The organism is Psychromonas sp. SA13A, from assembly GCF_011378715.1.
Classification (GTDB): Bacteria; Pseudomonadota; Gammaproteobacteria; order Enterobacterales; family Psychromonadaceae; genus Psychromonas.
In genome coordinates this window covers 1-57671 of record NZ_WTKU01000004.1, presented here as the reverse complement: position 1 = coordinate 57671, position 57671 = coordinate 1, and the positions used below count along the sequence as shown (strand labels likewise).

General features: G+C 37.2%; 53 protein-coding genes and 1 riboswitch (1 of these 54 running past the window's edge). Of the genes, 26 read left to right on the top strand and 27 right to left on the bottom strand.

What is annotated here, in order from left to right; translation table 11 throughout:
• Both GQR44_RS05625 and GQR44_RS05620 read left to right on the top strand, forming a co-directional pair.
• Nucleotides 1-328, top strand: partial view of an HAD-IA family hydrolase gene (locus tag GQR44_RS05625; protein WP_166370153.1) — the 3' portion only. It extends 317 nt beyond the left edge of the window; only the last 328 of its 645 coding nucleotides appear in the window; the start codon falls outside the window, past its left edge; the stop codon is at nucleotides 326-328.
• Nucleotides 329-498: 170 nt separating this feature from the next.
• Nucleotides 499-1476 carry a glycosyl transferase family protein gene (locus GQR44_RS05620; RefSeq protein ID WP_166370151.1) on the top strand — a complete coding sequence of 326 codons (978 nt, stop codon included), beginning with the start codon at nucleotides 499-501 and terminating at the stop codon, nucleotides 1474-1476.
• A 113-nt stretch (nucleotides 1477-1589) separates the two neighbouring features.
• Here the strand turns inward: GQR44_RS05620 and GQR44_RS05615 are convergent, their stop codons facing one another.
• From GQR44_RS05615 to GQR44_RS05605, 3 genes are all read right to left on the bottom strand, one after another.
• Nucleotides 1590-2534 (bottom strand): CsiV family protein, encoded by a 945-nt coding sequence (locus GQR44_RS05615; RefSeq protein ID WP_166370149.1) that lies wholly within the window; start codon nucleotides 2532-2534, stop codon nucleotides 1590-1592.
• Between the two features lie 21 nt (nucleotides 2535-2555).
• A complete protein-coding gene (gene mfd / locus GQR44_RS05610; RefSeq protein WP_166370147.1) occupies nucleotides 2556-6035 on the bottom strand; it encodes a transcription-repair coupling factor in 3480 nt (1159 codons plus the stop codon).
• 78 nt (nucleotides 6036-6113) lie between these two features.
• Complete coding sequence (locus GQR44_RS05605; protein ID WP_166370145.1) at nucleotides 6114-6671, bottom strand: PilZ domain-containing protein; 558 nt, start codon at nucleotides 6669-6671, stop codon at nucleotides 6114-6116.
• Nucleotides 6672-7027: 356 nt separating this feature from the next.
• Here GQR44_RS05605 and GQR44_RS05600 point away from each other — a divergent pair, with 356 nt between their 5' ends.
• Genes GQR44_RS05600 through lolE form a run of 3 tightly spaced genes read left to right on the top strand, consistent with a single transcriptional unit; the run spans nucleotide 7028 to nucleotide 10171 of the window.
• Nucleotides 7028-8254, top strand: coding sequence for a lipoprotein-releasing ABC transporter permease subunit (locus tag GQR44_RS05600; protein ID WP_166370143.1), 1227 nt, complete (start codon nucleotides 7028-7030; stop codon nucleotides 8252-8254).
• A complete protein-coding gene (lolD, locus tag GQR44_RS05595) occupies nucleotides 8247-8930 on the top strand; it encodes a lipoprotein-releasing ABC transporter ATP-binding protein LolD (protein ID WP_166370141.1) in 684 nt (227 codons plus the stop codon). Before GQR44_RS05600 ends, lolD begins: the two co-directional genes overlap by 8 nt.
• The gene (gene lolE / locus GQR44_RS05590) at nucleotides 8930-10171 is read left to right on the top strand and encodes a lipoprotein-releasing ABC transporter permease subunit LolE (protein WP_166370139.1); all 1242 of its coding nucleotides are present in this window, start codon (nucleotides 8930-8932) and stop codon (nucleotides 10169-10171) included. The genes lolD and lolE overlap by 1 nt, the downstream gene beginning before the upstream one ends.
• Nucleotides 10172-10630: 459 nt before the next feature.
• On the opposite strand, the gene GQR44_RS05585 is transcribed toward lolE, so the two are convergent.
• The 12 genes from GQR44_RS05585 to yegQ form a co-directional block, all read right to left on the bottom strand.
• A complete protein-coding gene (locus GQR44_RS05585) occupies nucleotides 10631-11287 on the bottom strand; it encodes a Bax inhibitor-1/YccA family protein (RefSeq protein ID WP_028867605.1) in 657 nt (218 codons plus the stop codon).
• Nucleotides 11288-11543: 256 nt separating this feature from the next.
• Nucleotides 11544-12296 carry a triose-phosphate isomerase gene (gene tpiA, locus GQR44_RS05580; RefSeq protein WP_166370137.1) on the bottom strand — a complete coding sequence of 251 codons (753 nt, stop codon included), beginning with the start codon at nucleotides 12294-12296 and terminating at the stop codon, nucleotides 11544-11546.
• A gap of 253 nt (nucleotides 12297-12549) precedes the next feature.
• The gene (gene ttcA, locus GQR44_RS05575; protein WP_166370135.1) at nucleotides 12550-13491 is read right to left on the bottom strand and encodes a tRNA 2-thiocytidine(32) synthetase TtcA; all 942 of its coding nucleotides are present in this window, start codon (nucleotides 13489-13491) and stop codon (nucleotides 12550-12552) included.
• An 89-nt stretch (nucleotides 13492-13580) separates the two neighbouring features.
• Nucleotides 13581-15428 (bottom strand): EAL domain-containing protein, encoded by a 1848-nt coding sequence (locus tag GQR44_RS05570; protein WP_166370133.1) that lies wholly within the window; start codon nucleotides 15426-15428, stop codon nucleotides 13581-13583.
• A 242-nt stretch (nucleotides 15429-15670) separates the two neighbouring features.
• The gene (locus GQR44_RS05565) at nucleotides 15671-16480 is read right to left on the bottom strand and encodes an ATP-binding cassette domain-containing protein (protein WP_205962976.1); all 810 of its coding nucleotides are present in this window, start codon (nucleotides 16478-16480) and stop codon (nucleotides 15671-15673) included.
• Nucleotides 16453-17463 carry an oligopeptide/dipeptide ABC transporter ATP-binding protein gene (locus GQR44_RS05560; RefSeq protein WP_166370131.1) on the bottom strand — a complete coding sequence of 337 codons (1011 nt, stop codon included), beginning with the start codon at nucleotides 17461-17463 and terminating at the stop codon, nucleotides 16453-16455. Before GQR44_RS05560 ends, GQR44_RS05565 begins: the two co-directional genes overlap by 28 nt.
• Nucleotides 17463-18353, bottom strand: a complete 891-nt coding sequence (locus GQR44_RS05555; protein WP_166370129.1) for an ABC transporter permease subunit — start codon at nucleotides 18351-18353, stop codon at nucleotides 17463-17465. The genes GQR44_RS05560 and GQR44_RS05555 overlap by 1 nt, the downstream gene beginning before the upstream one ends.
• Complete coding sequence (locus GQR44_RS05550) at nucleotides 18340-19314, bottom strand: ABC transporter permease subunit (protein ID WP_166370127.1); 975 nt, start codon at nucleotides 19312-19314, stop codon at nucleotides 18340-18342. Before GQR44_RS05550 ends, GQR44_RS05555 begins: the two co-directional genes overlap by 14 nt.
• A gap of 1 nt (nucleotide 19315) precedes the next feature.
• The gene (locus tag GQR44_RS05545; protein ID WP_166370125.1) at nucleotides 19316-20920 is read right to left on the bottom strand and encodes an ABC transporter substrate-binding protein; all 1605 of its coding nucleotides are present in this window, start codon (nucleotides 20918-20920) and stop codon (nucleotides 19316-19318) included.
• Nucleotides 20921-21226: 306 nt separating this feature from the next.
• A complete protein-coding gene (locus tag GQR44_RS05540) occupies nucleotides 21227-22561 on the bottom strand; it encodes an MATE family efflux transporter (protein WP_166370123.1) in 1335 nt (444 codons plus the stop codon).
• Nucleotides 22558-22809 (bottom strand): YfhL family 4Fe-4S dicluster ferredoxin, encoded by a 252-nt coding sequence (locus GQR44_RS05535; RefSeq protein WP_166370121.1) that lies wholly within the window; start codon nucleotides 22807-22809, stop codon nucleotides 22558-22560. The genes GQR44_RS05540 and GQR44_RS05535 overlap by 4 nt, the downstream gene beginning before the upstream one ends.
• 1 nt (nucleotide 22810) lies before the next feature.
• On the bottom strand, nucleotides 22811-24154 hold the full coding sequence (gene yegQ, locus GQR44_RS05530) for a tRNA 5-hydroxyuridine modification protein YegQ (protein ID WP_166370119.1): 1344 nt from the start codon (nucleotides 24152-24154) through the stop codon (nucleotides 22811-22813).
• Nucleotides 24155-24420: 266 nt separating this feature from the next.
• Here yegQ and proQ point away from each other — a divergent pair, with 266 nt between their 5' ends.
• From proQ to GQR44_RS05515, 3 genes are all read left to right on the top strand, one after another.
• Nucleotides 24421-25050 (top strand): RNA chaperone ProQ, encoded by a 630-nt coding sequence (gene proQ / locus GQR44_RS05525; protein ID WP_166370117.1) that lies wholly within the window; start codon nucleotides 24421-24423, stop codon nucleotides 25048-25050.
• An 11-nt stretch (nucleotides 25051-25061) separates the two neighbouring features.
• The gene (prc, locus tag GQR44_RS05520; RefSeq protein WP_166370115.1) at nucleotides 25062-27056 is read left to right on the top strand and encodes a carboxy terminal-processing peptidase; all 1995 of its coding nucleotides are present in this window, start codon (nucleotides 25062-25064) and stop codon (nucleotides 27054-27056) included.
• A gap of 69 nt (nucleotides 27057-27125) precedes the next feature.
• Nucleotides 27126-28787, top strand: coding sequence for an AMP-binding protein (locus tag GQR44_RS05515; protein WP_166370113.1), 1662 nt, complete (start codon nucleotides 27126-27128; stop codon nucleotides 28785-28787).
• A gap of 292 nt (nucleotides 28788-29079) precedes the next feature.
• On the opposite strand, the gene GQR44_RS05510 is transcribed toward GQR44_RS05515, so the two are convergent.
• Nucleotides 29080-29820 (bottom strand): UDP-2,3-diacylglucosamine diphosphatase, encoded by a 741-nt coding sequence (locus GQR44_RS05510; protein ID WP_166370111.1) that lies wholly within the window; start codon nucleotides 29818-29820, stop codon nucleotides 29080-29082.
• A gap of 6 nt (nucleotides 29821-29826) precedes the next feature.
• On the bottom strand, nucleotides 29827-30321 hold the full coding sequence (locus GQR44_RS05505; RefSeq protein WP_166370109.1) for a peptidylprolyl isomerase: 495 nt from the start codon (nucleotides 30319-30321) through the stop codon (nucleotides 29827-29829).
• Nucleotides 30322-30449: 128 nt separating this feature from the next.
• Here GQR44_RS05505 and cysS point away from each other — a divergent pair, with 128 nt between their 5' ends.
• Nucleotides 30450-31853: a cysteine--tRNA ligase gene (gene cysS / locus GQR44_RS05500; protein WP_166370107.1), complete on the top strand. Its 1404-nt coding sequence runs from the start codon at nucleotides 30450-30452 to the stop codon at nucleotides 31851-31853.
• Nucleotides 31854-32027: 174 nt separating this feature from the next.
• On the opposite strand, the gene GQR44_RS05495 is transcribed toward cysS, so the two are convergent.
• From GQR44_RS05495 to GQR44_RS05470, 6 genes are all read right to left on the bottom strand, one after another.
• Complete coding sequence (locus tag GQR44_RS05495) at nucleotides 32028-32225, bottom strand: DUF2496 domain-containing protein (protein ID WP_240923570.1); 198 nt, start codon at nucleotides 32223-32225, stop codon at nucleotides 32028-32030.
• Nucleotides 32215-32784, bottom strand: coding sequence for a primosomal replication protein PriC (gene priC, locus GQR44_RS05490; RefSeq protein WP_166370105.1), 570 nt, complete (start codon nucleotides 32782-32784; stop codon nucleotides 32215-32217). The genes GQR44_RS05495 and priC overlap by 11 nt, the downstream gene beginning before the upstream one ends.
• Nucleotides 32769-33551 (bottom strand): TSUP family transporter, encoded by a 783-nt coding sequence (locus tag GQR44_RS05485; RefSeq protein WP_166370103.1) that lies wholly within the window; start codon nucleotides 33549-33551, stop codon nucleotides 32769-32771. The genes priC and GQR44_RS05485 overlap by 16 nt, the downstream gene beginning before the upstream one ends.
• Before the next feature lies 1 nt (nucleotide 33552).
• Complete coding sequence (gene dinG / locus GQR44_RS05480; RefSeq protein WP_166370101.1) at nucleotides 33553-35610, bottom strand: ATP-dependent DNA helicase DinG; 2058 nt, start codon at nucleotides 35608-35610, stop codon at nucleotides 33553-33555.
• A 327-nt stretch (nucleotides 35611-35937) separates the two neighbouring features.
• A complete protein-coding gene (gene narL / locus GQR44_RS05475) occupies nucleotides 35938-36573 on the bottom strand; it encodes a two-component system response regulator NarL (protein WP_166370099.1) in 636 nt (211 codons plus the stop codon).
• 297 nt (nucleotides 36574-36870) lie between these two features.
• Nucleotides 36871-38562, bottom strand: a complete 1692-nt coding sequence (locus GQR44_RS05470; RefSeq protein WP_166370097.1) for a histidine kinase — start codon at nucleotides 38560-38562, stop codon at nucleotides 36871-36873.
• Nucleotides 38563-38626: 64 nt separating this feature from the next.
• A riboswitch (molybdenum cofactor riboswitch) is annotated at nucleotides 38627-38779 on the top strand.
• Here GQR44_RS05470 and moaA point away from each other — a divergent pair.
• The 14 genes from moaA to modC all read left to right on the top strand — a co-directional run bounded on the left by moaA (nucleotide 38770) and on the right by modC (nucleotide 49938).
• Entirely contained in the window at nucleotides 38770-39747 is a 978-nt protein-coding gene (gene moaA / locus GQR44_RS05465; protein WP_166370095.1) for a GTP 3',8-cyclase MoaA, read from the top strand. Its footprint overlaps the riboswitch before it by 10 nt.
• A 166-nt stretch (nucleotides 39748-39913) precedes the next feature.
• Nucleotides 39914-40396 carry a ferredoxin-type protein NapF gene (gene napF / locus GQR44_RS05460; protein WP_166370093.1) on the top strand — a complete coding sequence of 161 codons (483 nt, stop codon included), beginning with the start codon at nucleotides 39914-39916 and terminating at the stop codon, nucleotides 40394-40396.
• Entirely contained in the window at nucleotides 40393-40668 is a 276-nt protein-coding gene (locus tag GQR44_RS05455) for a chaperone NapD (RefSeq protein WP_166370091.1), read from the top strand. The genes napF and GQR44_RS05455 overlap by 4 nt, the downstream gene beginning before the upstream one ends.
• Nucleotides 40665-43160: a nitrate reductase catalytic subunit NapA gene (gene napA, locus GQR44_RS05450; protein WP_166370089.1), complete on the top strand. Its 2496-nt coding sequence runs from the start codon at nucleotides 40665-40667 to the stop codon at nucleotides 43158-43160. The genes GQR44_RS05455 and napA overlap by 4 nt, the downstream gene beginning before the upstream one ends.
• 114 nt (nucleotides 43161-43274) lie before the next feature.
• Entirely contained in the window at nucleotides 43275-43742 is a 468-nt protein-coding gene (locus GQR44_RS05445; protein ID WP_166370087.1) for a nitrate reductase cytochrome c-type subunit, read from the top strand.
• 15 nt (nucleotides 43743-43757) lie between these two features.
• Nucleotides 43758-44333, top strand: a complete 576-nt coding sequence (locus tag GQR44_RS05440; RefSeq protein ID WP_166370085.1) for a NapC/NirT family cytochrome c — start codon at nucleotides 43758-43760, stop codon at nucleotides 44331-44333.
• Nucleotides 44334-44516: 183 nt separating this feature from the next.
• Nucleotides 44517-45221: a molybdenum cofactor guanylyltransferase gene (locus GQR44_RS05435; protein WP_166370083.1), complete on the top strand. Its 705-nt coding sequence runs from the start codon at nucleotides 44517-44519 to the stop codon at nucleotides 45219-45221.
• 255 nt (nucleotides 45222-45476) lie between these two features.
• Nucleotides 45477-45995 carry a molybdenum cofactor biosynthesis protein B gene (gene moaB / locus GQR44_RS05430; protein WP_166370081.1) on the top strand — a complete coding sequence of 173 codons (519 nt, stop codon included), beginning with the start codon at nucleotides 45477-45479 and terminating at the stop codon, nucleotides 45993-45995.
• Complete coding sequence (moaC, locus tag GQR44_RS05425) at nucleotides 45995-46477, top strand: cyclic pyranopterin monophosphate synthase MoaC (RefSeq protein ID WP_166370079.1); 483 nt, start codon at nucleotides 45995-45997, stop codon at nucleotides 46475-46477. Before moaB ends, moaC begins: the two co-directional genes overlap by 1 nt.
• 9 nt (nucleotides 46478-46486) lie before the next feature.
• Nucleotides 46487-46735: a MoaD/ThiS family protein gene (locus GQR44_RS05420; protein WP_166370077.1), complete on the top strand. Its 249-nt coding sequence runs from the start codon at nucleotides 46487-46489 to the stop codon at nucleotides 46733-46735.
• Nucleotides 46736-47185 carry a molybdopterin synthase catalytic subunit MoaE gene (gene moaE, locus GQR44_RS05415; RefSeq protein WP_166370075.1) on the top strand — a complete coding sequence of 150 codons (450 nt, stop codon included), beginning with the start codon at nucleotides 46736-46738 and terminating at the stop codon, nucleotides 47183-47185.
• A 134-nt stretch (nucleotides 47186-47319) separates the two neighbouring features.
• A complete protein-coding gene (gene modA / locus GQR44_RS05410; protein ID WP_166370073.1) occupies nucleotides 47320-48144 on the top strand; it encodes a molybdate ABC transporter substrate-binding protein in 825 nt (274 codons plus the stop codon).
• Nucleotides 48144-48830, top strand: a complete 687-nt coding sequence (gene modB, locus GQR44_RS05405; RefSeq protein WP_166370071.1) for a molybdate ABC transporter permease subunit — start codon at nucleotides 48144-48146, stop codon at nucleotides 48828-48830. Before modA ends, modB begins: the two co-directional genes overlap by 1 nt.
• A complete protein-coding gene (modC, locus tag GQR44_RS05400) occupies nucleotides 48823-49938 on the top strand; it encodes a molybdenum ABC transporter ATP-binding protein (protein WP_166370069.1) in 1116 nt (371 codons plus the stop codon). Before modB ends, modC begins: the two co-directional genes overlap by 8 nt.
• Nucleotides 49939-50000: 62 nt before the next feature.
• Here modC and GQR44_RS05395 read toward each other — a convergent pair whose 3' ends face one another.
• Both GQR44_RS05395 and GQR44_RS05390 read right to left on the bottom strand, forming a co-directional pair.
• Complete coding sequence (locus tag GQR44_RS05395) at nucleotides 50001-50879, bottom strand: U32 family peptidase (RefSeq protein ID WP_166370067.1); 879 nt, start codon at nucleotides 50877-50879, stop codon at nucleotides 50001-50003.
• Between the two features lie 28 nt (nucleotides 50880-50907).
• Entirely contained in the window at nucleotides 50908-51903 is a 996-nt protein-coding gene (locus tag GQR44_RS05390) for a peptidase U32 family protein (protein ID WP_166370065.1), read from the bottom strand.
• Nucleotides 51904-52193: 290 nt separating this feature from the next.
• On the opposite strand from GQR44_RS05390, the gene GQR44_RS05385 reads away from it, so the two are divergent.
• Together GQR44_RS05385 and GQR44_RS05380 are read left to right on the top strand one after the other, a co-directional pair.
• Nucleotides 52194-52730, top strand: coding sequence for an SCP2 sterol-binding domain-containing protein (locus GQR44_RS05385; protein WP_166370063.1), 537 nt, complete (start codon nucleotides 52194-52196; stop codon nucleotides 52728-52730).
• A 121-nt stretch (nucleotides 52731-52851) separates the two neighbouring features.
• Nucleotides 52852-53145, top strand: a complete 294-nt coding sequence (locus GQR44_RS05380) for a YkgJ family cysteine cluster protein (protein ID WP_166370437.1) — start codon at nucleotides 52852-52854, stop codon at nucleotides 53143-53145.
• Nucleotides 53146-53298: 153 nt separating this feature from the next.
• Here GQR44_RS05380 and epd read toward each other — a convergent pair whose 3' ends face one another.
• Nucleotides 53299-54315 (bottom strand): erythrose-4-phosphate dehydrogenase, encoded by a 1017-nt coding sequence (gene epd / locus GQR44_RS05375; RefSeq protein WP_166370061.1) that lies wholly within the window; start codon nucleotides 54313-54315, stop codon nucleotides 53299-53301.
• Between the two features lie 604 nt (nucleotides 54316-54919).
• On the opposite strand from epd, the gene GQR44_RS05370 reads away from it, so the two are divergent.
• Nucleotides 54920-56497 carry a BCCT family transporter gene (locus GQR44_RS05370; protein WP_166370059.1) on the top strand — a complete coding sequence of 526 codons (1578 nt, stop codon included), beginning with the start codon at nucleotides 54920-54922 and terminating at the stop codon, nucleotides 56495-56497.
• A gap of 848 nt (nucleotides 56498-57345) precedes the next feature.
• On the opposite strand, the gene GQR44_RS05365 is transcribed toward GQR44_RS05370, so the two are convergent.
• On the bottom strand, nucleotides 57346-57671 hold a 326-nt coding region (locus tag GQR44_RS05365; RefSeq protein WP_166370057.1), incomplete at its 5' end, for a DUF3316 domain-containing protein.

Sequence of the window (57671 nt, the reverse complement as noted above, 5' to 3'; positions counted from 1 at the left end):
GGTTGCAACGGGTAAGGGGCGTAATGGCCTTAACGGCATGATGCAAAAAACAAATACTGAACATCTATTCTCTGCAACCATATGTGCCGACGAATCGAACTCAAAACCGGATCCATCAATGATTCATTCATTATTAAAAGAATTGGATTTCAGCCCTTCACAGGCGTTAATGATAGGTGACTCTAGTTACGATTTAGACATGGCAGCTAATGCGGGTGTTAAAAGTTTAGGTGTGAGTTACGGCGTACACGGACGAGACAAGTTAATGTTATCTAACCCCATTGCCGTTGTTGATTGTTTGGTATCGCAATTACATCGATATATTTAACCTCAATTCTAGATAATGAAAGCACTCCTATATTTAAATTCATAAAGTTATATTACTTACTATAAAGTGCAGCTAGTGTTTTGCTTATCCTGAATAGAGAATTTTTAATTATGTTAGTCATTTTTTAAATATAGTCTTGGTAAAACGGCTATAGATTAATAAGGATCATAATGTTTAGCGAATATATAAAATTAACCGGTCGTGGTGAAAAAGGCCGTCGTTCATTGACGATGGATGAAGCACAACAAGCATTGACTGATTATTTAGAAGGTAGGGCAAGTTTATTACAATTGGCCGTATTGTTAATGTTACAACGTGTCCGCTGTGAAACACCCGAAGAAGCTGCAGGATATATTGCCGCATTACGTAATAAAGTGCCGAGAGAATGGCAGGGTTTATCTGTGGATCTGGATTGGCCATGTTTTGCTGGTAAAAAAAGACAACCACCTTGGTTATTGCTAGCGGCAAAAGTATTAGCCGCTAATGGTGTTAAAATTTTATTACATGGGCATATGAGTGTTGATTTGGTGAAATATCAAGTCGAGTCCGCTTGCCCTGTTTTGAATATTACTATTGCAGATACAACTGAAAAAGCACAATTGGCTTTGCAAAGTGACGCCTTAGTTTATGTTCCTTTATCTGCCTATTGCCCTGAATTAATTGAGCTATTAGCGCTAAGAGAGCAAGTTGGTTTGCGTACTCCTCTTAATACTGTGGCGCGCAGTGTTAACCCAAGTAATGCTCCCTATAGCATTCATGGTGTATTTCATAAAAGTTACGAAAAAATACATGCGCAAGCTGCGCTGTTAAATAATGAACATAGTATTATTGCTTTTAAAGGTGAAGGCGGAGAAAGTGAAGTCAACCCTCGTGTTTCAACGTTGGCTTGTGGTGTTACGCAAATCAATGGTAAAGCACAATATATTGAGCAAGATTGGCCTACGTATTTAGAGGATTTCACCGGTGCACATACTGAGGTATCAGCAGAATACCTATTAAAAGTATGGAAAAAAGAGATTGATGATGCCTATGGTGATGCTGCTGTGATCACCACTATTGCAATGGTTTTGAAGCAGATGCAACCTGACTCTTCTCAAGATGAAGCATTACAAAAAGCCAAACAATTATGGGAAGGTAGGACTTTATAAATTTTAGCTAATTAATCAGCTAATCAAAGTTCTCAGCTAACTAATAGATATAATTGAACACAAAAAAGGAAGCTAATTAGCTTCCTTTTTTGTTTAGTCGATAAACGTTGAGATTATCTAATTTTACGAATTTGTACAATCATGCCAAAAAGAGGGTGATCTAAGTAATGGATCTCACCACTGCGTAAACGTCTTGTTTGGTCAAATAAAGTTTCGGTGACCACGGTTTTTGTTTTAACACGTTGTTGAGGCAATGCCTGATCTACAATTTGAACTGCATCATCCGCTGTACCAGAAATATCCGTTTCCAATTGTGGGTTGGCTAAGACAGATTTTGAAGATGACACTTCTTTTTGCGTTTCGGTACGCACAATTAATTGACTTTCAATTTCTAAGTAACGTTGAACATAAAGTAAGAAATTACCATCTATCTCATATAAATCCCTAATTGCATTGTCTTTTTGTAACTCATCCAGTACATCTAATTTATCCGTTGCTGCAATCGGAAGAGGATCTGTTTCCTGGGGGTTATTAAGTTGTGCTTTTGCTGCGTCTGCCGCTTCTTGTCTTTTTTGTGCAATGATTTCTTCTTTATAGATATCTAATGCGTAGTTCTCACCAGCAAAAAGGTGAATAGGTAATGCATTTTGTTTACTCTGTACTGGCATGCGCCATGCAACATGTAATAAAGGCTTAAATAATTGATGGTTTTTAAGTCGGTTCAATTGTGACTTAAGTCTAAGATGATTACTGCTCAACCGCTGTAATCGATGCCCACCACTGATCATTTGTGCATCTGTAATTTGTACTGGGTTCTGTTCATGTAAACACGGATTATCACCCAAACAGTTTGTTGCTTGCTTAGCTTTTAATACCTCGAGGCGATCTCGTTTTTTTATGTAAACATTATTTTGATCTAATTGCTCACTGAGTTTTTGAACGTCAACATTACGCTTAAAAACGAGTATTTCAACATCAAACCAACGGTCACCAGCTGCTTGTATGTTAAATGAACATAGTGATGCGACGACTAATAATAAAGTAGAGCGAAAATTCAAAAGGTTGTCCTTTTATGAGATTTATTTGACAAGGTGTAATTTAAAGCTATCAAGTAATTGTTTCAACCAGTTTATGCGTTCTGCACTACTTTCTAGCGACATTGTGAATTTTAATTTACTGGGTCCGTCTAGTTTAAAGGTATTTGATTGCGTTTGCAGTAATGAAACAAGAAACATTGGATCCACTTTGGTATGTTCAGTAAAGGTGACTGCACCACCAAGTGCATGCGTTTCAATTCTCGCAATGCCAAGTTTTGAACAACGTTGCTTAATAGAGGTGACCGCTATTAAATTTTTAGTTGAATTTGGTAATAAGCCAAATCGGTCAATAAGTTCAACTTGGATTTCATTTAATTCATTATTATTCTTACTATTAGCAATACGTTTATATAACGATAAACGTGTATTCACATCGGTAATATAATCGTCGGGAATGAGTGCAGGTATGCGCAGTTCTACTTCTGCTTGTGTCGCTAATAAGTGCTCTAAACTAGGTTCTTGCCCATTTCGTAAAGCCTCTACTGCTTGGTTAAGCATATCCATATACAAATTAAAACCAATACTGGTAATCTGTCCGGATTGTTCATCACCTAATAACTCACCAGCACCCCGTATTTCTAAATCGTGTGTTGCTAGTGTGAATCCTGCCCCTAACGTATCTAATGAACCAATCGCCTGTAAACGTTTTTTTGCATCTTTGGTCATTAATTTTGGTGTTGGGGTTAATAAATACGCGTAAGCTTGATGGTGGGAACGACCTACACGACCACGCAATTGGTGTAATTGTGCTAAACCTAAGTGATCTGCTCGATTTATAATGATCGTATTCGCCGTTGGAATATCGATACCTGTTTCGATAATAGTGGTACACACCAACACATTTTGGCGTTGATGATAAAAGTCTGACATCACTCGCTCAAGTTGTTGCTCATTCATTTGACCGTGAGCCGTTGAAATCCTAGCTTGTGGTAATAGTTGTTGTAAATCAGCCGCCGCTTTATCAATGGTCTCAACATTATTGTGCAAAAAGTATACTTGACCACCGCGCATAATTTCACGTGTGATAGCATCACTGATGGTCTGATCACTGCGTTGTTGTACGAATGTTTTTACTGCTAAACGTTTCGCAGGCGGTGACGCGATAATTGATAAATCACGCATACCATTCATAGACATATTTAAAGTACGCGGGATCGGCGTTGCGGTCAGAGTGAGGATATCAATTTGTGCTCGTAGGCGTTTAATCTTCTCTTTTTGGCGTACACCAAAGCGATGTTCCTCATCGATAATTAATAACCCTAGGTCAGCAAACTTAATGCCATCACTTAATAGCTTATGGGTACCTATTAATATGTCGATTTTACCATCGGCAGCTTCTTGTAAAATTTGTTTTTGTTCTTTGGCTGTTTTAAAGCGAGATAATACCTCGACTCTTACTGGCCAATTAGCGAATCGATCTCGAAAGTTTTCGAAATGTTGTTGCGCAAGTAGGGTGGTAGGGACTAATAAAGCCACTTGTCTTGCATTGTCCGTTGCCATGAATGCTGCGCGCATTGCGACTTCCGTTTTACCAAAACCTACATCGCCACAGACTAACCTATCCATGGGTTGCGATGAACACATATCCGATATGACAGCATTGATGGACAGTGCTTGGTCATGGGTTTCTTCAAAGGGGAAATCATCACTGAACGCTGCATAATTAGCTTTATTTAATTGATATTTATAACCTTTTTTTGCTGCACGTTGCGCGTAAATTTCTAATAATTCAGCGGCGACGTCACGTACTTTTTCGGCCGCACGTTTTTTCGCCTTGGCCCAAGTATCGTTACCTAATTTACTGATCGGCGCGGTTTCTACATCACTACCGCTATAACGCCCGATTAAATGCAGCGAAGTAACCGGTACGTAAAGTTTGTCTCCGCGTAAATATTCAAGCGTTACAAACTCATTAACATTACCGGCCACTTCAATGGTCTGAAGGCCTAAATAGCGCGCGACACCATGGTCAATGTGAACCACGGGTTGACCTACTTTTAACTCTGCTAAATTACGTACTATATGTTCAGAGTTTTCTTCATTTTGTTTATCTTGGTTTTGACGCCTACGTTGGGTTATTTTATTACCAAGTAATTCCGTTTCAGTAATAAACGCAAATTCACTGTCTATGATTAAAAAGCTATGTTCAACGCGACTCACTGTGATGAAGACTTTGCTTTTACTTTTAATACATTCGGAGATGTTTGAGATTGATTTAATAGCAAGCTTAAGCGGGTGTAATAGTTCTAATAAAGCTTCTTTTCGCCCAGCTGATTCAACACTTAATACTACCTTACCGGAAAATTGTTTAATAAACTGTTCAATATTTTCCAGTGGTGCTTTGGCTTTATGATGTATTTTAATATCTGGTAAAGTAGTGAAAGGCAGATTGGTTTTCCCTGCCTTCGGTAACGCAAATGAGGTTGGCTGTAATTGATACTTAGGAAAAGCATTGATCTGTTTAAAGCATTGCTCTTGACGAAGGTATAATTCAATTGGTTGCAATAATGGACGTAATAAATCTACTCCACGTTCTTCAAAACGATGCGCAATGGTTTTCCAAAAATCATCCATCGCCTTTTGTATATCACCGACAACGCATAAACGTGTTTGTTTAGGGAAATAATCAAATAAAGTGGCTGTTTCATTAAAAAATAACGGTAAATAATACTCGATACCAGCGGGCAAATTGGTTTGCGAAATTTGTTGGTAGATAGAGTCAGCACTAGTACATATTTTCGCTGGAAACTTATCGCTATAAGCAGACTTAAACTGGCTTATTGCTTCTTTATCCGTTGCAAACTCATGCGCGGGCAATAATTTTATCTGTTTAATGGTGGGTAATGAACGTTGCGTTTCTGTATCAAATGGGCGTATCGAATCAACTTCGTCATCAAAAAAATCAATACGATAAGGTGTATCACTGGCCATCGGATAAACGTCTAACAAAGAGCCTCGAGCACAAAACTCACCGTGTTCTCTTACTTGATCAACGGCATAATAACCAGCTTCTTGTAATTGTTCGCGAAGTAATTGCAACTCTAATTTTTGCGACGTTTTAACCACTAACGTATGTTGTTTTAAATAACTAGGTGGCGCTAATCTTAATAATAACGTCGTGATTGGAACGATTAATATGCCATCTTTCATGGATGGTAATTGATACAAGGTTTCTATACGTGTGGATATAATGTCTTGATGTGGTGAAAAATGATCATAGGGCAAGGTTTCCCAATCGGGAAATAAATTCACCTCATATTTGTTTTCTGCAAAGTAAAGTAACTCTTGATGCAGCTTAATAGCACTCGGTGTGTCATTAACGATCACAACTAAAGGAGATTTTTGCGGGTTAGCTTGAGCGCATTGATTAATGACAAAACTTTGGCTACTACCTACTAAATTGCCAAATTGTTGCGTATCAGTAGATGATTTTAAAGGCGGTATCTCGAGTAAATTTTTCATATTATTGACTTTTCTTCATTACTTTATTCTGATGATTATTGCGATACTAAACAGATTGCTGATGACTGTTTTAAGTTATTAACTATTTAATTCACGCTGTTTTGCTCGATTTTTAAGTTGTTGTGATTGCACGTGTAAGCTGGCTCTAATTAATAGTTCTCGATCTTGTTCTCGAATAAAGGTGTAGTTAAAAACACATTCGCTTTCTGAGCTATCTGAAACACAGGCATAACAGTATATGGCAGAGGATTCTTCAGGTAAAAATATTTTTAATCTAACATTATCACCCACTGCCCATTTATCACTGCCAGCAACAATGATACTTCCAGCACTGAATTTAATGCTTTGATGACGAGCCTGTTGCTCATCCTGTTGTGTTAACACATAACTTAATAACGTATTTATTTTTTGATTTTGAGCTTGTAAAAAATGCCAAAGAGCTTGCGTATTTTCACTATTAAGTTTTAAAGGGGCTAGCATACTGACATCAGCTTGCGCCAGATCACTGGCCATTCTAAATGGGCCCGGTATCTCTTCTTCAAAGGCGCCTTGGTCAATGGGTAATTGAGTTTCATTAACAGGGTGCAAGTTAATGGAAAGTGTATGCTGCACTAAAAAATATTCGTTATTATCCATGTTTGCTAACCAAGTCATTATTGAGTGTGAGTGAAACTATTTTGTAAGAGTTTTGTCTGTCTTAGCGATTAAAGATACATTAGAATGGCGACTATTAAAATGTAATCAATGAGATAAGTCTATATTGAGGCTTAATTCTGGTTACAGAGATCGCAGTTATTTATTAAATATCTTGTTAGTCATGTTATTTACAATATCGATAGCTTTGTATCATTCAATTGATCAGTGTAGTAATAACTAATTATTGTTAGATAATTTATCTTAGAAATCCGTGCACAGTAGGGTATTGACTCGCTTTGCTTATCTCCATTTTAATTATAAGTGGCGTCATCATAAACAACTATTAAAAGGCAGTTATGTTTTATCCTTTAAGTGTATTTATCGGTTTACGGTATACAAAATCTAAACGTAATAATCAATTTGTATCGTTTGTTTCAATATTTTCAACCGGTGGCATTATTTTAGGCGTATTAGCATTAGTTACCGTCTTATCAGTTATGAATGGTTTCGAAGGGGAGTTAAAACAGCGTATCCTTGGCGCGATCCCACAGGCTAAACTTAGTAACCAAGCAAAGACCATTGACCATTGGCAACAACGTGTTGATGCAATTCCTGCAGATCCCCTCGTCATTGCTATTGAACCGATGATTAATGCTGAAGCGATATTGCAAAGCACAACGGCTTTGCAAGGTGTGAAGTTAGAAGGTATCTACCCGCAGAAATATAACAGTAAAATAGTTAAAGATAACATCTTTATGGGTGGCCTAGAGCTGTTGAAACCTAGTCAATATAACATCATTATTGGCGACCAATTAGCAAAGCAATTGAATGTGGGTATTGGTGATAAAGTACGCGTCATTTCCACCAGAGGGGCTCGTTATACACCAATTGGTCAAGTTCCTAGCCAGCGTAATTTTACCGTTGTTGGTTTATTTGATGTGGGCTCTGACGTTGATAAGTATTTGGTATTAATGCATGTCCAAGATGCGGCACGTTTAATTCGTATTCAAACAGATCAAGTGACGGATCTGCGTTTTTATTTTACCGAACCCTTTGCCGTTGAAGATTGGCAACCTCCAGTACTCGAAAAAGATGAAATCTTATTAGACTGGCGTAGTACGCACGGTGAACTTTTTGCCGCAGTTAAAATGGAAAGGAATATGATTTGGTTATTATTGTGTTTAATTATTGCGGTCGCTGCATTTAATATCTTATCCTCATCGGTGATGGTGGTAACGGATAAAAGCGCCGAAGTTGCGATATTAAAAACCCTAGGGATTCAAGCGTCTACGATCAACCTTATTTTTATTATTCAAGGTGCTTTCAGTGGTATTCTTGGCGCATTATTAGGGACAGGTTTAGGTTTGTTATTAAGTACTTACATTAATGAAGTAATGTCATTTTTAGGACTGCATCTATTAGCGAATGCTTCCGGTGGTACTCGACTCTTACCCGTTATACACGAACCATTTCAAATAGTATCGATTATGCTTGGTGCTATGTTGTTAAGTTTATTAGCCACTTTATACCCTGCATATAGAGCAGGAACAGTGAGCCCAGTCGAGGCATTAAGATATGAATAATTCAATTATAGTTTGTCAGAACTTAAGTAAAATTTACCAAGAAGGGCGCCTAGCCACGACTGTGTTACAAGGTGTCAATTTGACCGTGGAAAAAGGAGAGTTACTAGCTATTGTAGGTACTTCTGGATCAGGTAAAAGTACGTTATTACATTTGCTTGGGGCACTGGATGCCCCGTCTACTGGAGAGGTTATTTTTAATGATAATAACATCCATAAACTCTCTTCAAAGCAGCAAGCGAAGTGGCGTAACCAAGAGCTAGGTTTTGTTTACCAATTTCATCACTTATTATCAGAGTTCACTGCATTAGAAAATGTTGCCATGCCATTATTGATTGCAGGTGAGCCAGTTAAACTTGCGCAACAAAAAGCAACTGCATTATTAGAAAGAGTGGGGCTTAGTGAACGCATTCAACATCGACCTGCTGAATTATCTGGCGGTGAAAGGCAACGTGTTGCAATAGCACGTGCATTAATTAATAAACCTTCTCTTGTCTTAGCTGATGAACCTACCGGAAATTTAGATGCTAAAAGTGCAGAGTCTGTTTATCAGTTATTACGAGAATTAAATAGTGAATTTGGTACTGCTTTTATTGTGGTGACTCATGACCAACAGTTAGCCAATAAATTGCACAGACAATTATACATGGCGAACGGTATTTTACAGGACACTCCGTAATGTTTAGACCTTTACCATTATTTATTGGGCTACGTTATAGCAAAGCAAAACATAAAAATAAGTTTGTATCCTTCATTTCAATGGCTTCTATATTTGGCATTATTTTAGGTGTTGCTGTCTTAATTGTTGGCCTTTCAGCGATGAATGGCTTTGAAAAAGCATTACGAGATCAATTGTTAACCGTGATCCCGCATGCGGAATTAGAAGTAGTTAAAGGGGAGTTTAAAGATGAAACGGCTATTCTTTCTAAAATAAGAGCACATCCAGGTGTACTAGGTGCAAGCCCTTATATAGTAATGAATGCCCTGTTGCAAAAAGATATTAATATGAAAGCGTTGCAAATGCGCGCCATTACTCCTGAAAGTGAAACGCAAGTGACCGCGATAGAACAGTATATTAAACAGGGAGGCTGGGAGTTATTAAGCGCAGATGAAAATAGTCTTATTCTAGGTGAGCCGGTTGCCAAACAACTAGGCATTGAGGTAGGGCAATCTTTATCATTATTATTACCTCAAATTGGCTCAACGAAGCTTAAAGCTCCACGTAAGTTTACCTTTATCTTAACGGGTACCTTTAAAATGGGTGGGCAAGTTGATACTACATTGGGTTTTATCCATATCAACACGGCTAAAAAAATGCTTAACCTTAACCATGCTACAGGTATTGCCTTTAAAGTTGAGGATGTTTTAAAAGCACAGGTGCTGTCACGGGAGGTGGCGTATAGTATCCCTGTGTATATGTATATTAAAAGTTGGATCACAAGTCAAGGCTACTTATATCAAGATATTCAAATGGTTAAATCATTGATGTACGTTATTTTATTATTAGTAGTTGCCGTTGCTTGTTTTAATATTGTATCCACATTGGTAATGGCTGTGAATGAAAAACGCAGTGACATTGCTATCTTAAAAACAATGGGGATGGGGAAGTGGTCTCTACGTGCTATTTTTATGGTTCAAGGTGCGTTTAATGGCCTCATGGGAAGCCTACTAGGCGCGTTACTTGGTATCTACTTAGCTAGTAATTTAAGTCAGTTCTTTAGTGCGGTTGAAAATATTTTAGGTAGAAAGTTTATTTCTGGGGATATCTATTTTATTGATTATTTACCCTCACAAATCAACTATGACCAAGTGATCATTATTACACTGATTGCTTTTGTTATGAGTATCGTTGCAACGATATACCCCGCATGGACCGCGAGTAATATTGAACCTGCAAAAGAGTTAGGTTACAGCCACTAACCACTTGCCACTTTATCTCGATGGCCGTAAATCATGATGATCACAGGCCATCTAATCTATAGCATTACCATTTAAGAATGTAGCTATTTAGACACCTATTTAGACACCTATATAGTCATTTAACCGTATATGCCACCTATATCAGTTTTACGGTAGCTATTAACCGTATATGTAGTAATCAGGTAACAATCTAACAAACCTTTCTTATGTTCACGTTAATAAATAATTATTTAGAGGACTCTATGCTTTAAGTAAGGCTATTTTTGCTGTGTAAAATTCTATTGCTCGTCATCCCGGTCAATAAATATTATGGAGGTTAAAAACTGTTATGAAGGTTAAAAATCGCTATAAAAGTTAAAAAATAAGCAAAAAAAAGCGCATTAATAAATGCGCTTTTAAGAATATATCAGTAATTTAGTAAGCTAAAGTAGCATCTAAAATACTATAGGAGACTGATCATTAATCGTCTAAAATACCAAGAATGCTTAATAAGTGGATAAAGATATTAAAGATGTTTAAGTATAAAGAAACAGTCGCTCTAATGTAGTTAGTTTCACCACCGTTAATGATACGGCTAGTATCAAACAGAATAAAACCAGACATTATCATGACTACAACACTACTGATCACTAATTGGAAAAGTGGGATCTGTAGGAAAATATTAGCAATAATTGCAACAATTACAGCAATCATACCTGCCATTAAAAATCCGCCCATAAATGAGAAATCTTTTCGGCTAGTTAATACGTAAGCTGATAATGCAAAGAATATTATTGCGGTAGTACCAAGTGCCTGCATAATTAAAGCAGGGCCGTTTGGCATTGTTAGGTAATGGTTTAGCATATTACCTAGTGACGCACCCATCACACCAGTAAACATGAATACCCAGAATATACCCTTGCTAGAATTCGCTGTTTTAGACACTACAAATAAAAGACCAAATCCAACTAGCATTAAGACAAGTGACATCATTGGGCCGATACCTACCATTGTCGCAATAGTTGCAGTGACTGCACTAAACGCTAATGTCATGCCTAATAGCATATAGGTATTCTTTAATACTTTATTAATTGAAACTCCAACACCTTGTGCTTTAGTGTTAATTGAAGAATTCATAATTTACTCCGTTGAATAATGATTGTTAACAACATCATAACATCAGATTTTTTGCTTGTGCAGTATTTTTTATTGAGATAATGAAATAGCAGAAAGTTTTTAACTGCAAGTCATACCAGTGCGCATATTTGCTTGATCATTGTTATTGCTTAAAAGAGGGTATTATTGCGTTGTGTTTGATTGGAGGGCTTGAAATTAAAAAAGGCACTATAAAAGTGCCTTATTAGTATTGGGACATAGAGGTAGAAAGTGCTGCTTATTTAGCGCCTTCGATAATACCTACAAATTCCTCAATGATTAGTGCTGCACCACCTACTAAACCACCGTCGATGTCTGCTTGAGCAAATAGCTCTTTTGCACTGTTTGCTTTAACACTACCACCGTAAAGGATCTGTACTTTCTCAGCAACAACTTCACTTTGCGCTTTTAACCAAGAACGGATATGTGCATGAACTTCTTGTGCTTGCTCAGAAGTTGCAACTTTACCTGTACCGATAGCCCAAACTGGTTCGTAAGCGATTACTGAGTTTTCTAATGCTGCGATACCAGTAACATCAACCACTGCTTTAAGTTGAGTTTCAACAACAGCAAAAGTTTTATCAGTTTCACGTTCTTCTAGTGTTTCACCGATACATAATACAGGTACTAAACCATTTTCTTGAATCGCAACAAATTTAGCTGCAACAACTGCATCAGTTTCGTTGTGGTATTGGCGACGCTCTGAGTGACCTACTAGACTATATTTAGCGCCAAACTCTTTAACCATAACAGGTGAAGTCTCACCTGTGAATGCGCCTGCAACATTTGTGCTCACATCTTGTGCACCAAATTCAATGCTGCTGTCTGCTGTTAGGTTTGCAACTTGTTCAATAAAAATTGCTGGTGGGCATACTGCAACTTCAACATTAGTTGCTGCATCTGCTGCACTTTCGATACCTTTGATCAATGTAGCTACTGATTCTTTTGTACCGTTTAGTTTCCAGTTACCCATTACAAGAGGTGTTCTCATGTTTGACTCCGTTTTTTATATTGAAAGTTATATTAAAAGTAAAATTGAAAAAATTATATTGAAAATTAAATTAAAGCTTTATGTTCTTAAATAAGCTGGTGACCATGAGTTAGTCTCTCACTAATTCACATCATTCTTTGATTATGCGCGTAAATTATCTCTTATCGACCGTAAATACAAGGCTAGGTTGACTTAAAGGCTACTCTTTATTGGGTTAAATCAATAAAGAGTTTAATTTAACTGAGTAACAAGATTAATTGACCTCTGTAATTTGCACTGCTTGATGCTGTTTATAAAATTCGTTGTCAGCTGTTACTTGGTTTGCTAATTGCTCACTGGCTGGTTGTTTAAATGATTCCTTATCAAAGGCAATATCTCCGCCATCAATCACACCGGAATCCTTAGTAATGGATTTAAAATCAAATAAGCTAGTATCTGCTAAATGCGAAGGCACCACGTTTTGCATAGCAGTAAACATAGTTTCTAAACGACCTGGATAATTGACTTCCCAATCATTGAGCATATCTTTTGTTAATTGACGCTGTAAATTAGGCTGAGAACCACATAAATTACATGGAATAATAGGGAATTTTTGCAGTGTAGCAAACGCTTCAATATCTTTTTCTTTACAGTAAGCAAGCGGACGAATAACTACATGCTCACCATTGTCTGAAACAAGTTTGGCCGGCATCGACTTGAGTTTGCCTGCAAAAAATAAGTTAAGCATCATGGTTGCTAACATATCATCGCGGTGGTGACCGAGTGCAATTTTAGTGGCGCCAAGCTCTTTCGCAGTCTTGTATAAAATGCCTCGGCGTAAACGCGAACAAAGGCTACAAGTAGTTTTTCCGGGTTGTAGCTTTTCTTTAACGATACTGTAAGTATCTTGTTCTACTATTTTGTAGTCAACACCTAATGAGTCAAGGTATTGCGGCAATATATGCTCAGGAAAGCCTGGTTGTTTTTGATCTAAGTTAACCGCAATGATATCAAAGTTGATAGGCGCAACGGCTTTAAGCTGGCTTAGCATTTCCAATAGGGTGTAGCTGTCTTTACCACCAGATAAACAGACCATGATTTTATCACCATCTTCGATCATATTATAATCTGCAATGGCTTGTCCGGTTTGTCTACGCAACACTTTATTTAATTTTTTAAGGTTGAATTGATCTTTTTCTGAGAGTTGTTGCGTCATGGTATGCCTTGTTAATGGAGTATTAAAACAAGGCGCATTGTATAAAAAGAGGGGCGCAGATGCAAAGAGTAAAGGTCCCGCTAATGCATCTATAATGGAGTCGGTTCGGCGATTAAATAACCTTGTATCCCATCGATATACATGCTTTCAAGGATTTGTTTTTGTTCTAAGTGCTCAATACCTTCAGCGATAACTTGGCACTCCATTCGATGTGCAACATCAATGATCATGCGAATAAATTGTTGATTTGCACTATCTGATTCGAGGTTAGTAATTAAACTTGCGTCAAGTTTAATATAATCAGGTTTTAACTCTTCAAATAAACGAAAAGAACTGATCCCTTTGCCGAAATTGCAAATGGCAGAACGACTTCCCGCTCTTTTGAGCATATTAAAAACACGTTTACTCGCAATCAAGTTATGACCTAATAAACTTTCAGGAACTTCAAATACCAAGGAACCAGCTACATCGGGCTCTCTTAATAATAATCGCTCTAGCCATACCATAAAGCTACTATTGTGCATCGCCGAAGAACTAAGGTTTATACCCCATCTAGTGCTATATTCTGTGCGAAGACGACTACGATAAATTATCTTTTCAAGAATTATCTTTTCAAGTTTAATTATCGTATCAGTACGTTGTGCCATGGAAAAAACAGTATCAGTTGGAATGGTGTTGTTATGTTCACTGACAAAACGTGTAAATATTTCCTGATATCCTTTCATATTACGATGAATAGCTTGAACAGGTTGTTGTAAAAAAGTGAATGAACGATTAGTTATGATATCAGTAATAATTGATCGCCAATGCTGTTCACCGACTTGCAGTGTTTGGTTATCTATATTCTCTTCAAAAGCCCATGCATTAATACCACTGGTTTGAGCCTTTGCCAGTGCAATATCGGCTCGTGCTAACACATGCTCGGGTAATTGATTGGAGGAAATTAAAGTCATGCCATTAAAGGCAACATTTTCAAGGTTGTTAAGTAGTTGATATTGATCAAACTTTAGTTTTAGTTCATTGGCTAATTGCTGCGCATCGCCAATACTCATGCTATGACTAATAAAAGCAAATTCAGATCCTGAAATCCTAAATAAATGGATATCTTTATATTTATCAAGAACACCGTTAATGATATTTGCAACATTTACAACAAATTGATCGCCTTGTTGAAATCCACGGTGCATGTTAACCACTGATAACTCAAACAGTCGAATGATAGATAGGATGGCATGTTTACGATTACTTTCATCGGATAAAAACTCAGTAAGTTCTTTCCTAAATACATGGCGATTATTTAAGCCTGTTAATGAGTCCGCATTTATTTGTTGCGATAATAACGAGATCTTTTCTTTTTTGCTGTGCAAAGCAGAATCAAATAGACGTCTTTGTTCAATGAGTTCGATAGTGACCTTTTTAAAAGGTGTTATTTTAGATTTTTCATTAACGATTTCATTGACTAAGGCACTTTCTATTTTTTTTAGTAATCGAAATGAAATGGTATGATACAACAGCAAAGTGATAATAAGTGCGCTGACAATCAGCACTATAATAGATTGATATAATTTAAATAGTTCCGCATGAACACTTGTATATTGAATGCTTTGATTTTCAGTTGGGCTGTTAAAATTAGAAATCGGGGAGGGTAGTAAATTATTGAAAAGCTGGTTGACTGCTTTTTGACTATAAACAAGCGGGCTATTAAGACGGCTATTATTAATTTTTATATAACTAAATTGACTAAGTTCGAGGCTTTCTTCTAGCTCACCAATACTAGTAATAGTTGGTAATAAAGCTAGCTGAGAGTACGTTTTAGGTAGTTGTTGTTGCTCTAGTAGTATCGTGTTAAACGCACTTTTAGTTGCAATGATTAATGCCAAAGCTATCAATAAAGTGATCAAAGTAGAGATCCAAAGGCTTTTTTTATAATCGTTCACTTAACCTTCTCCTCGCATTAAAAACTGATTGTTATTGATAAGTGGTTATTAGTATTGTTATTAATAAATAGCTATTAGTCTTTTTTATAAAGATGAAATAAAACGCTGATTATTATCTTTAATATAAGCTATTCAAGACGTTCCTATGACAAAGCTTGCTCAATATAGAAAATAAGAAATGCTTTAAGCGGGATAGTATAGACCAAAAGTGGTAGTTTATTTACTTTTTTATTAAATGAATGTTATTTTCGATAGTCTGGTTGGTGACTTAATAACAAATATTTTGTTTGCTCTTCCTGTGGCGACTCACAAACGCTCTTAGCTGTACCTTTTTCAATGATTTTCCCCTGATGTAATACCAGGATTTGATCACTCATATGTTTGACCAAATGCATATTATGCGCAACAAAAATATAACTAGTTCCTTTAGCTTTTTGTATCTTTAGTAACAGGTTAACGATTTTAAATCGCAATGAAATATCTAATGTAGATAAAATTTCATCGGCAATAATAATATCAGGATTTAAAATCATAGCGCGTGCGATGGCCACTTGATGCTTTTGTACACTGGATAACATATTAGGGTAAAAAGCTAAATAATCAGGTAACAATCCTACTAATTTTAAGGTTTCCAGAATTTGCTGATGGCGTTGTTTGTCATTTAAATCTGTATTTAATTGTAAAGGTGCATGTAGTATTTTCCCTACCGTCGTTTTAGGGTTTAACGAGCTACTTGGGTCTTGAAAAATCATGCGTATGGATAAACAACGTTGCTGAGAGTTAAGCGAACTAAGATGTTGTCCTTTTACGTAAATATCGCCGGAGTTTGCTATTAACATACCACCAATCGTCCTGACTAACGCACTTTTTCCGGATCCACTTTCACCAACTACTGCCAATGTTTGACCAGGCTCTAGGGTGAAACTGACAGGTCCGAAAGCAAGTTGCTCTCGACTACTGAGAATACCCGTTGCATGTTTAAAACTTTTACACAGATTCGTCACTTTTAATAACGGCTGCACATTTAGCTCACTTTGGTTGGATAGTGACATCGGAAACTATGACCTTTTTTAGTCGTTAAAGTAGGGTTTTCAACACATATTTTTTGTGCTCTAGGGCACCGAGGCCCTAGTCGGCAACCGATTGGCAATTGGTTCGAAGAAGGAATATTACCGGGTAACGTGTACAGTTGCGCTTTATGCTCATTAAATTGTACATTATTGATTAATGTTTTTAACATAGATTGTGTATAGGGGTGCATGGCACTGCCCATTATTTGCTTATAAGATCCTGATTCAACCGTTTGTCCACAATAAACTAAGGTCATATAATCGGATATGTTACTGGTATTGGCAAAATTATTACTTAATATAAGCAGAGTCGTATTATTTAATTGGTTAAGTTTATATAACAAGCGAAAAATTTGTGATTGAGTAACTGCTTCCATTGCAGTGGTTGGTTCATCGGCAATAATTAAACGTGGACTATTAGCAATCGCCATGGCAATCATCACTTTCTGGCAAACACCCTCTGAAAGTTGGTGTGGGAAACAATTTAATACTGCCACATCATTCTGAATACCTACTTTGTGTAACAACTCTTTAATTTGTAAGCGTCGTGACTGTACGTTTACTTTTTTAATCTTGGTCAATATTAAACGAAAGCGTTGTTTCCACGTTTTTTTGGGTAATACTGATTCAATTTGAACGCGTATTTTTTGACTTGGATCGAGATAAGAGCTGGGCTCTTGAAAAATAACTGAAATTTCTTTACCTAGAATTTGACGTCGTTCTTTATGCGTGAGTTTTGATAAGTCCGTCTTGCCTAAAAACATTCGATCAGCTGTAACCGTCCAGTTGCTATTATGTAAGCCTAATATCGCTTTAGTGATCAGTGTTTTCCCCGAGCCAGACTCACCAATTAAACCGTGAATAGAACCATCTACTATATTCAGAGAAGCCTTGTCGATTACTCGAATTTTTCCCTGTGCAGTATCAATGTCAATACTTAGGTTTCTGATATCCAATAAAGCCATTATTCTTCACCTTCAAGTACAGCGTGCCGTAAACCTTCTGAAAATACATTTACGATAATAATTACTGCGAAAATAGCAATCCCTGGAAAAGTAACCAACCAAGGAGAAAGGTAGATGAGTTCCATACTGCTTGCGATTAAAGATCCCAATTCAGTTTGAGGTAATTGCGCACCAAAACCTAAAAAGCCTAGTGTCGCAATTTCGATAATCGCCATGGTAAATAAACGGTTAATAATAGTAACGGTAGGCTCTAAAATATTAGGTAAAATACCGTATCTAAATAAACGCGTTTTTGTTGCCCCATCAAGTTGTATTGCAACAATATATTGTTTACTTAACTCTTGTTCAATGGCCAAAAAACTAGAACGTATAAATTGCGGCAGTAATGAAAGAGAGATAGCAATCAGGCAGTTAGTGTAACTAGGTCCAAAGATGGTGATCAGTATTAATGCTGAAAGCAATGTTGGAATCGCTAATAAAGCATCTAATAAATGATGTAAGACACTTGCTTTAACACCTTTTGTAAGAGCGGCTGCAGCCCCGATCAGCATGCCAATAATACCGACCAAAAGTGTAATGATTAATGCTCCGCCTAAAGTCAGTTGCAGTCCATGAAATAAACGAGAGAGAGAGTCCCTACCTAAATCATCGGTTCCCAAAATATGATTGGTATTGCCTCCTTCGACCCAATAAGGGGGTAATAACATACTATCAGGGTTTTGCGCCAAGGGAGAATGAGGTACAAACCAAGGGGCAAATAGAGAGATAATAATCAAAACAATCATTAACCACATAGCCACCACTGCAATTGTTTTGGTTTTAAAAATAGACCAAATATAACCTAATGGTGATTGAATTTTATCTTCATTAAAGCCGTTATTTATCAGCATATAAGGAACCTCGTCTTAATGGGCTAATAACAACCATGAGAATTTCGATGAAAATACTGAAGGATAAAATAAATCCGCTAATAATTAATATACCAGCAGGTAATACTAAATAGTCGCCTGTTTTCAATGAAATAAATAACCATTTACCTATACCATTTAAGTTAAATACAATTTCAATGGTCATCGCAAAAGAGATAATGGTACTTAATTGCAGTCGTAATTGCGGAATAATAGGAGGTAGCGCATTTTTTAATGCATGTGCAAAAACGATTTTTGTTCGAGAAAAACCTTTTGCATAGGCTGCTTGTATATAATTGCTTCGCATCACCATAGTCATGGAGTGACGGGTTAAACGTACAATCTCAGTGATTAAGAAAAAGGATAAAACTAATGCAGGCAGAATTAAATGTGCAACACGGTCTATAAATGCGAATAGCTCATATTGTTCGGTTACCATTAATGTATCAATTAACAAAAATCCCGTCACAACCGGCACCTCATAGATCAAACTGAGATTACCATCAACGGGCAATACTTGCCCCCATACACTAGGCAGTAATACCGCCATTACTCCGACCCAAAAAACTGGCAATGCGAGCCCCATGATCGCAATAGTCATGATTGCATAATCTAAACGAGTATTTCTGAATAAACCGGCTAATAAACCCAGTGGAATGGCGATAATACTAGAGAAAATTAATGCAGTGAAACAAAGCTCAAGTGTTGACGCGAAAAATATTAAACCACGCTCTAGTAAGGATTGATTATCCACGGAAGAATAACCGAGATCGCCATTCATAATTTGCCATAAGTAAGCAAAGTACTGCTTTATATAACCATTAGAGTTAACAACTGTTTCGCTGTTGACCGAGACAATACGATCAGTAGCAAATGCAATGATAGTCAAAATCAGTGCAGTGATTAATAGCAGGTTTAGACGTCTTAATAAAAATGACAGCATCTTAATTCAAATCTTGTTTAATGGCATTTTGGAAATTAATACCCGTTAAAGGATTAACTTCCACATTTAAAATTGACTTCGAGATAGCATCCAACCTTAATACATGTGCGATAGGCAGGTAAGGGCGTTGCTTGTAAACTTCGTCTTGTATCTGATAATAGTTTTTTATACGTTGTGCAAAATTAGACTCTGTTATCGACTGATCTAATAATACTTGCACCTTAGGTGAGCACCAATGGCTACTATTACCACTTTCAGCTGATGAATTGCAGCTTAGGAGCGGTCTAAAAATACTATCAGGATCGTCAATATGAACATTAATGCCGGTTAAATAAGTATCATAATCACCACTTCGTAAGCGTGCTTTTAAAGCGGCACCACTTAAATTAATGATATCTGTTTTAATACCTATGTCATTGAGGTTCGCTTGTATTAATTCTGCTGTTTTATGAAAATTAGGGTTAAATACATCGGAACTATCTGGCAATAAAATGGTTAATGTCTTAGAAAAGTCATAGTTTAATAAGGTTAAGTTTTGACGCGCTTTTTCTGGATCATATAAGTCTTCCTCAAAACGCGGTTTTAATGCCCATGATTGTTTACTTAATAATGTATCCGTTTGTATTGCGCTACGAAAATAGACAGCCTGTAAAATGGTTTTTTTATCAATAGCTTGTGACAGCGCTTGACGAACTTGATTGTGTTCTAAAATAGGGCGCTCAGTATTAAATGCCCACAGTGCGATATTAGCCGTTGATTTACTATTTAAGGTAATATTTTTGTTTTTACTTATGGTTTCTAACTGGCTTGCCGCAGGATAAGAGATTGCATCGCACTCTCCCGATAATAATTTTGTGTATCGTTTTGTTGCACTAGGATTGGTAAAATAAATTAAGTTTTCAATATTAGTCATTGATTGCCAATAAAGCGGATGTTTTTTGTAACGAATAGTGCCATTACTATCAAAGCTTTTAAATTTAAAAGGCCCGGTACCAATAGGCTGAAAATCTATATTTTCCTGCAGACCTTGTTCTATCAATTGGTCTGCATATTGTTTTGAATGAATCACTGCATAATGTGCAGCAAGGTTTGCTAACAGTGTTACATCGGGTTTGCTTAAAACAAATTCAACCGTATAGTCATCAATCTTATTTATCTCTGATAGCAGATCCGTGAAGGGATGATTATAAAAATAGTTTTCCGTCTGTTTATTCACTTTATGATACGCATCTTGAACATTAAGCATGCGATTAAAACTAAATAAGACATCATCTGCATTTAAAAAGCGTGTTGGTTTAAAAAATTCTGTTTGATGAAAGCTAATATTGTGACGTAATGTAAAGCGATAGCGTAATTTATCATCACTACGTTGCCAACTTTCAGCTAAATCAGGAATAAATTTGTTGGTTTTAGGATCAATGGTCACTAAGCGGCTATAAATTTGATGTGTGGTCGCATCTAAGCTCGCAATATCATGACTAATTTGAGGATTAAACGAAGTAGGTAAACTTTCTGTGCAATAGATAAGAGTATTTTGTGTTAGTGCTTTATTTTGATAACAGCCGCTAAGGGTTGTGATAAAGAACAATAAGCATATTAAACGCATAAAGCTATTCTATTCCATTAGAGTGAGGTGTGTAATTTAACATTAGCGCCGCTTAATTAACATATTAAATATGGGTAAACCTATTCGTTCCTGTTAAAGATGGCAATAAAGTATCGGTTTAATGCATTAGGTCATCTTTATGCCTAGAATTCGTTCAACCCATTATTTACTGATTGTTACATCTTAGCTTACAGATCGTTGTAGTTTAAAGAGTAAGCACTATAAAGCTATTTATTCTGCCTGATGACTTTTAATTAGCGACTTTTAATTAGTTACTTTTAATTTGTTATTTTTAATTAATGACCTTTATGTAAGCACTTCTAACTTAGTGGCAATACGGTAGCACAGTAAAATCGCTGTTAAGCCAAATATAATGCTACCTAATGCTTGTCCAATCAATATTCCTTGAGCGCCATAATAATAGGCTCCAACACTAACAAAAGGAATAGTGCCTAAGGACATTTTTCCAAGATTCAATAATGTAGCCATTTTAGGGCGACCCACATTATTAAGAAAAGACATCGCGACTAAGTTCATTGCCACAAATATAAAACTAACGCTAACATACTGACAAAAAAAGCGGATTAACATCGCCGTATCCGACCCTGCATTAAACAAAGAAACGAGGTATTCTTGCAATAGTGAGAGGGTTAATGCTAAAACAAAAACGTATTTAATAATAAAATTAAGTGATTGATTTAAAGTTGTTTTAACACGTTTAAATTGCTTTGCACCTAAGTTTTGACTGATGATTGGGCCAATTGCGCCAGGCATAGCAAACAACATTACAAAAGCGACGGGGATCAAGCGACTAATAATTGCCCAACCAGCAACAAAACTCCCTCCAAATTTAGCCATTTCATAAGTAATATATAAATGACTTAGTGGCGTGGCGACTTGAGTTAAGGAAGCGGGAATCGCAACTGCGGTGATATTCTTTGTGTGTCTGATAAAGTCAGAAAATGTAATACGAGTAATAAACCCACAAACCATAATTAGGTAAAAAGCAGCAACCAATAACATCACACTTCTCGCGACGATTGCAGCAAAAGCTGCCCCTTCAATATTCAACTTAAAATAAAAGATAAACAGAGGATCGAGAATAACATTGCACACACCGCCTGCTAGGGTGCAATACATGCCTAACTTAGCTTTACCTAATGAGCGTAATGTTGCTGTGATCTGCATTGCGAAAGCAATCAGTGGAAAAGAAAAAATGGTTATTTTTAGATAAGCAGTGGCCGCATCTAAAGCAACACCATTAGCACCTATTAATGTTAATAGGTGCTTAGCATTAAAAAAAATAGTGACCGTGATTAGACAACTAATTACCAAGGTTATTAGATAACAGCTCATTGAAGCCTGTTTAGCTTGCTGTTGATGGCCTTGACCTATTAACTTAGCAACAACAGCTGAGTTAGCAATGACCATGGCGATAGTCAATGAGGTGGTAAAAAATAATAGGGCTGCTGCATAGGCAATGGCAGCAACCAAGTGAGGTTGGTTTAATAAACTAATAAAATAGATATTAATCAAATCAACAACAAAAAACACACTCAAGGCAACCGCATTGGTCAGCGCCATTTTTAATATATGCTCAGGAATATTGCCTTGCGTAAATTTAGGCGCGATTGAGTTCATTGATTAACGTGTAAACCTGCAAATTTATCCAACAATTGTTGCTGCGTTTCAACATGGTTAGGATCGATAATGATACAGTTGATAGGGCAAACTGCGACGCAGGTTGCTTGTTCATAAAAACCAACACACTCGGTACATAAATCTGGATTAATTTCATATATTTCAGCCCCAAAGGTGATTGCTTCATTAGGGCATTCTGGATCGCACATATCACAATTGATGCAACTGTCTTCTATTAATAAAGCCATGTTATTTACTATGCGGGTTGCGAGTGTCTGCACCCTGTGTCAAGTTTCTCATCAGTAAACCGTGGCTTAAATCGATCTCTTTTGGTACTGGAATATATAAAACATGACCCGAACCCGGCGCTACATCCACTAATTCACCTTTACGGTTATGCAACTCTTCTAACTTAAAGTTGATGTTACCCTGCGGGGTCATTAGCTCTAGTTTGTCACCCACTAAGAATTTGTTTTTAACATTTATTTCTGCAAGACCTTGTTGGTTACGACCGGTGATTTCTCCCACAAATTGTTGGGTTTCACTGATTGAATAACCGTAATCATAGTTCTGGTATTGATCATGGGTATGGCGGCTTAAAAAACCTTCTGTGTAACCACGATGTGCAAGGTTTTCTAATGAACTCATTAATGATGGGTCAAAAGGGCGTCCTGCAATGGCATCATCCATGGCTTTACGGTATACCTGAGCGGTACGAGCACAGTAATAGAAACTTTTTGTACGACCTTCAATTTTTAAAGAGTGTACACCCATCTTTAGGAGACGTTCTACATGTTGAATAGCACGTAGATCCTTTGAGTTCATGATATAAGTGCCGTGCTCATCTTCAAAGGCAGGCATATACTCGTTAGGTCTTCCTTCTTCTTGCAATAAGAAAATTTGATCCGTTGTAGTGCCACTGCCAAGAGTAGGTTCTGGTTTATGGATAGCGACAATATCACCGGTTTCATTTTCGGTGGCTTCATGAGCATCATATTTCCAACGGCATGAATTAGTACAAGTCCCTTGATTGGGATCGCGTTTGTTAATGTAGCCTGATAGCAAACAACGACCAGAATAGGCCATACAAAGTGCACCATGAACAAATACTTCGATTTCGATTTCAGGGCAATGGTAGCGAATATCTTCAATTTCATCCAAAGAAAGCTCACGTGATAAAATTACACGTTCAATCCCTTGTTGGTACCAAAACTTTACCGTAGCCCAGTTAACCGCGTTCGCTTGTACACTCAAATGAATTGGCATGTCTGGAAAAACTTCGCGTACCATCATGATTAAACCGGGGTCTGACATGATCAATGCATCGGGTTTTAAATCAACCACGGGCTTCATATCGCGGATAAAGGTTTTTAGTTTAGAGTTATGTGGTTGAATATTGCACACAACATATAATTTTTTACCCTGTGCATGGGCTTCATTAATGCCTATTTGAAGTTTTTCAAGATTGAATTCATTATTTCTAACTCGTAAGGAATAACGAGGTTGACCTGCATAAACAGCATCGGCGCCATAGGCAAAAGCGTAACGCATGTTCTTTAAACTACCTGCAGGGGATAATAATTCTGGTTTCATCTGAGCCTCTTCAATAACAAATTTGGACATTCCCACAAAAGGAAAGTGGGCATTCTACTTGTTTTTGTAAAAAAGGTGTAGCGGAAGGCTGGAAATATTGAGTATTGATGATAAATGGCAAAAAATGGTCGGAATAGGTGTACTGAGGTGATAATTAGTTTCACATTTAATAAACGCACCTCTATACTAGCGAATAATTTTCTTACTGATAATCAGAGATTTATTCTGGATATCTTTCAACATCGTTTTTAAATATTAGGTTTTACATGGAAAACACAGAAAAGTTTACAAATAACAAACAAATCATTGCCTTCTTAACGGAACAGTTTCCTGCTTGCTTTATTGCTAGTGCTGAGCCTGCAAAACCATTAAAAATTGGTGTGTTTCAAGAACTAGCAACTCGTTTAGAGAATGAAACTCGCGTCAGTAAAACACAGCTTCGTGGTGCATTACGTCAATACACGATGAGCTGGCGTTACTTGCACTGTGTAAAAGCAGGTGCAAAACGTGTCGATTTAGATGGTGTTGAAGGGGATGAAGTTTCTCAAGAGCATGCTGACCACGCACAATTGTCGCTAAAAGAAAGCAAAGAAAAAGCATTCGCTAACAAGAAAAAAACAGACACCAATAAAGCACCAGCTCGTGCTGCTAAAAAAGTGGCTGTACCAAGTCGTAAGAAAGAAGCGCCTAAAAAAGTAGCTAAAAAACCTGAGATTGATTTAAGTCAGTATAAAGAAGCTAATCATAATGAACTTAAAGTATCGCAATCAGTCAAAGTTCTTTTAGGAAAATCGCCTGTTTCAGCAACCGTTGTTGAAATTTTAAAAGAAGAAGTTCAAGTGCAACTAGACTCAGGAATGGTTGTGAAAGTTAAAGCTAAGCATTTAATCGTATAAAAGGTATTTTAATGAATAAACTCTTTCGTCATGCATTAATTCTATCCCAAATCATTTTTATTGGAGCAGCTTTTGCTTCTTCCTCAAATGTAGATTTAAAAGATATCCCGCAATTGCATCAAGAGTCTCAACATGCAAAAGTGGCGAAACGAGTGAGCGATTTATTTAGTCGCTCTCATTATAAATATATGCCTTTAGATGATCAGTTGTCTGAAAAAGTGTTCAATCGTTATATTGAACAGCTTGATTACAATAAACAGATCTTCATGCAAAGTGATATTGATGCGATTAAAGTTTATCAACATTCATTTGATGATAATCTTAAATTTGGTCAACTTGAACCTGCCTACAAAATCTACCAACTTAATTTAACGCGCCGTTTTGAACGTTTTACCTACGCTTTGTCGTTACTAGACAAAGAAATTACTTTTGATACTGAAGAAGAATATCAATATGATCGTAGTAAAGCAGAATGGGCAAAAGATAAACAAGCGTTAGATAGCCTCTGGCATGCACGTGTTAAGTCGGACGCATTAACGCTTAAGCTAGCTGATAAAAAGTGGCCTGAAATTAAAACGTTATTAACTAAACGTTATACTTATGCGCTTAAACATTTAACACAAACTGAAAGTGAAGATGTATTTCAAGCTTTCATGAATGCCTATGCACATACCATCGAGCCACATACTAGCTACTTATCACCGCGTAATGCCGAACGTTTTAAAATGGAAATGAATCTTTCACTTGAAGGAATTGGTGCTGTTTTACAACTTGAAGATGATTACACAGTGATCCGCAGTTTAGTTCCAGGCGGTCCTGCTGATAAATCAAAGCAACTTGCTAAAGATGATAAAATTATTGGTGTTGGTCAAGAAGGCGAAAAAATTGTCGACGTAGTCGGCTGGCGCTTAGATGATATTGTTGAACTTATTAAAGGACCGAAAGGTACTACTGTTCAATTACAAATTTTATCGGGTAAAGCCGGTGATACCAATAAAGTCATTGAAATTGTACGCGAAAAAATCCACCTAGAAGACAGAGAAGCTAAATCTTCAGTACAAGTGATTAATGGTGAAAATATTGGGGTGATCACTATTCCAAGTTTTTACATTAAGCTGAGTGAAGATGTAGAGCGCGAATTGGATATATTAGCTAAAAAAGACGTTAAAGGCATAGTGATTGATTTACGTAACAATGGCGGCGGCGCATTAAGCGAAGCTACATTGTTAACTGGGTTATTCATTAAAACGGGCCCTGTTGTTCAAGTGCGAGATAGTCGTCAGCAAATTGCTGTGCAAGCCGATGATGATGACAATATTGCTTATAATGGCCCCTTGACGGTACTTGTTAATCGTAATAGTGCTTCTGCATCGGAAATTTTTGCCGCTGCATTACAGGATTATGGTCGTGCAATTATAATTGGTGAGCAAAGCTTTGGTAAAGGCACCGTGCAGCAACATCGTCGTATCGCTCGTTACTACGATACCAACCAAGATGCGGTGGGGTCAGTACAATATACTATTGCAAAGTTTTACCGTATTAATGGCGGTAGCACACAAAATAAAGGGGTTATCCCTGATATTACTTTCCCAAGCGGTATCGACCCACAAGATACCGGTGAAAGTTTAGAAAAAAATGCATTACCTTGGGATAATATCCGTTCTGCTAAATATCGTAAAGTGGCTGATTTAGATAAAAAAATTAAAAAATTAACAGAAACTCATCAATTACGCATCAAGAAAGAAGTTGAATTTAGTTATTTAGCGGATGATATTGCAGAGTATCGTGCCGATAAAGATAAAACCAGTATTTCGCTAGTTGAAAAAGTGCGTGTTAATGAGCGTGAAGTAAAACAAGCGGAAGGTTTACAGCGTACAAATGAGCGACTCAAGCGTGCAGGGTTAAAAGAGGTCACGTCTTTGGACGATATTCCGGATGATTTTGAGCCCCTTGACGCATTTTTGATAGAAGCTAGCCACATTACGTTAGATTACGCTAATCTATAGGTAACTGTTTGGTGTTAATAATAAAACCGACTTTTATAGTCGGTTTTTTTGTTTTTAAAAGGAGTTTTTATGTTTAAACCATGGCTAGATAAATACCCTGAAGGTATTAACAGTGAAATAGATGAAAGCTCATTGATTAATTTAGTTGATATGTTTGAACAAACATTTCAACAACATCCAGAGCACATTGCTTTTATTAATATGGATGAAACGCTGACCTATGCCGAGTTAGATCTTCAATCAAGAAAAATTGCAGTGTATTTGCAGCAAACCTCGCAACTTGCTAAGGGTGACCGTGTAGCCATCATGATGCCAAACCTGTTGCAATACCCTATTATTTTATTAGGTGTCTTAAGAGCGGGATTAGTGGTCGTCAATATAAACCCACTTTACACCGCATCAGAATTAAAGCATCAGCTTAATGACTCAGGTGCAAAAGCTATTTTTATTGTGTCTAATTATGCACAAACGTTACAGAGTATTGTTAAACAAACTCAAATTAAGCATGTGGTGTTAACTAAAATTGGCGATGCATTACCTTTATTAAAGAGAAAGTTAGTTAATTTTATTGTTTCCTATGTCAAACGAATGGTACCTAAGTATCAATTACCTAGTGCAAAAAGTTATCGTAATGCACTTAAAGAAGGTGAGAGAGGTCAATATATACGTCCTGTGATTAATTTAGATGATATCGCACTTATACAATACACAGGGGGGACCACAGGCGTTTCAAAAGGCGCGGTAATGACTCATCGTAATATGGCGGCTAGTTTAGCGCAGGCAGATGCTGTATTTGGTTTAACAGTTGATCAAGAAAGCGAAATAATGGTCACTGCATTGCCTCTTTATCATGCATTTGCACTAACGGTTAATTGTTTATTCTTTATTAAAAAAGGTGGTACTAACTTATTAATCACTAACCCTCGTGATCTAGATACTTTTATTAAAACCTTAAGTAAGTATAAATTTACCTATTTTACCGCATTAAATACATTATTTAATGCGTTATTACATCATCCTAAAATCAATGATGTTGATTTTTCTTCTTTAAAGATAACTATCGCTGGTGGCATGGCAACACAAACTAAAGTCGCTAATCTGTGGAAAGAAGTTACAGGTAGTACGGTTATTGAAGGCTATGGTTTAACGGAATGTGCTCCTATGGTGAGTGTTAACTCTTATAATGTGACGGCTCATGATGGTTCAATAGGGTTACCTATGCCCGGAACTGATTTACGCTTAGTCGATGATAATAATAACGTTATCGAAGATTATAATAGCCCTGGCGAAATAGAAATTAAAGGGCCTCAAGTCATGCCTCACTATTGGAAAAATGAGGAAGAAACCGCGTCAGCGTTTAATGATGGTTGGTTTAAAAGTGGTGATATTGGCTTATTTGATGAGCAGGGTTTATTGCGTTTAGTGGACCGTAAAAAAGACATGATATTAGTGTCAGGTTTTAATGTGTACCCTAATGAAATAGAAGATACAGTGGTACAAATGCAAGGTGTCTCAGAAGCTGCTGTAGTGGGCATTAGTGACGAACAATCTGGTGAGAGCGTGAAACTGTTTGTGGTGTTAGATGATTATAAAGTTACCGTTGAGATGATTAAACAACATTGTGACCGTCAGTTAACGCGATATAAACAACCGAAGTTAATAGAAATAGTCAGTGAATTACCGAAAAATAATGTGGGCAAAGTGCTACGCCGTTTATTAAAAGACAGATAATTGTCAGATAACTTATTGTGGCTAGTTCATGAGGATTTGTGGTTAGCCCATGAAAACACATTCACAAACCGGTCATTACAATTTTCAAAGTAAGCAATAGCTATTCATTAATCAAGCATCCCATATCACCTATGGGAGCGTGGTTAATTTAATGCTTATTACCATAACTATGTCCATTACGAGGATCATCACCATGATTAAGGCATTGAATAGTTAATCTCATTAAAATTAATTATCAGTACAAATGCCTCGCATCTAACCCCATAATAACAAACGAATACGACGTGTGTTTTTATTGCTGATAATAATCAATGGGCAATACAACTAGGTTAATGCTATCTGGGTTAGCATCAACAAAACTTAAGTTGTTGTACCAGTCTCCCACATCAAAACGTTGCCCGGCTTTATCATTAACAGTGAAATCATGTACAAAAGCTTGGTGTGTGTGGCCATGAATCAAACGTTGTACTTGATGTAATGTCATCAAACGATGTACTTCTTGTTCTGTCACGCCCATCATATTTGTGTTTTTATAGACTTTTTTAGATTGGCTCGCCGTACGGATCTTCCAACCAATACGTTTGCGTAGTTTGAGTGGTAAGCAATTGAAAATAAATTGCATGACAGGGTTATGGATCACTTTACGCATGCGTTGATAATTTTTATCAAACAAACACAAGGTATCGCCGTGCATAATTAATGTTTTAGTTCCGTATAAATCTATCTCGGTATGCTCAGGCAACAAAGTCATTGAAGACTGCTGTGCATAACGTTTACCGATCATAAAGTCTCGGTTACCGTGAATATAGAAAATTTTAGTATTATTTTTTTTAGCGTAAGCCGTTAATTTCTGCGCAACTTCATCCATTAAAGGAGTGTGTTCATCATCTCCTATCCACACCTCAAACATATCACCAAGGATATAAAGTGTTTCAGCATTAGCGGCTTCTTTTTCAAGAAAAGCAAAAAAGGCATCGCTTATATGACGATGATTTTCGCTAAGATGTAGATCTGCAATGAATAAAGTGCGCATAATCAGTTACGCTACTGTTACGTTAGTAATAACAACGTCATCTAGCGGAACATCTTGGTGTACGTAATGTGCATTACCCGTTGCAACACCTTTAATTTTGTCTACAACATCTTCACCCGCTACCACTTTAGCGAATACACAGTAGCCCCATCCATCTGTCGTTTCTGATTTAAAATCTAAGAACTTGTTATCGCCAACATTGATAAAAAATTGCGCAGAAGCTGAATGTGGTTCCATTGTACGAGCCATAGCAACAGAGTATTTTACGTTTGATAAACCGTTATTTGCTTCATTTTTAATTGGCTTTTGGCTATCTTTTTCTTCCATACCCGGTGCAAAACCACCGCCTTGAACCATAAAACCATCTATAACACGATGAAAAATAGTGTTATCGTAATGACCACTTGTTGCATATTTAATGAAGTTAGCCACTGTTTTAGGTGCTTTTTCTTCATTCATTTCTAATGTGATGTCGCCAAAATTTGTATGTAAAGTAATCATTGTTAATTCCTGTCTTTAAAAAGAGCATTATCATACCTCAACTCACGAATTCATTAAATACAAAGGATGAATTTGTCACTTGGTCAGGTTAGAATAGGCGTTTTTACAGTAATCGCATTGGATGGAAAATGTTAAAAATCTACAACACCTTAACTCGAAATAAAGAAGAATTTAAACCCCTTGTCGCTGGAAAAGTGGGAATGTATGTGTGTGGTGTTACCATCTATGATTACTGTCATATAGGACATGGCCGTACATTTGTTGCCTTTGATACCGTAGCGCGATATTTACGTTTTAGCGGCTACGATTTAACTTTTATTCGAAACATCACAGATGTCGACGATAAGATCATTAAGCGTGCTAATGAAAATGGTGAAACCTGTGATCAATTAACGACTCGTTTTACCGATGCGATGCACGCAGATTTCGATGCTTTAAATATGATCAGACCAGACATCGAGCCACGTGTTACTGATCACATGCCTGAAGTGATTGAAATGATAGCAACGCTGATAGAAAAAAATCATGCCTATGTTTCTGATTCTGGGGATGTACTTTTCTCGGTATCATCGTTTCCAGAATATGGCCAGTTAAGCGGTCAAAATCTTGAAATGTTGCAGGCTGGTTCTCGTGTTGAAGTTGAAGATAGTAAACATGACCCATTAGATTTTGTTCTATGGAAAATGGCTAAAGCTGGCGAACCATCTTGGTCATCTCCTTGGGGTGAAGGCCGCCCTGGTTGGCATATTGAATGTTCTGCGATGAATAAAAAGCACTTAGGTGAAGTTTTTGATATTCATGGTGGTGGTTCTGATTTAAGTTTTCCACATCATGAAAATGAGATTGCGCAATCATGCTGTGCACACCACGGTGAATATGTGAATACTTGGATGCACTCGGGTATGGTGCAAGTTGATAAAGTAAAAATGTCTAAATCTTTAAATAATTTTTTTACCATTAAAGATGTATTGGATGTCTATGACAGTGAATCTGTTCGTTACTTTTTAATTTCTGGGCATTACCGCAGCCAACTTAATTATTCAGAAGATAACTTGAAGCAAGCAAGAGCGAGTTTAGAACGTTTATATACTGCGATACGTGATATAGAAGTCACTGATATTGAGATTGATCAAGTGATTAAAGACAGTAAGTTCTATCAAGGTTTTGTTAAAGCGATGGATGATGATTTTAACACGCCTGAAGCTTTAGCAGTACTGTTTGAACTGGCTAAAGAGTTGAATCGAGTTAAAGCGACTGAGCCTGAACAAGCGGTTCATTTGGCTAGCATGCTGGTTAAGTTTGCTAATGTTTTAGGGTTGTTAAGCCAAAATCCAAATCAGTTTTTACAAGGTGTTGGAAAAGATAATGAAGATGATCAACAAGTTGCTGAGATAGACGCATTAATTTTACAACGTAATACAGCAAGGGCAAATAAAGATTGGCCAAGTGCCGATGATGCTCGTGATAAATTAGCTGCATTAAATGTGGTGCTTGAAGATGGCCCTAATGGTACAACTTGGCGTAAAGTTTAATTGCTAACCTTGCTGCCAATATCGGTAAATAATACCTTTAAAAAATATGAGTAAACAAGACCTAACAAAAAAGGACATCATTTGATGTCCTTTTTCGTTTAAGTTGATTTTAATGCTTCGATTAGCAGCGCTTATAAAATGAGTGTCTGTGTTTATGGCTTAGCGTTAAGGATCTTACTCTTGGGGATGTGTAAGTTGTTGACGTTGCTTGTTTTTAAAGTCACGTAAGGTTATTTCTAATGCTTTAATAGTAGCATCAAGTGGTAGGTCGTTTTCTTCTAACAATTGAATAAGATCCACGGCTAGTTTAATTTCCAAAGGGGCAGAAGCTAATCCTAAATCTGTGCTGTGTTTGTCTTTCTCATTCATCATTGTCTAAAGCTTCCATCTTAAACTCTAAGGCTTGTGTAAATTCGTTACATTTTTGGTAACGTTCTTTAAGCACGCTGACTCGTGATTTATGAATTTCTTTGTTACTGCTAACCACTGCCTGCTGGTAAAGGCTATTTTCTTCATTAATCATTGCTAATAGCCGCTTTTCATATTGATACTGGCGTTGCAATTGTTGGTAAACTTTTTCCTGTTGCGTCGAATAACGTTTATAGAGTCCTTCTGCTTTACCGGCATCGAGTTGGTTAACAATATTCAACAATGCAGAAAACTGATTAACGAAACGTTCACACTCGTAATTAATAATCACCGTATCCATATTTTTATTAATTACGTAGCTAAGGTGATCAAATGTATTTTGGATCTGCTGGCAGTAACCTGACAAGGTTAAGCTACTCGTGGTGAACAAATGCACTTCAAAACGGAAAGATTTATTCTCCGTTAAGGTGATTTGTGCATCCCATTGTTGGCAACGTGATGATAGCGTAGCGAGTTGATCGGATAACGCGCTTAAATGTTTTAAATCTAGTGACTGAACCATGCGTTATATCCGAGGTTAATGGCCATAATAAGCACAATAATAATAAATAATGGGCGGATAAACTTTGCGCCAAAATAAATCGCAGAATGAGCTCCAATAAAAGCACCCAGCATTAAGCAAACGCCCATTGTTAACCCAATAAACCAATTAACTTGACCAAAATAGATAAAGGTTAATAGGGAAACAAAATTACTGGTGAAGTTCATTGCCTTAGCTAAACCACTGGATAATAGAATATTCAAGCGGTATAAGTGCATATTAGAGATAACCCAAAATGCCCCCGTTCCTGGGCCAGAAACGCCATCATAAAAACCTAAAACAAAGCCTTGAATACGTTGAATTATTCTTAATAAAGGAGAGTTTTCAGGTAGCTCTGCGTTATCAATTTCTTTTACTCGACTAAATAAAGTATAAATTGCGACCGCTAAAATCACCAAAGGTAAAAACTTATTCAGAAATTCCGTGGAAATATAGTTTACTAAAATGGTCCCAAACATGGCGCCAATTAATGTACTGTAAAAGGTATGTTTCCAAAATTTGGGATTAAATAGCTTTTTACGGAAATAGGTATAAGCCGCTGTACCAGAAGCAAAACATGCGGATAATTTATTAGTTCCTAATGTCAGGTGAGGTGGCAAACCAACACTCAATAAAGTCGGTACAGTTAACATACCGCCTCCGCCAACTACTGCGTCGATAAAGCCAGCTATTAAACCAACTAATGCCAATAGCATCCAGCTACTGGGATCTAATACAAACTCTGTCATTTTATTTCTCTACATTTAAAGCAAAAGGGGGAAGGGCATCAATTAAACTTTTGCCATAGCGTTTGGTTATAACGCGCTTATCTAACAAGGTAATTTGTCCAGTATCTGTTTCTTTACGAATTAAACGGCCACAGGATTGTATCAATTTTTTACTGGCCTCTGGTATAGTGATTTGCATAAATGGATTGCCACCTTTTGAGGTGATCCATTCTGCATGCGCCTCTTCAACGGGAGAGTCAGGTACTGCAAAGGGCAATTTTGTGATGATTAAATTGGTTAGGTAATGCCCTGGTAAATCTAAACCTTCCGCCAGACTGCCGGTACCAAATAGAATGCTGGTTAGTCCCTGATCGCAGTTCTTTTTATGGCTGGTGATCATTTTAGTACGAGACGTTTCACCCTGTACTAACAGCGCTTTAGGATATTTTCGGCGTAACTTATCTGCTACTAGGTTCATTTGCCAATAAGAAGCAAATAATACTAAGTTGGCTTGTTTTTCCTGTATACGTTGAGCAATATTATCGATTAATTCGTTATCAAATCCAGATTCAGTGGGATCCTTTTTCATATTGGCGACATTGAGGGGGATCGCAGGATAATCGAATGGAGACTTAAGGCGCAAGTATTGCGTGCCATCATTATTCTTCAAACCTGATTGACGCATAAAATAATCAAAACTATTTAAAGAGGTTAAGGTTGCAGAGCATAAAATAACGCCAGCTGCTTGAGACCAGAGCATATATTCTAATAAACCACCTACTTCTAGGGGACTAGCACAAAGTGTGAATCCATCATTTTCATTGTTCACCCACGCAGCAATAGGCGCTTGATGAGTAGCACGCTCCTTGAGCAACATTTTCCAAAGAGCAAGTAGGTTTTCTAAACGTTGAATATAAAAACCTGTTTCGATTAAAATAGGCTCTGCATCGGATAATTTTATATTAGCGTCTTTTAACTCTTCCGATGTGATGGTAGATAGTTTATTGACCGCACTTAAACACTTTTTGGTCTCTTCCTTTAAACTAATCAGTGAATTAACAATACCTTCAGGCACTTCACCCATGGCAAAACGATATTGATTCGACTTATTATAATTAAGCGGGTTATGACGGAAATAGAGTTCTATTGTTTGTAAATCATTAACCATTTCGTTGGCACTTTCTAGCATAGTTAGGCCCGGTGTAATGGTAGTTTGACGATGTACTACACGATTAATATGTGTGCTTACTTGCTTGATTTTTTTTAGCCAATCTTGACTGCTTTTTATATTCACGCTTGCGCTCGAAAAGTCGCGTGATATTTTAGGTAAATGATGTGCCTCATCAAGTACATAAAAACAGGCATCGGGCTCAGGCAAGATAACGCCTCCCCCTAATTCCAAGTCTGCTAATAACAAGGCGTGGTTAACCACTATCACATCGGCTTTATTGATATTGTCTCGTGCTCGATGAAATGGACATTGTCTATGATTTGATAAGGCTTTTTTACAACTGTGTTTATCGGAAACTATTTGTTGCCAAATGCGACGAGGGATAGGCGTTGCCCAGCTATCTTGGTCGCCATTCCATTTACCATCTAAATATGCGTTACGCATTTTGCTTAATAATTCACTATCACCCGGTTGCGGTTTCTCTGTAAACAGAAGTGTTTGTTGAGATTCATCTTGCTGTTGGTTGAGTAGCTTATGCTCGCAACAATAGCGTTGTCGACCTTTGGCTAAAGTGAAGGTAAATTTATAATCACTGTGGCGTAGAAAAAACGGTAAATCTTTACTGATTAATTGTTCTTGTAAAGTCACTGTTGCGGTAGAGATAACTAGTTTCTTATTCAACCTTAAAGCTACTGGTAACCCTGCCAAGATGTAAGCTAAAGACTTACCTATTCCTGTGCCGGCTTCCGCCACCAGGATACGTCGTGACTTATCATAGTTACCTGCTAAAACTTTCGCTATTTCAGCCACTAAATAATTTTGAGCTTTACGTGCTTTAAATTGTGGCAGGGCTTTTGTTATGAGTTCATAATTAGCTCTAATTTCTTTTTTTAGTGAGTCTGAAAGCATAAATATAGGTAGTCTTCTCGGCGCAATGGATAGGTGAAAATAAATATAATTAAAAGCAAAAAACCTTTATTTCGGAAGTTTACCAAAATAAAGGTTATATAGCTGTGGAATATTACTAAGGCGTTACTTTTCACGTGATATTAAATCGAGCTAATAAGCTCTAATAAATATTGCTAATGTCATTCTAGATAAGTAAAACGATACTGTTTTGATTATATATGCCTAATTACGTGAACCTAATTAGGCATCATTAAAAACTGAGCAGCCTAGTTTATTCAGCTACTCAGTTTTATTCATTTTTTACTTGGTATTTTAATCTAAGTTTGCTTATTTAGGTTGTTCTAAGAATAACACCGCCGCTTCAACGCGTGATTTTATGCCTAGTTTTTTCAGTAAACTTTTAACATGCACTTTTACTGTACCTTCTGAGATATTCAGGTTTTCTGAAATTTCTTTGTTACTTAAGCCTCGCGAAATTTCTTGCATTATTTGGCTCTCTCTACGAGTAAGAGAAGAAAGTTTATCTCGAATATTGTTTTCTTGATCCAAGCAATCTAGGTAAGGACGTAAATCGTCACTCACTACTAATTTACCTTGTTTGATATCATATAAATTCTCAAGTAAACGTTCAGGGTCGGTATCTTTTAAAAGATAGCCATCAGCACCTTGATTAATTAAGGAAATAACGTCTTGTTTAGCATCGGAAACCGTAAGCATGACAATTTTACTGGTGATGCCATCATTACGTAATGCTTTAAGGGTTTCTAAACCAGACACTGCCTTCATGTTTAGATCTAATAACACCATATCGGGATGTTGTTTTTTGACCATACTGACGGCTTCAATTCCGTTTGTTGCTTCATCAATTACCACAAAGTTTGGGTCAATACTGAGTAGTTGAGTGATGCCTTTACGCATAAGAGGGTGGTCATCAACAACAATAACTGTAGATACATTGTTCATTTGTGATTCCTTTAATTGGTCATGGTTAACGTAAAATTGCTCACAAGTATAAATGTAAACGATGAGTGGGGGTATACCTGTTATCAATCAAGATGAAAAAAGTTATTCGTGAGTCATAAATACCTATACACAATCTAAAATAAGAAAGTATTGAATTTGAGTATTTACATTAAGCCTATATATGATTCTTTGCTTAAACACTTGAGCTAGGGCATTAATAATATACCTTGAATAATAACAGGTATGTGAATTATAAGTGATTTATAATCATAGGTATAAAAAATTATGAATAATTACTCAAATTTTGAAGGTAAGTTTGACTTCGGTACCAACTGTTAGGTTTTTTATTCGTAAAACTGCATTAAGTTCTTCTGCACGTTGATTCATTATCTCAATACCGTAATGATTATTTTTACCCGGTTTATCTTCAATACCAATGCCATCATCACGTACGGTAATAATCACTTGCTTTTCTTCAATCACACAGCTGATCAAAATGTTATTACAATCAGCATGTTTCATTGCATTGATCATTGCTTCCCTAACTATTTGCAACATATGAATGTGTTGATTCGCATGAGTTTGAAAATTAGAATCGAATTTGCCCATCTTTATCTTGGCGGTTGTTTGTTTTTGTAGTTGTGAAGTCATAATAACAACGGCTTCTTTGAAGTCAGAGACACCGATGTTTAAGCGGAAAGTGGAGAGTAATGAACGCAACTGTACATAAGCTTCTGTGACTGCTTCTTCGATATTGTTAACGGATGTTTTTGCACCTTGATTATCTTTATCGGCACTGGCCTCTAATTGGCGGCGTAAAACAGTACATTGAATTTTCAAAAAAGACAGAGCTTGCGCTATGGAGTCATGTAATTCTCGTGCAATAACGCCACGCTCTTCAACTAATAATAGTTTTTGTTCCTGCAAACTGTATTCTTCTTGGTACAGGGCACGAGCAAGTAAACTACTGAAACTATTAATCACGGAGTTATCTTCACTGTCGTTAGCCCCTTGAATATAATTTAAATAACCATACGGGCTCCCGTTAATATTGATAGGGATACGTTTATTATTGCCCGTTTTTGTTGCACATCCAATGTCACTGTCAATTTCAATTCCATTCTCTAACTCCAAACATAACTTAGTTAAATTGGTTTGTTTAGCGAGTGCATTTAAGGCATCACGAATTATCGAGTGGGTTAGTTTAACGGTACTAAGTTGCTGCGAAATAGTGAACAAGAATTGAATCGTTTCGTTAGCTTTTTCTAGTTCTGTCTTTTTATCAAATACTTTTTTCTGCATCGCATTAATCAAGGATTCGAGTTCTGCAGACATACTTTGTAGGCCGGTTGAAAGAGCACCAATTTCGTTATCATTATCAGAAAAATTAACGTTAAAGTGATGATTTGAAATAGAATTAACATTGGCTTCAAGTTGATTGATAGGCGCAACGATATAACGTCGACAGTAAATAAGAAGAAATAAGGCGCTTGAGGCAATAAGTAAGAAAACGACCACTTCAGAAACTAAAATAAGTGATGATTCTTTTTTTAATAATTGCTGATATTGTTGAATGGTAAGTTGAGCGTGTTCTACAACGTGAGATAACTGAGTTTTTAATTCTTGATCTGAAAGTTGATATAATTGCTGCTGTAAAGTCAGTAGTTCAGCGCGTAGGTTGATATTTGATAAATGGATGTCACTGACATCTAAATATTTATTTTCTAATAGCTTATTAGCTAACAATGGCGAAAATCCATTAAGAGAAGAATGGATTTGGTCTCGGTCTGCTTGGTCTTCATAAAGGAAATGTATGGCTTTATGCTTGAGCGTGACTAAATTATTGATCGCTTCATTGTTGTTATCTTGACTATGGGAGGTAGTAATAAAGATAAGCGTATGTGTTCCTGCTATGATAAGTAGCAGTACGGAGAATGTTGAAATCACTCTTGTGATAGAAAGTGAATGAAATAGTAGATTAATCTTCATACATAGTTAAGAATAATAGGTAACGAGTTGATAGAGTCTCCTTGATATGGAGGATGATGTCATCTAATTTTTATAGCTCCGAGCTTGAATCGCTAAGTTTATCATAACTTTTAGTAAATATGCGAGGCAAGCCGCTTATCCCGTTAATGGATAAGAAGGGTAAACTTAGAAATGAGTTTGCCTCCCGTGTTTGGAAAGGAACTGACCATGCAATTAATAGATAAATACCAGCGTAAATTTGAATATTTACGGTTGTCGATCACCGATGAATGTAATTTCAAATGTAATTATTGTTTACCCGATGGATACCAACGAACCCATCAAAAACAATTTTTATCAGAAAGTGAAATTAAAAACTTAATCAATGCCTTTGCTGAACTAGGTACTACCAAAGTAAGAATTACCGGTGGAGAGCCAAGTTTACGTAAAGACTATGCGAATATTATTAAGCTGGTGGCTAACACCGATGGCATTAAAAAAGTCGCAACCACCACCAACGGTTTTAATTTAAGTAAACATGCCGTTGAATGGTATGAGGCAGGGTTAAGTGCGATCAATGTCAGTGTCGATAGTTTAGATGCCAATACCTTTAACCTTATTACCGGTAAAAATATCTTTCATAAAGTTATGGAAGGCGTAGAAGCCTGCGCAAAGGCTGGCTTTAAGCAAGTTAAAGTGAATAGTGTATTGATGAAAGGCTTAAATGATACGGATCTGACAACCTTTATTAATTGGATCAAACATCAACCGATTCAACTACGCTTTATTGAATTGATGAAAACAGAAGATAATACCGAGTTTTTTAATCGTTATCATCTATCAGGTCAAAGCATAAAAGAAACGCTATTAAAGCAACAATGGGTACAAAAAACGCGTCACGCAAATGATGGTCCTGCAGAAGTATTTACGCACCCCGAACATCTCGGGGAGATAGGGTTGATCATGCCCTACAGTAAAGATTTTTGTGATAATTGTAATCGCTTACGTGTGTCTTCTGTGGGCCGATTACATTTATGTTTATTTGGCGAAGAGGGGGTTGAACTGCGTCATTTGTTACAAAATAAAACGGATAAAGAGCAATTAAAAGCAACAATTGTTGCTGCTTTGAAAGAGAAAAAGTCATCACATTTTCTTGATTTAGGACTGTCAGGAGGAACACCGCACTTAGCATCAATAGGCGGTTAGTTATTGAGTTGTCTAAATATTCTCCGCTATTTGCGGGGAATGTCTCAAACCTGCATAAATCTCTTGATCTATATCAACTGCACTTCAACTACCCTCTTTTTTTTAAATGCTTCTGCTACAGTTACATCCATATTCAATTAACATTAATTTAACAATTAGTTTCAGTATGCCCGACATTGATTTACACAAACGCAATTTATTTCGTCGACAATCGGATTTGGTGATCAACAATTTGATGCCATGGATTGAAGACAGTCAACAATTTGTTAATAACTGCACCCAATGCAAAAGCTGTATTAGCAGTTGTCCTGAAAAAATCATTGTTCAGGGTGATGCAGGTTTTCCAGTGGTGGATTTTTCATTAGGGGAATGCACCTTTTGTGGAGAATGCGCGAAAAGCTGCGAAGAAGATATTTTTGTAGCGACAACAGAAACACCTTGGCATAAAAAAGCAATTATCGCAGAAAGCTGTCTAGCTAACCAAAACGTTTATTGTCGCAGTTGTGGTGAAAGTTGTCCCGAACAAGCCTTGAGTTTTAAAATTGGCATCAATGCTATACCAGAAATCGATTTAACATTATGTAATGGCTGTGGTGCCTGTTTTTCTCCCTGTCCAACTAGCGCCATTAGTATTAAGGAAGATAAATGAAAGAAGAAGAATTACATGTGTCGAGTTTAATCGTACATGTTAAGTCTGAAAAAATACTAGACCTAACTAACAGCATCAACACGATGTCTAGAGCGGAATTAGTAACAGTGACAGAGCATGGAAAGGCGATTGTCATTATTGAAGCGGCTAATCAACGCCAAATAATGGAATGCATTGACCAAATTAACGACATTGACGGTGTAGTACACACTAGTCTTGTTTACCACGAGTTTGAAAAATCTACGCAAAATAACAGCGAGGAAATACAATGAAATTTACCAGACGTGAGTTTATGAAAGCACAAGCGGCAGCCTCAGCTGCTGCAGTTGCAGGCATAGCATTACCCGTATCAGCTAGTAATATTATAGCGAGTAAAGATGCGACTAAAATTAAATGGGAAAAAGCACCATGTCGCTTTTGTGGAACTGGCTGTAGTGTTTTAGTCGGTACACAGGAAGGCAAAGTGGTAGCAACACAGGGCGATCCTGAGTCTCCTGTTAATAAAGGCCTTAACTGTGTGAAAGGTTATTTCCTTTCTAAAATCATGTACGGTAAAGATCGTTTAACAACACCATTACTACGTATGACCAATGGTATTTATGATAAAAATGGTGAATTTGAACCTGTTTCTTGGGACGTTGCCTTTGATATTATGGCGGTTAAATTCAAAGATGCTTTGAAAAAAACAGGTCCTACTGCAGTAGGCATGTTTGGTTCTGGTCAGTGGACTGTAATGGAAGGTTATGCGGCTAGTAAATTAATGAAAGCAGGGTTTAGAACGAATAACCTTGATCCTAACGCTCGTCATTGTATGGCTTCTGCGGTAGGTGGTTTTATGCGTACTTTCGGTATCGATGAGCCAATGGGTTGTTATGATGACTTAGAAAATGCAGATGCATTTGTATTATGGGGATCGAATATGGCAGAAATGCACCCGATCCTATGGTCTCGATTAGCTGATCGTCGTTTAAGTAATCCAGATGTTAGCGTACATGTTTTATCTACTTATACACATCGTTCGTTTGAGTTAGCAGATAATGGCATGATCTTCACGCCACAAACTGACCTCGCAATACTTAACTTTATTGCAAACTACATTATTCAAAATGATGCGGTGAATAAAGACTTTGTTACTAAACATACTAACTTCCGTAAAGGAACAACCGATATCGGTTATGGACTTCGTCCAGAGCATCCTCTACAGCAGGCGGCTAAAAATCCAGACTCGGGCGCTTCAACGCCAATGAGCTTTGAAGAGTTTGCTGAGTACGTTTCTGAATTTGATGTCGAATATGCAGAAAAAATGTCAGGTGTACCTGCTGATAAACTGATAAAACTTGCTAAAATTTATGCCGATCCAAAAATTAAAGTAACTTCTTACTGGACGATGGGCTTCAATCAACATACACGTGGTGTATGGGCAAATAACTTGATGTACAACGTCCATTTATTAACGGGTAAAATTTCTCAACCAGGTTCTGGTCCGTTCTCTTTAACTGGCCAGCCTTCTGCTTGTGGTACTGCTCGTGAAGTAGGTACTTTCTCGCATCGTTTACCGGCTGATTTAGTGGTTAAAAACCCTAAACATCGTGCTACTGCAGAAAGAATCTGGAAGTTACCTGAAGGAACTATTGAAGCGAAGCCGGGTTACCATGCCGCTTTACAAAACCGTATGCTCAAAGACGGTAAATTAAATGCTTATTGGGTGATGTGTAATAACAACGTACAAGCGGCAGCGAATATAAACGAAGAAGTGATCCCAGGTTACCGTAATCCGGATAACTTTATCGTGGTATCAGACCCTTACCCAACTGTGACGGCACAACTAGGTGACTTAATTTTGCCAACAGCGATGTGGGTAGAAAAAGAGGGTGCTTATGGTAATGCGGAACGTCGTACTCAAGTTTGGCATCAACAGGTTAAAGCTCCTGAGGGTGCAAAGTCTGACCTATGGCAAATGATGGAGTTTGCTAAACGTTTTAAAATTGAAGACGTATGGGATGCAGACTTGATTGCAAAAATGCCAGAAGTGAAAGGTAAAACCATGTACGACGTACTTTATCGTAATGGACAAGTCGATGCATTTGGTTTGGATGAAGTGAAAGATGATCAATTAAATGATGAAGCTCGTCATTTTGGTTTTTATGTGCAAAAAGGCCTATTTGAAGAATACGCAAGCTTTGGTCGTGGTCACGGACATGATTTAGCACCTTATGATAGATATCATGAAGTACGCGGTTTACGCTGGCCGGTAGTAGATGGAAAAGAAACACAATGGCGTTTCCGTGAAGGTTCAGATCCTTATGTTGAAAAGGGTACTGGTTACCAATTTTATGGACATGCAGATAAAAAAGCGATTATTTTTGCTCTACCTTATGAGCCTGCTGCAGAGTCGCCTGACGAAGAATATGACTTATGGTTAAGTACTGGTCGTGTACTAGAGCATTGGCATTCAGGTTCGATGACAAGGCGTGTACCGGAACTTTATAAAGCTTTCCCTGATGCGGTGGTATTTATGCACCCGGATGATGCCCAGCAACGTGGTTTACGTCGTGGAGACGAAATTGTAATGGCTTCAAGACGTGGTGAATTAACTTCTCGTGTTGAAACGCGTGGACGTAATCGTCCGCCTAAAGGTTTGGTATTTATGCCTTGGTTTGATGCTAAACAGTTAACTAATAAGTTAACTCTTGATGCAACTGATCCGTTATCAAAACAAACTGATTACAAAAAATGTGCTGTAAAAGTTACTAAAAAAGCGTAATTAAGCAACGCTAATAAAATAACGCTACTTTGATAATGCAAGTAGCGTAAGCAACACATGTACTCTATTAAATGGACTCTTTGTTATAAAAATATAACAAGATGGAGAAAAGCAATGAAAAAATTTATCACAGCGATTTTTACTGTATCAGTGATCGCATTATCTGCACCTAGTGCTTACAGTGCCGATGATGTTGTTATGTCAAATAGTGGTGGTGTGCCATCTCTACGTGGCTTAGTTGAAATATCAGATGTTAATCAATCTGAAGCACTTAAAAAAGTGCCAAGAGAACAGCACCTTATGGATCGTAACTATGTTCAGCAACCACCATTGATTCCACATTCTATCCGTGGTTATCAAGTGAATTTAAATGCTAACAAATGTTTGTCTTGTCATAGTTTTAAAAATGCAGGTGCGATGGGAGCGACTAAAGTCAGTGTAACTCACTTTATTACTCGTGAAGGTACAACATTGTCTGATGTTTCACCTCGCCGTTACTTTTGTTTACAGTGTCATGTGACACAAGCAGATGCTAAGCCTCTGGTTGATAATACATTCACACCGGTAGATTCATTACGCTAAGCGGGAGCACAAATTATGCTTAAACTATTAAAGCGTTTATGGGTGATCATGAAGTCACCTTCAACTGCCTCATTTGGATTTATTCTAGTGATTGGCTTTTTAGGCGGGATCATCTTTTGGGGTGGTTTTAATACCGGCATGGAAGCAACTAATACCGAAGCTTTTTGTTCTGGTTGTCATGCACCAATTGTTAAAGAAATCCGTGAAACTATCCATTATTCAAATCGCTCTGGTGTACGTGCTATTTGTTCGGATTGTCATGTGCCCCATAATTGGACAGATAAAATTGTACGTAAAGTACAGGCATCTAAAGAGTTGGTTGCATTTGCAATGGGTACCATTGATACGGATGAAAAATTTAAAGCTCGGCGTGCGCATTTAGCTAATCGTGAGTGGCAAAGGATGAAGGAAAATAACTCACAGGAATGTCGTAACTGTCATCAATTTGAATATATGGATTTTAGTGAACAAGGTAAACGTAGCGTGAGCCAACATTCAACGGCACTTGCTTCAGGAGACAAAACCTGTGTTGATTGTCACAAAGGTATTGCGCATCAATTACCTGACATGAAAGACATAGAAGGCTGGTAAATTAGACGTTATACTAATATAAAAAAGGAGCTTTGAGCTCCTTTTTTTATTGTCTAGAACCGCATACGCATAATGGTTACTAGGGAATAGTTACTCGGGGAATAATTACTCGGGTAATAGTTACTAAAATAACAGTTACTAGACTAAATTAATTTTATAAACACAACACCATTAGGAAAAAATGTGAACATAGCGGGTATCGTATTAGCGGGTGGACAATCATCTAGAATGGGCCAAGACAAAGCCAAGCTCACTATTGAAGATCATACACTGTTATCGCGTGCAGTTAATTTATTACATGCTGCTGGGTTTGAGGATTGTTACGTTAGTGGTGATTATCAAGGGTTTAATTGTATCCCAGATACACAATCAGAGTTGGGCCCCATTGCAGGTATAGCGGCTTGTGCGACACAACTAAGTGGACTAAAACAGGCTTGCCCGTCAATTGATAATTCAGCGTATTCTGCTCCAGAATATTACGCCCCTAAACATTACGCCCCAAAACAAAGCAAAAAATACGATGCGCTGTTTATTATGCCAGTGGATATGCCGTTATTAGCTGCAGAAGATTGTAATAAATTGCTGCAACATTTTATAAAGCAATTTACAAATCAATCCATTACAGGTAAACAAGGCGTATATTACAAAGAAACGACCTTTCCAATGTTATTATCGCTGAATGATACATTAATAACCTATTTAAACGACGCGCTTAACTCTGTTCATAAAAAGCAGCGTTCTTTATATCGTTTAATTGAAACGTTAAATATAGAGGGGATAAGTCAACAGCAAGTTGATCTATTTAGATTTGAAAATACCAATACGCCGGAGCAATGGCAGCGGTGCTTAGTAACCTATAACAAAATGCAGACGGTCAAATTTAAATAGTCTCTACACAATTTTAAAAAACACTTAGGCACTGATATAACTCAATTTGATACAACAAAAAATCAAGTACAGTGTCACCCATGTTTTAAAGTAGCTGTTACAGAAAATCTGTATTCAGAAAAACCGGCATAGAAACATTAAAGCAGTTATTTTCTGATAAAAATAAGTCACTTAATGAGTGTGATAGCTAGTATTTCAAATGCTACTCTTATTTAACCAGAACAAAGCAACCATTTAAAAATTATAAGGATTAACATGAGCCATCTATCAAGCAAAGAATTTACGCCTGCTAACATCGCAGTATTGACCGTTTCAGATACTCGTAACGAATCTACAGATACTTCAGGCGGTTACTTAGTTGAGGCTTTAAAAGCAGCAGGGCACCAACTTACAGATAAAAAAATAGTGATTGATGACCCTTATAAAATTCGTGCTGTTGTATCTCAATGGATAGCAGATGAAAAGACCGAAGTGATCATGATCACGGGTGGCACTGGGTTTACTGCTCGCGATACAACGCCTGAAGCTGTATCTGTATTGTTTGATAAACAGGTGGAAGGTTTTGGTGAGTTATTTCGTGCCGTGTCTTACCAAGAAATTGGTTCTTCAACGATTCAAAGTCGTGCATTAGCTGGGTTTGCTAATAATACCGTTATTTTTTGTATGCCTGGTTCAACAGGGGCATGTAAAACGGCATGGACAAAAATTATTGTTGAGCAAATCAATGCACAGCATAAACCATGTAACTTTATGCCGCATTTAGGAGCTAAATAATGTCTGCAACTTTTACGCACATTAACCAAGATGGTAAAGCGAACATGGTCGATGTTACTGCTAAAGAAGTAACCGTTCGTCAGGCAATTGCTGAAGCTTATGTGGATATGTCACCGGAAACACTTGCTTTAATTGTTAATGGTCAACACCATAAAGGTGATGTATTTGCGACTGCACGTATTGCAGGTATTATGGCTGCCAAAAAAACCTCAGATTTAATACCACTTTGCCACCCATTGGCATTAACAAAAGTGGAAGTAAATATCACAGCAGAAACAGATATGAATCGAGTACGTATTGAAAGTTTATGTAAATTATCTGGCAAAACCGGTGTTGAAATGGAAGCTCTAACAGCTGCTTCAGTTGCTGCATTAACCATTTACGACATGTGTAAAGCGATTCAAAAAGATATGGTTATTTCTGCAGTAAAACTATTAGAGAAAACAGGTGGTAAGTCAGGCCACTTTAAAGCTGCGGAATAGGGAGCTAGGATGATTAAAGTACTATTTTTTGCCAAGTTAAGTGAACAGCTGGGTGTTAGAGAATTACAAGTTGATGCAGAAAATGCTGAAGATACTAAGCAACTATTTGCTTACTTGTTAAACCATAAAGCTGAATGGGCGCCGATTTTAACTTCCCAACCTTGTTTAAAAGCAGTTAATCAAGCGATGGTCGTTAATGATGTTGCATTAAAAGACGGTGACGAAGTAGCTTATTTTCCTCCCGTTACAGGAGGTTAAATGATCAGTGTACAGGAGTTAGATTTTAACCAACAGGTTGAGTACGATCGCTTAAAAAGTACCACTAAAATAGGTGCAATCGTAACATTTACCGGATTGGTTCGAGATATTAACGAAGGTCAACAAGTCAGTGATCTTACATTAGAACATTATCCTGGTATGACAGAAAAATGTTTACAGGATATTGTCGAACAAGCACAGCAACGTTGGAATATCATTGACTTTAGCGTTATCCACCGCGTTGGTCAGTTGGCTATTTCTGACCAAATCGTGTTTGTAGGCATTGCAAGCCAACATCGTGGTGATGCGTTTGCAGCTTGTGAATTCATTATGGATTTTTTGAAAAAACAGGCACCATTTTGGAAAAAAGAAACCATGGCAAACGGTGAAACTAAATGGGTTGATGCAAGAGAACACGATCAACATGCACTGAATAAGTGGCAAAGTTAATCGCTATTTAGTGAAGCTGTCTTTAAAACTTAAGCTAATGCGGTTGAAACTATACTCAGGCAGGAAGTTGCATATTAAGGCAAAAAACAGATAAGACAGATAAATTCGCATACGTAATACCAAGGTGAAAATCAATGTTGAAAAGATTAAATAAGCGTTTTCTATGTTTTGCTATATTGCTTGTTAGCTCATTAATGGCTGCTAATGGGATAGCAGCAACAGTCGCAGTAAAAGAAGTAAAGCCGGTTACCTCTGTGAATAATCAAAATACGGCTGAAAATATTAAAGCGCTTAATCTTGAACCCTTAAATATTGCCGTTGCCAGTAATTTTAAAGTAGCCGCGTTAGACATTGCTCGACAGTTCACTAAGCAGTTTGCCATTGAGGTTCATATTTCTAGTGCTTCCACCGCGACGCTTTACCAACAAATCTTACGTGGCGCTCCCTTTGACCTGTTTTTATCGGCGGACCAAAAGCATGTGAAATTATTGATTGATGCGAATAAAACGGCACAGCACCTTGGTTTCATCTATGCTCAAGGACGCTTAGTGTTTTGGCAACCAGCACTTAATCATCAACCTACGTTAGATGATTTTATAACTTATCAAGATAGGCTTGCTATTGCTAACCCTAAATTTGCACCCTATGGCATTGCAGCCCAACAAGCATTAACGTTTACTGAAAAATGGCAATCGCAACCCTACGTTATGGGTAATAATATCAATCAAGCTTTCCAGTTTGTGGACTCCAAAAGTGTTGCCGCGGGCTTAGTCTCTTACGCTGCAGTGATTCAAAAACAGCAAACACATTATGTGTTGATTCCTCTGCAATGGCACCAACCTATTACACAATATGGTGTGATCACAAATGATCAAAAAAACCAACAAGCTGAATTATTTAAGCAATTTTTACTGTCCTCGACGATACAAAAGCAAATTGCACAGCAAGGTTATAATTAATGCTTAGCGCAGGTGATTATCAAGCAATTTGGCTGACTTTAAAGTTAGCAGGATTAACTACTTTTTTGTTGATGATAATGGCACCGCCTTTAGCTTGGTGGTTAGCGCGCAGTCAAGCTAAATTACGTCCTTTAATTGAGTCGCTGGTGGCATTGCCATTAATATTGCCGCCAACTGTTCTTGGTTTTTATCTGTTAATCGCCTTTTCACCGGAGCACTTTTTAGGGCAGTGGTGGTTGGGTTTTAGTGAAACCTCATTGGCTTTTTCTTTTACAGGTTTAGTCATTGCTTCAGTGATCTATTCATTACCCTTTGTAGTTCAGCCATTACAAAGTGCTTTTGTCCACCTTGATAAAACATATTTAGAAGTCAGTTCGACCCTTGGTTATGGAAAGTATGAACGGTTATATAAAATAATTTTTCCTATGTTATTGCCTAGTTTTATTATTTCTGGTGCATTGGGATTTGCACATACCATTGGCGAATTTGGCGTGGTTTTGATGATTGGTGGGAACATTCCAGGGGAAACGCAGGTCTTATCTATCTTGTTATTTGACCATGTGGAATCTTTACAATATAGCTCTGCGCATCAACTTTCATTTATTTTATTAGTATTTTCAATGTCACTGCTGGTGGTCATTTATGGTTTCTTACAAAAGCGTCAGCAACGGGTATTAAATGCTTAAGTTCGATATTCAAAAAAACTTCAAAATTAACAGTACTTCAAATCATAAAACTAGAACGTTGCACTTTAAAGGTGAATTAAACTTATCCGGTGTATGTGCTATTTTTGGTGATTCTGGTGCGGGTAAAACAACCTTATTACGTTGTTTAATTGGTTTAGAACAATGCACCGGGCAGATCAGTTTTCAACAACAACAGTGGTTGAACCAACCCGAAAGCAATAAGGCGAAATCTAAAAGTACTGTTCATAAACCATTGCGGGTGGCGACAGAGAAAAGAAATATTGGCGTGGTCTTTCAAGAGCCTAGATTATTTCCGCATTTAAACGTGCAACAAAATCTACAACTGGCGGTTAATAAATCTGAAAACAGCGCCTTTACTATTCAAAAACTGGCTCAGAACTTAGGATTTACGGAGTTGTTAAATCACCAAACTACACAACTTTCCGGAGGGCAAAAGCAACGCATCGCTATTGCGCGTGCTTTATTAACGAATCCACAATTGTTAGTGATGGATGAACCTCTTTCGTCATTAGATGCCAGTAGCAAACAGTTGTTATTACCCTTTATTAAACAGATCAGTGAACATATTCCCATTTTGTACATTACTCACTCTGAACATGAACTTTTTTATCTGAGTAAACAAATGATATTGGTTAATAATGGTGAAATAGAAGCAATCGGTGAGCCGCAACAACTGTTTTTAGATAGTGAATTATCATTGATTAAGTTTGCTCAGCAAGGTTTGATTTTAAACGTATTAGTTAAACAATTTGATCCAGTCGAAGGGTTAATAAAAGGCTGCTTAGATGGGCAAACTTTATACATATCAGCAGACCAAGCTCCATTAACAAAGCAAATACAGGTGAAAATTAATAGCCGAGATGTGATCATCGCACTTAAACCGATTGAAGGAAGTTCTTTATTAAATTGTCTTACTGCACAGGTGATTGATTTCTCTCAGGATCAACAAAAAGCAGTGATATTAACATTAAAAATTAACTCACAGTTTATCTATGCTTATATAACCTTACGCTCATTTAACAAGCTTAATCTGGCTATCGGCAGTAACGTTTTTGCGCATGTAAAAACCATGAGTATTATTAATTAGGTACGCCATCATAGAGCCTCCACAGCAATGCGGCGGCTAATTTGAGGGCACTGGTTGAATACTTATTGATGTAAAGAAAGGCCTGCTATTTTGTGCCAATATCCATTACATTGTAAGTTATCGTGTTTAATTGTTTGTGAGTCGCCTAGGATCTGCTGCTTAAACTGCTGTAAAGTCGCTAAGCTATCTAACGAGCTTGGACTAACGCGTACAACATCAACCAATCCTCGCATGCTTTCAACATCATTTAACAAGTTATAGCAATAACCTGATTGTGTTTGTATCCCATTTAAAACAAAGACTTGTTGTCCTTCTTGAGTGCTTGTAATACGACCTTGCGGGTATTTAATACAACATAACTCGCAATCATCTTTAGCTTTATTTTCTGAACGAGCGGTAAAACAACGCGCGGAATAAGCGAGTGGTAAATGACCATGGGCAAAGACTTCCACTTCAAAATGTTCGCGGATCCCCATTGCTTGTGCATCAATCAATGCTTTTTGTAACCAATCACGCGAAAGCTCTACTGGCATTACCCAGCGTTGCATTCCTTGGTTAACAAATAATTTAAGCACATGTGCGTTATAACAATTAATCGCTGGGCCACAAACAAAGGGGACTTTCTTTTCAGATAATAATTGAATCGCTCCAATATCGTTTGCTTCAACCGAAAGTTCGCCATTTTCACAAAGTTGCTTTAATACTTTTACTTCAGAAGGTGCCTCTAAAAGCGCCATACTTGATAATACAATTTCTTTACCCTGATTATTTAAGGCTTTAGCTAGGTTTATCCAGTCACGTGCTTTTAGCTCACGACGTTTACTACACACAGTTTCACCCAAATAAATAATATCAGCATCACTGCTTAGTGCTTGTTGATAAAAGTCTTCAGTGGTTTGTTTTGGCCAGTAATATAATAAAGGCCCTAATGATAATTTCATAAATTTCCCTGTTTAAACCGTTAGCACACTATTGCCAGTCACGATGGTAGGCACCTAAAGTAGTTTGGCTGCCCTCTGAAACATTCGCTAATACTACATCCCAATCTTTTTTAACTTGGTATTGTTGCGGCGCTTGTTGATAGCTATCAATTGCTGCTCGCCAAACACGCGTAATTTGTTCAACATAAGCAGGACTGCGTTGACGGCCTTCAATTTTGACCGAGGTAATACCGGTTTCCATTAATTCAGGGATCATCGATAAAGTATTAAGACTGGTGGGTTCCTCTAGTGCGTGGTAAAGCTGATCATCTACGGTAAATTTACCTTTACATAAGGTTGGATAACCGGCTTTTTCGTTGCTTTGGTAGCGATCAATCAGAATATTATTTAAACGAGACTCTAATCCATTATCTGTTTCTTGCCAGCGAACATACTTTGCAGGAGAGCATGCGCCCACCGTATTAGGTGATTCACCGGTAAAGTAAGAGGATAAATAGCAACGGCCTTCCGCCATAATACATAAACTACCAAAGGCAAACACTTCTAAATCAACATCGGTATTACGTGATAACTGTTTTACTTGATGAATAGATAGCACTCTTGGTAGAACAACGCGTTTGATATTAAAGTTTTTTTGATAAAAATCGATGGCAGCGGTATTAGTGGCTGATGCTTGTACCGATAAATGTAACTCTAATTCAGGGTATTTATTAACGGCATAATCCAAAGTTGCAATATCAGCAATAATTGCGGCATTTGCGCCTAAATCAACACATTTGTCGACGGCATTAAACCATCGTTTTTGTTCACCCGGGTGGGCAAAAGTATTAATAGCAACATGTAAATGTTTGTTATGGTCACGAACATACTGTGCCCCTTTAGCCAACTTTTTGTCGTTAAAATTTAAACCAGCAAAATGACGAGCGTTGGTATCATCTTTTAATCCCACATAGACGGCATCTGCACCACAATCGATAGCGGTTTTTAATGCGGGCAAACTACCTGCTGGACATAAAAGCTCCATGTTATTTCCTTTATGAATTTTCAATGGGCTTATTGTAAAAAAAGTGATGAGAGTTTTATTGATATAGGGCAGGCAAACACGATTCATTTAGTTATCTTGAGTTGTTTTATTCTGTTCTGAGTTAATCACTTACAAATAATCGTCCAATTGATAACTGTTAAATTGATTTAAGCTAAGTAGTTCTTTTAAAGGCGGGTTTACAATCAGCAGAATTTACGATTGTTCGCCTTTTATCATTATTTTTAGTCTATTTAGATTCCTAAAAAAGCCCGCATTTAATAAGGAAATCCATGTTCACTCCATTACGCAATAAAATACAGCAACAGTTGGTTGTTAAAACGCCGTCTTTGTTAGCATTACCGAGTCGTTTTTTACCTTTTTCAGTCCAGCAAAAGTGTTTAAATAGCATTGTTAGTTGTGTGTTTAAAGAAGCTATTGAAGATGGGGACCTTGAATTTTTACAACATAAATGGTTAAAAGTGACCATTAACGACTTAAATTTGAGTTGGTACTTAAGCTTTGAAAATAACCATATTATTATCAAGCAAAATGCACCACAAACAGATGTCTCTTTTAGCGCAACGGTGAATGACTTAATTTTAGTTGCAGGTCGAAAAGAAGATCCTGATACTTTATTTTTCCAACGCCGTTTAAGTATTGAAGGTGATACCGAGCTGGGCTTAGAAGTTAAAAATTTAATGGATAATATTGAGTTTGAACAATTACCGTCATTGGCAGAAAAAACCTTAGCGCACTTCTCAAGCTTTGTAAAAACAGGACTAGCATTGAATACCGAGGACCTTTCAACTAAAAAAGTCGTTGCTTAATATAAAATCAGACTGTTTAAGTTAAAATCAGAGCGCTTAAGGTAAAAAATAAACATCAAACTATCTTTTACGTACAGAGCCCTATAGGCTTAGCGTTTTGATGTTAACTAATTGTGAAAAAATGACCAACCCGATCCCAATAAAAGAAGTAAATAGCCCTGATTTAACCTGCTCTAAATGTAAAGCCGCTTGTTGTCAGCTAGAGGTAATGTTGATTACAGATACGGGTGTACCTGAACGGTTTATTAAGCGCGACCAATGGGGAGGGGAAACCATGAAACGTTTAGAAGACGGTTGGTGTATTTGTGTTGATCGAGAAACAAAGCTGTGTACTATCTATGAGAATAGACCCTGGGTTTGTAGAATTTTTGAAATGGGATCTTATGAATGTAGCATAGAATTCATTGAAGCCTAGTTCATTAAAGAGTAGTTTCTTGAAGAGCAGCTTATTAAATAAGGGTAAATTGAATAATCGTTAATAGGCTATATCATTTCGAAGATGGTATGCGTCTTGAAATGGTTTAGCATCTAAATACGTTTTATGTATGCGTTTAGATGCTAACAATGACTATTCAGCTAATTTTTTAAAGTGTAGGCAAGTATCCAATAAACGATTTGCAAATCCCCACTCATTATCACACCACACCAATAGTTTAACTAAATGTCCATCACTCACTCTTGTCTGCGTTCCATCAATAATGCAAGAACGAGGATCATGATTAAAATCGACAGACACTAAAGGCGCTTCCGTATAACCTAAAATACCTTTTAATTCTGTTTCTGCTATTTGTTTCAAGCAGGCATTAATGTCCGCAATTGAGACTTTACTATCAACCGTGATACTCAGATCCATTGCGGTGACATTAATGGTTGGAACACGGACAGCAATGGCTTCAAACTTATTGGCAAACTTAGGTAAAATACGTTCAATACCCGCTGCTAATTTGGTATCCACTGGAATAATAGACTGGCTGGCGGCTCGTGTTCTGCGCAAATCATGGTGGTAAGAGTCGATCACTGGTTGGTCGTTCATCGCAGAGTGGATAGTGGTGATGGTGCCACACTTAATCGTAAATGCACTGTCTAAGCTAGCAATGACAGGCACAATACAGTTAGTGGTGCAGGATGCGCCAGATATATACTGCTCATCACCCGTTAATTGTTGGTGGTTAACACCATATACCACAGTGGCATCAACATCTTGGTCGGCAGGATGAGAGAAAATGACCTTTTTTGCGCCTGCTAATATATGTGCATCAGCGTCTGCTTTTGTACCATATAACCCAGTACAATCAATCACAATATCAATATCAAGCGCTTTCCAAGGTAGCTCATTGATCTCTTTAAATGCGAGCAACTGAATAGGGTGGTGTTCAATAATCAGTAAATCATGGCTTTGTGAAACTTCAAAAGGAAAGCGTCCATGGGTTGAGTCATATTGCGTTAAATGACAAATCGCTTCCGGTGTCGCCAACTCATTGATCGCGACAATATCGATTTGTGTTTGATGATTTCCCTCAAATAATGCACGTACAACACTACGTCCAATACGCCCATAACCATTTATTGCAATACGAAGTGACATTGACATTCCATTTGAAAAAAGTAAAAAAATCATTGTAATAAAAAAGCCAATAATTATCTATCAATTACCCATTATTAAGCGTTTCAAATTTCATTTTGAATAAAATTGATTAGATAATTATAACAATAAGTTATGCATTCATTATTTGAATCTAAGTGAGGCTGTAGTGAATCGAAGCTTGGTTGTTTTAATAATGATAATCAAAAATCTAATCAGGGATAACAAAAGAAGGGGGATTGTTAGCAAACTCGCTTTCAATGCAGACCAAGCATAATGATAAGTGTGCAGATTGAACCTAAACATAATTTTCAAACGCACAATAAGGACTATTGCTCAGAGAAATAAAATAAGAAAATAAATATTTGTAAATATTTTTTGGTTTTTAAATTCCTCTAAATAGCGGTATACGGGCAACAGCTTAGTTATTTAGTTCCTGAATAATGGTTGTTTTTAGCTTGATTTTAGATAAATATGATTTAATTGAGGCGGTTCCACTGAAATGTAACATTCATTTTGTTACTATGTTTCGCCGAAACACGTTTGTTATCATTTATTCGGTAATATGGATTAATAATTAAGAGCGGTTTGCTCTAAATGAGGAATAATGAGTTTAAATAAAGATAAATACAGTATCGATAACACCGATTACACTGTAGGTCAGGATAACGTTCAAAAATGGGGATTTGATGTTCATAATCCCGTTTTTGGATTTAGTGCAGGTTTAATCGCCCTGTTTTTAATTGCGATTATGTTAGTTGACCCAGAAGTTTCTAAAGCTGCATTAGATGGAATAAAATGGCAAATTATCGGCGCATTTGATGGCCTATTTATGTGGTCAGCAAATATATTTGTTATTTTCTGTTTGGTTTTAATTGTTTCACCCTACGGTAAAATCCGTCTAGGTGGAGATGATGCTAAAAGTGATTATACAACCATGTCATGGATTTCAATGCTCTTTGCCGCAGGTATGGGTATTGGATTGATGTTCTGGGGCGTTGCGGAACCTGTCGCGTATTTCACTGGTTGGTATGAAACACCATTAAATGTAACACCAAATACACCGGAAGCTGCAAAACTGGCGTTAGGCGCTACCATGTTCCATTGGGGTCTTCACCCATGGGCTATCTATGGTGTGGTTGCATTGTCATTAGCATTTTTTGCTTATAACAAAGGTTTACCACTTTCAATGCGATCTATTTTTTACCCTATCTTAGGTGATCGTACTTGGGGTATTGCTGGTCATATTGTTGATATTTTGGCTGTTATCGCTACCTTATTTGGTCTAGCAACGTCATTAGGTTTAGGTGCACAACAAGCTGCAAGTGGATTCCATCATGTATTTGGTATTGACTCTGGTTTAACCACACAGATTATTATCATTGTAGTGGTGACTCTGTTAGCGGTGGTTTCAGTTGTACGTGGTATCGATGGCGGTGTTAAAGTCATCAGTAATATCAATATGCTATTAGCTATTGTTTTAGTACTGTTTGTCGCGCTAGTGACACTTGCAGTTTCAATGGGGACTATTCCTACTACTGTAATGGGCTACATAGAAAACATTATTCCACTGAGTAATCCTATGGGTCGTGAAGACGAAGCTTGGATGCACGGTTGGACTGTTTTCTATTGGGCATGGTGGATTTCATGGTCACCATTTGTAGGTATGTTTATTGCTCGTATTTCTCGTGGTCGTACTGTCCGTGAGTTCTTAATGGCTGTACTTATCATTCCAACCACTGTGACTATTCTTTGGATGTCAGTATTTGGTGGTGTAGCTATCGATCAAGTGATTAATAATGTTGGTGAACTAGGTACTAACGGTTTAACTGAAGTACCATTAGCGATGTTCCAAATGTTTGACCAATTACCATTTGGTAGCATGCTTTCATTATTGGCTGTTGTGTTAGTGTTGGTATTCTTCATTACCTCTTCAGACTCTGGTTCTTTAGTGATCGATAGTATCACTGCCGGTGGTAAAGTTGATGCACCTGTTCCACAGCGTGTTTTCTGGGCGCTAATTGAAGGTGCGATTGCGGCTGCATTACTCTGGGTTGGTGGTACAGAAGCGATTCAGGCACTACAAGCTGGAGCAATTTCCACCGCATTACCATTCACTATTATTTTGTTAATTATGTGTGTTAGCTTAATAATGGGAATGAGAACGGAACCGCGTAATAAATAATTTATGTGTTAGTTGAAAACGTACTTAGATTAAAATGATAAGTAAGTTTTATAAGGCCGATTAATCGATGATTAATCGGCCTTTTTTGTTTTAAGTTTTGTTTAATGGCTTGATTCATAGCTTTTTACAAAAGCAATTAAACAGCGTTGATCAAATGAAGTGGAGGAGGTTGTATTTCTCTGCATTCAAGATACATCCTCCAGTAGCTAACTCGTTCGTAGTTCAAAGCAAGATATACATGATGGCCTTTGCTACGATTAACTGCGTCAATCCTATTTTTGCAATTGTATAAAGTTGTTTGTCTCACATAACTAGTTTTTAACGGATGTTACAACGCTATTTTACATCGAAAGTAAGAGGTTTGAGTTTCCTTAAATAGGGTAAATCGTGAGGAGAATATCTTCGTATCTTTTTATAAATTGGACATAAAGTCTTGATTGAACCCATTAGCGCCTAGCATTTGTTAACTTTAAGCTTGAAGTAGGCTTTTGGTTGTTAGAGAAAATAGGGAATATTATTTAACATTAATCAGAATAAGGGAATTAATTTAAGATATAAAATTGCATGCAATAGGTTGCAGTCTGTGCAAAATTTCTAATGAATAAATGATCTATTAACCAACAAGAATTATTCTCTACTCTGAGCAGTTATTTTCACTAATAAGATTGGTCAAAAATAGCTAAGGGTTATTTAACAACTAGTACTAGTTGCTAGTTTGTAATGGGTAATGGGAGATATCAAAACAAATGAATAAACAAAAAAATGCCGCTAACTATGTAAGTTAACGGCATTTTAGGTGATGAACCTTTTCCTATCGTCAAAACTATAAGTTAAAACGATAAGTTAAATTAGTTTTGTGTTTTCAGTGTAGTGAAGTGGTAATCCACATCAACCACTGCACGGTAAGCAACTTGATCACGTGTTTGAGCGAATTCTTGGATCGTTACTTTTGATTTATCAATCGCTAAGTCTTGTGCTGGTGAATTGGTGATCACCGTTAGTTCGTGACGTAATTCGTTAGCTGGTAATTTTTTTAGACCATCAATGTAATCAAAACCTGCATCATATGCCGCTGCTTTACTTGTGAACGCATCAGTGGTGAACATTTTATCTGAATGCACAACCTGTGATGCTGCAAAAGCACTTGAACTTACTAATAATGTTGCCGCGACTG

Excerpts from the sequence above, each read along its gene's own strand:
- GQR44_RS05620 (WP_166370151.1), top strand. The coding sequence starts at position 499 with ATGTTTAGCGAATATATAAAATTAACCGGTCGTGGTGAAAAAGGCCGT.
- mfd (WP_166370147.1), bottom strand. The coding sequence starts at position 6,035 with ATGAAAAATTTACTCGAGATACCGCCTTTAAAATCATCTACTGATACG.
- GQR44_RS05605 (WP_166370145.1), bottom strand. The coding sequence starts at position 6,671 with ATGGATAATAACGAATATTTTTTAGTGCAGCATACACTTTCCATTAAC.
- GQR44_RS05600 (WP_166370143.1), top strand. The coding sequence starts at position 7,028 with ATGTTTTATCCTTTAAGTGTATTTATCGGTTTACGGTATACAAAATCT.
- lolD (WP_166370141.1), top strand. The coding sequence starts at position 8,247 with ATGAATAATTCAATTATAGTTTGTCAGAACTTAAGTAAAATTTACCAA.
- lolE (WP_166370139.1), top strand. The coding sequence starts at position 8,930 with ATGTTTAGACCTTTACCATTATTTATTGGGCTACGTTATAGCAAAGCA.
- GQR44_RS05585 (WP_028867605.1), bottom strand. The coding sequence starts at position 11,287 with ATGAATTCTTCAATTAACACTAAAGCACAAGGTGTTGGAGTTTCAATT.
- tpiA (WP_166370137.1), bottom strand. The coding sequence starts at position 12,296 with ATGAGAACACCTCTTGTAATGGGTAACTGGAAACTAAACGGTACAAAA.
- ttcA (WP_166370135.1), bottom strand. The coding sequence starts at position 13,491 with ATGACGCAACAACTCTCAGAAAAAGATCAATTCAACCTTAAAAAATTA.
- GQR44_RS05565 (WP_205962976.1), bottom strand. The coding sequence starts at position 16,480 with ATGTCACTATCCAACCAAAGTGAGCTAAATGTGCAGCCGTTATTAAAA.
- GQR44_RS05560 (WP_166370131.1), bottom strand. The coding sequence starts at position 17,463 with ATGGCTTTATTGGATATCAGAAACCTAAGTATTGACATTGATACTGCA.
- GQR44_RS05555 (WP_166370129.1), bottom strand. The coding sequence starts at position 18,353 with ATGCTGATAAATAACGGCTTTAATGAAGATAAAATTCAATCACCATTA.
- GQR44_RS05550 (WP_166370127.1), bottom strand. The coding sequence starts at position 19,314 with ATGCTGTCATTTTTATTAAGACGTCTAAACCTGCTATTAATCACTGCA.
- GQR44_RS05545 (WP_166370125.1), bottom strand. The coding sequence starts at position 20,920 with ATGCGTTTAATATGCTTATTGTTCTTTATCACAACCCTTAGCGGCTGT.
- GQR44_RS05540 (WP_166370123.1), bottom strand. The coding sequence starts at position 22,561 with ATGAACTCAATCGCGCCTAAATTTACGCAAGGCAATATTCCTGAGCAT.
- GQR44_RS05535 (WP_166370121.1), bottom strand. The coding sequence starts at position 22,809 with ATGGCTTTATTAATAGAAGACAGTTGCATCAATTGTGATATGTGCGAT.
- yegQ (WP_166370119.1), bottom strand. The coding sequence starts at position 24,154 with ATGAAACCAGAATTATTATCCCCTGCAGGTAGTTTAAAGAACATGCGT.
- proQ (WP_166370117.1), top strand. The coding sequence starts at position 24,421 with ATGGAAAACACAGAAAAGTTTACAAATAACAAACAAATCATTGCCTTC.
- prc (WP_166370115.1), top strand. The coding sequence starts at position 25,062 with ATGAATAAACTCTTTCGTCATGCATTAATTCTATCCCAAATCATTTTT.
- GQR44_RS05515 (WP_166370113.1), top strand. The coding sequence starts at position 27,126 with ATGTTTAAACCATGGCTAGATAAATACCCTGAAGGTATTAACAGTGAA.
- GQR44_RS05510 (WP_166370111.1), bottom strand. The coding sequence starts at position 29,820 with ATGCGCACTTTATTCATTGCAGATCTACATCTTAGCGAAAATCATCGT.
- GQR44_RS05505 (WP_166370109.1), bottom strand. The coding sequence starts at position 30,321 with ATGATTACTTTACATACAAATTTTGGCGACATCACATTAGAAATGAAT.
- cysS (WP_166370107.1), top strand. The coding sequence starts at position 30,450 with ATGTTAAAAATCTACAACACCTTAACTCGAAATAAAGAAGAATTTAAA.
- GQR44_RS05495 (WP_240923570.1), bottom strand. The coding sequence starts at position 32,225 with ATGATGAATGAGAAAGACAAACACAGCACAGATTTAGGATTAGCTTCT.
- priC (WP_166370105.1), bottom strand. The coding sequence starts at position 32,784 with ATGGTTCAGTCACTAGATTTAAAACATTTAAGCGCGTTATCCGATCAA.
- GQR44_RS05485 (WP_166370103.1), bottom strand. The coding sequence starts at position 33,551 with ATGACAGAGTTTGTATTAGATCCCAGTAGCTGGATGCTATTGGCATTA.
- dinG (WP_166370101.1), bottom strand. The coding sequence starts at position 35,610 with ATGCTTTCAGACTCACTAAAAAAAGAAATTAGAGCTAATTATGAACTC.
- narL (WP_166370099.1), bottom strand. The coding sequence starts at position 36,573 with ATGAACAATGTATCTACAGTTATTGTTGTTGATGACCACCCTCTTATG.
- GQR44_RS05470 (WP_166370097.1), bottom strand. The coding sequence starts at position 38,562 with ATGAAGATTAATCTACTATTTCATTCACTTTCTATCACAAGAGTGATT.
- moaA (WP_166370095.1), top strand. The coding sequence starts at position 38,770 with ATGCAATTAATAGATAAATACCAGCGTAAATTTGAATATTTACGGTTG.
- napF (WP_166370093.1), top strand. The coding sequence starts at position 39,914 with ATGCCCGACATTGATTTACACAAACGCAATTTATTTCGTCGACAATCG.
- GQR44_RS05455 (WP_166370091.1), top strand. The coding sequence starts at position 40,393 with ATGAAAGAAGAAGAATTACATGTGTCGAGTTTAATCGTACATGTTAAG.
- napA (WP_166370089.1), top strand. The coding sequence starts at position 40,665 with ATGAAATTTACCAGACGTGAGTTTATGAAAGCACAAGCGGCAGCCTCA.
- GQR44_RS05445 (WP_166370087.1), top strand. The coding sequence starts at position 43,275 with ATGAAAAAATTTATCACAGCGATTTTTACTGTATCAGTGATCGCATTA.
- GQR44_RS05440 (WP_166370085.1), top strand. The coding sequence starts at position 43,758 with ATGCTTAAACTATTAAAGCGTTTATGGGTGATCATGAAGTCACCTTCA.
- moaB (WP_166370081.1), top strand. The coding sequence starts at position 45,477 with ATGAGCCATCTATCAAGCAAAGAATTTACGCCTGCTAACATCGCAGTA.
- moaC (WP_166370079.1), top strand. The coding sequence starts at position 45,995 with ATGTCTGCAACTTTTACGCACATTAACCAAGATGGTAAAGCGAACATG.
- GQR44_RS05420 (WP_166370077.1), top strand. The coding sequence starts at position 46,487 with ATGATTAAAGTACTATTTTTTGCCAAGTTAAGTGAACAGCTGGGTGTT.
- moaE (WP_166370075.1), top strand. The coding sequence starts at position 46,736 with ATGATCAGTGTACAGGAGTTAGATTTTAACCAACAGGTTGAGTACGAT.
- modA (WP_166370073.1), top strand. The coding sequence starts at position 47,320 with ATGTTGAAAAGATTAAATAAGCGTTTTCTATGTTTTGCTATATTGCTT.
- modB (WP_166370071.1), top strand. The coding sequence starts at position 48,144 with ATGCTTAGCGCAGGTGATTATCAAGCAATTTGGCTGACTTTAAAGTTA.
- modC (WP_166370069.1), top strand. The coding sequence starts at position 48,823 with ATGCTTAAGTTCGATATTCAAAAAAACTTCAAAATTAACAGTACTTCA.
- GQR44_RS05395 (WP_166370067.1), bottom strand. The coding sequence starts at position 50,879 with ATGAAATTATCATTAGGGCCTTTATTATATTACTGGCCAAAACAAACC.
- GQR44_RS05390 (WP_166370065.1), bottom strand. The coding sequence starts at position 51,903 with ATGGAGCTTTTATGTCCAGCAGGTAGTTTGCCCGCATTAAAAACCGCT.
- GQR44_RS05385 (WP_166370063.1), top strand. The coding sequence starts at position 52,194 with ATGTTCACTCCATTACGCAATAAAATACAGCAACAGTTGGTTGTTAAA.
- GQR44_RS05380 (WP_166370437.1), top strand. The coding sequence starts at position 52,852 with ATGACCAACCCGATCCCAATAAAAGAAGTAAATAGCCCTGATTTAACC.
- epd (WP_166370061.1), bottom strand. The coding sequence starts at position 54,315 with ATGTCACTTCGTATTGCAATAAATGGTTATGGGCGTATTGGACGTAGT.
- GQR44_RS05370 (WP_166370059.1), top strand. The coding sequence starts at position 54,920 with ATGAGTTTAAATAAAGATAAATACAGTATCGATAACACCGATTACACT.